Below are 56082 nucleotides of genomic sequence, written 5' to 3'. Positions count from 1 at the left end.
CTTCGCGCCGGCCGCCAGCTTGGGCTTGAGCGCCGGGTGCTTCGTACCGATCTGGGCGTACTGCCCGACGAGTCCGTTGACCACCGATGCGGCAGTGCTGAACGCGGCCACGACGGCCGGGTCGACCGACGGGGTGTCCGCGCCGCCCGGGTCGTTCTTCGACCCCGGATCGACGGCGCCCGGCGTACCGGAACCTGGCTTGTCGTCCTGGCAGGCGGTCAGCACGAAGGCGCCCGAAACCAGGGCGGTGGATCGCAGTGCGACGCGGCGTGACAGCCGGAGGGGTTCGTTCGGCACGCCGGAACCCTACCCGGTGACAGGGCTGGAACGAGGCGGTGACATCAGGGCCCCGTCCGGGCAGATAAGGTGGGCTACTGCCCTCGGCTGAACCGCCGGGTGGAACGGGCGCACAACTGCAGAGAGGCAGGTCTACCTGTGAGCCGAAGGACTGACCACACGGACACCTCGAGCCTCGAGAACTTCCTGCGGCCGATCGTCGACCAGTTCGGTTGCGATCTGGAGGCCGCCGACCTCGCCCCGGCCGGGAAGCGCCGGCTGCTGCGGGTGCTGGTCGACCGCGACGGCGGGATCAGCCTGGACGACGTCGCCGAGGTGACGCGGGCGATCTCCAAGGCGCTCGACGCCGACGACATCATGGGTGAGGGCGCCTACACGCTGGAGGTCTCCAGCCCCGGCGTCGACCGGCCCCTCACGCTGCCGCGGCACTGGCGGCGCAACATCAGCCGGCTGGTCGCGGTCACGCTGACCAGCGGCAACAAGCTGACGGGCCGCATCAAGGCCGCCTCCGAGGAGGCGGCCGAGCTGGACGTCGACGGCAAGATCCAGTCGGTGGCGTACGCCGACGTGGACAAGGCCAAGGTCCAGATCGAGTTCAACCGGGTTGCCGGCAACGACGAAGACGAAACACCTGCCGACGGCACGGTGGAGGAGAACTGACATGGACATCGACATGGCCGTCCTGCGGTCGCTGGAACGGGAGAAGGACATCTCCCTGGACATCGTCGTCGACGCGATCGAGGCGGCGCTGCTGGTGGCCTACCACCGCACCGAGGGCGCGCAGCAGCACGCGCGCGCCGAGCTGGACCGCAAGACCGGGCACGTGACCGTGTTCGCCCGCGAGCTCGCCGAGGACGGCACGCTGGCCCGCGAGTACGACGACACCCCGCACGACTTCGGCCGGATCGCGGCGACCACCGCGAAGCAGATCATCCTGCAGCGGCTGCGCGACGCCGAGGACGAGGTCCGCTACGGCGAGTTCTCCGGCAAGGAGGGCGACATCGTCTCCGGCGTCGTCCAGCAGGGCCGCGACCCGCGCTCGGTGATGGTCGACCTCGGCAAGATCGAGGCCGTGCTGCCGGCGCCGGAGCAGGTGCCGGGGGAGAAGTACGACCACGGCTCGCGCCTGCGGGTCTACGTGGTCGGCGTCCGCAAGGGCTTCAAGGGCCCGCAGATCACGGTCAGCCGGACGCACCCGAACCTGGTCAAGAAGCTGTTCGCGCTGGAGGTCCCGGAGATCGCCGACGGCACCGTCGAGATCACCGCGATCGCGCGCGAGGCCGGGCACCGGACGAAGATCGCCGTCCGGACCCTGAACCCGTCGGTGAACGGCAAGGGCGCCTGTATCGGCCCGATGGGTCAGCGCGTGCGCAACATCATGCACGAGCTGCACGGCGAGAAGATCGACATCATCGACCACAGCGACGACCCGGCGACCTTCGTCGGGAATGCGTTGTCCCCGGCGCAGGTTACGTCGGTGGAGGTCGTCGACGCCGCGGCACGGGCCGCGCGGGTCGTCGTACCTGACTACCAGCTGTCGCTGGCCATCGGTAAAGAGGGCCAGAACGCCCGCCTTGCGGCGCGGCTCACAGGCTGGCGCATCGACATCCGGCCGGATACCGATGTGACTGGTGAGGACAAGAAGGTAGACTGATCTCTCGGTCGGTCGACTGAGTCGCAACCACACCCTGAGGAAGTAGTGACAGACGCGCGCCCTGGCAAGAGCACGGAGCGCACCTGTATCGGGTGCCGGAAGCGGTCCAGTCCGACAGACCTGCTGCGGATGACGGTGTCCGGAGGGCTTGTCCTCCCGGATCCCGAGCATCGGGCGCCAGGCCGTGGGGCGCACCTGCACCCCACGGACGAGTGCTTCGAGCTCGCCGTCCGGCGGAAAGCGTTCCCGCGGGCCTTCAAGGCCCAGGGGCCGCTGGAGACCACCGGGGTGCGCGAGTTCCTCGCGGAGCGTGATAATCAAGATGTACGCACGGCCTGACCGGGCCGTGTGACCGACATGAAGGCGGGTCATCGACTCATGACCACTCGATGAGTGTCTACCGATGAGTGCAATGCGATGAGCACGTACGTCAACTAACGGTCCGCGCCCAGGCTCGGACCAGAGGGAGAGTAGTGGCAAAGGTCCGGGTCTACGAGCTCGCGAAAGAGCTCGGAGTTACCAGCAAGGTCGTTCTGACCAGGCTGAACGACATGGGTGAGTTCGTCCGATCGGCATCCTCGACCATCGAGGCGCCCGTCGTACGACGGTTGGCGGAGGAGTTCGAGAAGAACCCGCCGAAGAAGCGCGCGGCCAAGAAGGCCGCCGCCAGCACGTCCGCCGCGCCGCAGGCGACCGCTCCGGTCGCGCCTGCCGAGGCGGCCGACAAGCCTGCCCCGAGCGCCCCGAAGGCGCCGGCGGCACCGGCCGAGCGCCCCGCGGCCGCCGCGGCGACACCGGCTCCGGTCACCGAGGCGGCAGCCGCCGCGCCGGTGACCCCGACGGAGTCCGCTCCGGCGCCGGCCGAGGCCGCTCCGGTCAAGGCCGTCCCCGCCGCGGGCAACAAGCCGGGTCCGCGCCCGGGCCCGAAGCCGGGTCCGCGCCAGGAGACCCCGGCCGCCGCGGCTCCCGCGCCGGTCGAGGCCGCTCCGGTCGAGTCCGCTCCGGCTCCGGCCGCCGAGCCTGCCGCTCCGGCGCAGTCCCCGGCGACTCCGGCGTTCGAGGCGCCGGCCGCTTCCGCTGCTCCGGCAGCTCCCGCCCCGGGCCGCACGCCGGCTCCGGGCCGGCCGACCCCGGGCCCGGCGCAGCCGCGTCCGGATGCTCGTTCGGGCGGTCAGGGCGGGAACGCTCCGCGTCCGGGTGGCGCTCCGCGCCCCGGTGGCGCGCCGCGTCCGGGTGGTCAGGGCAACGCTCCCCGTCCGGGTGCTCCGCGTCCGGGTGGTCAGGGTGGCGCCCCGCGTCCGGGTGCTCCGCGTCCGGGCAACAACCCCTTCAGCTCGACCCAGGGCATGCAGCGCGGTGGCGCCCGTCCGGGTCCGGGTGGGCAGGGCGGCGGTCAGGGCGGTCCGAGCCCGGCCGGTATGGCTCCGCGTCCCCCGGCCGCCCGCGACGGCGGCAACCGCGGCGGTAGCGACCGTCCGCGTCAGGGCGGCGTCCCGGGCGCACCGCGTCCGAACCCGGCGATGATGCCGAAGTCCTCGGCGGGCACCTTCACCGGTCGCCCGTCCGGTCCCGGCGGCGGTGGCGGCGCGGGTGGCCGTGGCCGTCCTGGCGGCGGTCCGGGTGGACCGGGCGCCGGTCCGCGCGGTGGCGGCGGTGGCGGCGGCGGTGGCTTCCGTCCCGGCGGCGGCGGCCCGAGCGGTCCTCCCGGTGGCGGCGGCGGTCGTCCGGGTCCGGGTAACCGGGGCCGTGGCGGCACGCAGGGCGCCTTCGGGCGTCCGGGCGGTCCGGCGCGTCGTGGCCGGAAGTCCAAGCGCGCCAAGCGCCAGGAATTCGACAACATGCAGGCTCCGGCCGTCGGCGGCGTTCGCGTCCGCCACGGTGACGGCGAGGTCGTCAAGCTCGCCCGCGGCGCCTCGCTGACGGACTTCGCCGAGAAGGTCGGCGTCGACCCGGCGTCGCTGGTCCAGGTGCTGTTCCACCTCGGTGAGATGGTCACCGCGACGCAGTCGGTCAACGAGGAGGTCCTGCAGCTGCTGGGCACCGAGTTGAACTACGACGTCCAGGTCGTCTCCCCCGAGGACGAGGACCGCGAGCTGCTGCAGTCGTTCGACATCGACTTCGGCTCCGACGAGGGCGGCGAGGCCGAGCTGGTCAAGCGGCCGCCGGTCGTGACCGTGATGGGTCACGTCGACCACGGTAAGACCAAGCTGCTGGACGCGGTCCGCGAGGCGAATGTCGTCGCCAAGGAGGCCGGTGGCATCACCCAGCACATCGGCGCCTACCAGGTGACGACGACGGTGGACGGCGAAGAGCGCGCGATCACCTTCGTCGACACCCCGGGTCACGAGGCGTTCACCGCCATGCGTGCCCGTGGCGCCCAGGCCACCGACATCGTCATCCTGGTGGTCGCGGCCGACGACGGCGTGATGCCGCAGACGATCGAGGCGCTGAACCACGCCCGCGCGGCCGGTGTGCCGATCGTGGTCGCGGTGAACAAGATCGACGTCCCGAGCGCGGACCCGGCCAAGGTGCGCGGTCAGCTGACCGAGTACGGCCTGGTGCCCGAGGAGTACGGCGGCGACACCATGTTCGTCGACGTCTCGGCGAAGTCCCGGATCAACATCGACGGCCTGCTCGAGGGCGTCGTGCTGACCGCGGACGCGGCGCTGGACCTGCGGGCCAATCCGAACATGCCGGCCCAGGGCATCGCGATCGAGGCCAACCTCGACAAGGGCCGCGGCCCGGTGGCGACCGTGCTGGTGCAGCGCGGCACGCTGCGGGTCGGCGACTCGATGGTCGCCGGTCCGGCCTACGGCCGGGTCCGGGCGATGCTCGACGAGCACGGCGACCCGGTCGAGGAGGCGACGCCGTCGCGTCCGGTCCTGGTCCTCGGTCTGACCGCGGTCCCGGGTGCGGGTGACAAGTTCCTGGTGGTGGACGACGACCGGATGGCCCGGCAGATCGCGGAGAAGCGCGAAGCCCGGGCCCGGGCGGCGGCCAACGCCAAGCGCCGTGCGCGCCGGACCCTCGAGGACTTCATGGCCTCGATGGAGAAGGGCGAGACGCAGGAGCTGCTGCTCATCCTCAAGGGCGATGTGTCCGGTTCGGTCGAGGCGCTGGAAGACGCGCTGGTCCGGATCGAGGTCGACGACGAGGTCAACCTGCGCGTCATCGACCGCGGCGTCGGCGCGATCAACGAGAACGACGTCAACCTGGCGATGGCCTCGAACGCGGTCATCATCGGCTTCAACGTACGGCCGGCCGGTAAGGCCGGTGACGTCGCCGAGCGCGAGGGCGTCGACATCCGGTACTACTCGGTGATCTACTCCGCGATCGACGACATCGAGGCGGCCCTGAAGGGCATGCTGAAGCCGATCTACGAGGAGGCCGTCCTCGGCCAGGCGGAGATCCGCGAGATCTTCCGCTCCTCGAAGGTCGGGAACATCGCCGGTTGCTGGGTGACCAGCGGGCTGGTCCGCCGCAATGCGAAGATGCGGCTGATCCGCGACGGCGCGGTGATCGTCGAGAACGGCGAGCTGTCGTCGCTGAAGAGGTTCAAGGACGACGCGTCCGAGGTCCGCGAGGGCTTCGAGTGCGGTCTGACCGTCAACAACTTCAACGACATCAAGGTCGGCGACATCATCGAGTCGTTCGAGCTGCGCGAGAAGCCGCGGAACTGAATCGGGTGGTGACCCCGCCAGGGGTCATCGAGGAGTAGCGTCCGGAGAGACGGTCCACCGTCTCTCCGGACGTTCTTCATGACTGAGGGAGTGAGCCCTGATGGGTGAAGCAAGGGCCAAGCAGCTGGCCGACCGGATCCAGGTGCTCGTCGCCGAGTTGCTCGAGCGGCGGGTCAAGGACCCGCGGCTGGGTTTCGTCACCGTGACGGACGCCCGGCTGACCGGCGACCTGCGCGAGGCCAGCGTTTTCTACACCGTGTACGGCGACGAGCAGGCGCGGGCCTCGACGGCCGCGGCGCTGGAGTCGGCCCGCGGCCTGATCCGCAGCGAGGTCGGCAAGGCCCTCGGCCTGCGGCACACGCCGAGTGTCGCGTTCTTCCTGGACGCCGTCCCGGAGAACGCCGGCCAGATCGAGGAGCTGCTCGAGAAGGCCCGCCAGGCCGACGCCGAGGTGGCCAAGGCCGCCGCCGGGGCCAAGCCGGCCGGTGACGCCGACCCGTACAAGCACAAGGACGACGAGGACGCCGAAGACTAGTGGGCGACTTCACGCCGTCCGCGGACGGCATCGTCATCGTGGACAAACCCGCCGGGATGACGTCGCACACGGTCGTCGCCCGGATCCGGCGGCTGGCGGGTACCCGCAAGGTGGGGCACGCCGGCACGCTGGATCCGATGGCGACCGGCGTCCTGGTCGCCGGGCTGAACCGCGCGACCCGGTTGCTCGGTCATCTGCAGCTGGCCGACAAGTCGTACGACGCGACGATCCGGCTCGGCGCGACCACCACGACCGACGACGCCGAGGGCGAGGTCGTCGACACCTTCGCGGTCGATGGTGTGACGGACGCGGCGATCGCGGCCGGAGTGACGCCGTACCGGGGTGAGATCTCGCAGGTGCCGTCCGCGGTGTCCGCGATCAAGGTCGACGGGAAGCGCGCGTACGAGCGCGTGCGCGCCGGCGAAGAGGTCGTGCTCAAGTCCCGCACGGTCACGGTGTCGCGGTACGACGTCCTGGAGATCCGCCGGGGCGACGGCTGGATCGACGTCGACGTCTCGGTCGACTGCTCCAGCGGCACCTACATCCGCGCCCTGGCGCGCGATCTGGGCGCGGATCTCGGCGTCGGTGGCCACCTGACCGCGCTGCGGCGGACGCGCGTCGGCGCTTTCGACCTGAGTGTCGCGCACACGCTCGAAGCGCTCGCCGACGACTTCATCTGGCTGCCGATCGCGGATGTTGCCGCCGGCACCTTTCCCCGGTACGACGCGGACGCCGAACAGGCGGCCGCCATCCGCACCGGCCGGCCGCTCCCCGGCTTGAAGCTCGGCGTGGGTCAGACCGCGATGTTCGACCCCACCGGCACGTTCCTCGCCCTCTACGAGCCGCACGGCCCGCTCGCCAAACCCACTGCTGTCTTCGTCAGCTGAGGCGATCGGCCCGGCTCGACAGATAGCTTCGCTCCACCTGGTTCTCCGTGAGAGCCGCGGCTTCGCGGTAGAGCGCCGCGGCCGCGGCGGGCTCGCCGGTCTGTTCGAGGAGGTGGGCCCGGACGGCGCGTTCGCGTTGCCGGGTGAGCGGGTCCTGGGACAGGTTCAGGTCGTCCAGCAGAGCCAGGGCCCGAGTGGGGCCGTATGCGCGGGCTACTGCGACGACGCGGCTGAGGCGAACGGGCGCTGTCGGGGTGAGGCGCTCCAGCCAGAGGTAGAGCATCGCTATCTGCGGCCAGTCGGTCTCGCCCGCTGCTGCGTGCGTAGCGGCGATCGCAGCCTGGAGCTGGTACTGGCCGGGGTCGGTCTGGTTCCAGACGCTGTCGAGCAGCGCTGTGCCTTCGCGGATCAGGTCGGCGTCCCAGCGGGTCCGGTCCTGCTCTTCAAGGGGGACGAGCTCTCCGGTCGGCCCGGTGCGTGCTGTCCGGCGTGACTCGGTGAGCAGCATCAGCGCCAGCAGACCGACGGCTTCGGGGTCGGGGAGGGTGGCGACGAGCAGCCGGGTGAGGCGGATGGCTTCGTGGGTGAGGTCGACGCGGGTGAGGCTTTCGCCGGCAGTGGCGGTGTAGCCCTCGTTGAAGATCAGGTAGAGGACGCGCATCACGGCAGCGACGCGTTCGGCGCGGTCGTCGTCGCTGGGTGCGGTGAAGCGGGCGCCCGCTTTCGCGAGCTGCTGTTTGGCCCGGCTGATCCGGGTGCCCATCGTGTTCTCGGTGGCGCCGTACGCGTGGGCGATCTCGGTCGTGGTCAGGCCGCCGACCGCGCGCAGGGTGAGCGCGACCTGGCTGGTCGCGGGGAGCGTGGGGTGGCAGCAGAGCAGCAGCAACGTAAGGCTGTCGTCGGTCGCGGACGACGGAGCCGCCGTGCCCCGGTGGACTGGCTCGGCCAGCTCGGCTGCCTGCTCACGCCGCCGCCGGGCCTGGTCGGAGCGGAGCAGATCGACCATCCGCCGGTAGCCGATCCGGATCAGCCAGCTGCGTGGATTCTCCGGTACGCCGGCCGTCCACGCCCGGCTCGCCGCCAGTAGCGCCTCCTGGACGGCGTCCTCGGCGATGTCGAAGCGGCCGAACCGCCGGACCAGCGCGCCGAGCACCTGCGGCGCCTCGGTGCGCAGCAGGTGCTCGACGTCGGTCGCGGAGCTCATGTGCCGAAGTCGTCGCCCATGATCGGACGGATCTCGATCGGCTCACCGAGTACCTCGACGATCCGCCCGGCGATCTCGATCGCCCGCTCGTGGCTGGCGACGTCGATCACCGCGAAACTCGCCAGCACCTCCTTGAGCTCCGCGAACGGCCCGTCGGTGGCGACCACGCCGTCCGCGCCCTTGCGCACCGTCGTGCTGACCACCGGGTGGCCGAGCCCTTCGCTGGTCACGAACTCGCCGGACGCGCGCAGCTCCTGCTCGTAGCTCTGGTAGAACGCGAACGCGGCCAGTGCCTCCTCGGACGGCGTCTCCGCGGTAGCGGCGTCCCAGGCCGTGGATGGGGTGTAGCTGAGCAACAGGTACTTCACGATGCCCTCCTCTGCGTGCTGGCACGGTAACCGACCAGGGCGACCACAGTCGTCCAGGTGAAGCCGACCAGCCCGCACAGCGCGATCTGCAGGCTCATGTGCTCCGGTGACATCGGTGCGAGCAGTACGACGGCCGCGAGTCCGCTGAGCACCGCCGGGAGCGCCTGGCGCCGCCGTACACAGCGGACGACGAGGACGATCGCAGCGACGGCCAGTGCGGTGAAACCGGTCGCGGCGGCGATGCCGTGCGCGACGCTGTGCCACGACGGGTCGGCGACCGGGCCGTCCGGCGTACCGATCGGGAAGCCGTGCTCGGCGTCCATGGTGAAGACGCCGGAGGCGATCAGGCCGAAGCCGAAGACGGTCAGCAGGATCGGCAGCGCCCGGCGACCGAGACCGTCGATGCGGAGCGCGGTCGCCATCGCGACCACGCCGAGGCCGGCGGCGACGAAGGTGCTGATCTGGATCCAGCCCTGCGGGCCGGTGGCGAGCTGGCTGATCGGATGCCGGGTGAGGTCGAAGCCGTCCCGGGCCAGCATCTGCAGGCCGGCCGAGGCGAAGAAGACCGGCCCGGCGAGCGCACCGGCGAGCAGCCGCCGCGCGGGGATGGTGGCCGGGGGAGCAGTGGCGATGAGTGTGGTCATGACAACCTCCTGGGTCGTTGGTTGCCGTCACCTCGTGGCCGAGCCGGGGATCTCGACGGATCCTGACCGTGATCCAGGTCACATCGATCGGTTGTCGAGTGGGCGCTGACGCCTCCGAGGTAGCGGCAACTTCAACCGAGGAGACGACATGACCGAGAACGTTCAGCCGAGTAGCGACCTGCAGGCCCTGGATCGTCTGGTCGGCACCTGGACCTTGAGCGGCGGGGTCGAGGGCACCGTCCGGTACGAGTGGATGCCGGGCCGGTTCTTCCTGCTGCAGCACGTCGAGCTGCGCCAGTACGGGCAGGAGATCAAGGGGTTCGAGGTGATCGGCAACCTGCGCCCGTTCGGCGAGCCGGCCACGGCCGAGGTGTGGTCGCGGTTCTACGACTCGACCGGTAACACGCTCGATTACGTCTACGAGCCGGACGGCGACACGCTCACGATCTGGGGTGGCGCCAAGGGCAGCCCGGCGTACTTCCGCGGCACCTTCTCCGATGGCGGCGACACCCTCGCCGGCGAGTGGGTCTACCCGGGCGGTGGCGGCTACAGCTCCGTCTCGAAGCGCAGCTGACGGACGCTCCCGGCCGTGCCGTCGATACTGACGAGACTCCCGTCCCGGAGTGTCTCGAGCACTCCCGGGACGCCGAGCACGGCCGGGATCCGCCGTTCCCGCGCCACGATCGCCGCGTGCGACAGCCGCCCACCGGTCTCGGTCACGATGCCGGCGATCACCCCGAACAGCGGCGTCCAGGCCGGATCTGTGAACCGGCACACCAGGATGTCGCCCGGCTGCACCCGCTCGAACTCATCAGGTCCCTGAACGACCCGCGCCGGTCCGGACGCCGTCCCTGCGCTCCCGCCGGTGCCCGCCAAGGGAGCCGTCACTGGTCGCGCTTGCAGCAACCACAGCACGCCGTCCGCGTAGGCGAACTCGATGTCCTGCGGCCCGCCCAGAAGCTCCTCGACGGCAGCGCCGACGCGCTGGAGCTCGCGGAGTTGCTCGTCGCTCAAGCAGTCGCCTCGCCGTTCGATGGTGTCATCGGTCAGCGTGAAGGCGTCGGGGGTGACCAGGCCACCGACCACGGCGTCGCCCAGCCCCCAGGACGCCTCGATCTCGGTGACCGGCCCGGTGAACATCACCCCGGAGACGTCCGCGCCGATCTGCTGCTGCACGATCACGGCCATCTCGGCCGGTGCGCCACCGCGGTAGGCCACCGCTCGCGGTGACCAGAGCGACGCCCGCACGTCGGCCACCCGATCTGGGACGTCTAAGTGCGGGACGTTGAGGAAGGTTTCGTGCTGGCCGGCCGCCGACGCGTGGACGCCGTCCTCGGAGGACGCCGACGAGCGCACGGCGTGCAACCCCGCCGGCACTCCCTCGGCCGACGCGCCGGGCAGGACGACGTGCCCGGGTGGCACCGGGAAGCCGGCGTGGAGCAGCCGGCCGAGTGTCTCGGCCTTGGGGCCGGCGCCGGGACCGGCGTCCTCGAGACGGATCACGCCCACTCCTTCAACACTTTGTTGACAACGTTTCGTTGATGATCCACTGTTCGGGCATGGAGAGCAACGATCACGCGCAAGCGCAGCGCGAGGCGGACGCCCGTCATCGGCTGTTGGACCGCGGTGCGGACCAGCTGGAGCGGCGTCCGTGGCAGCCCGCGCCGATCCCGCCGTCCGCGGTGGACCTCATCCAGTTCTTCCTGCATTCGGACGGCGACCGCGACGCTGCCCTTGCAGCGCTCCAACTGCTGCCAGCTGCGCGCGCCGAGGTCGACCAGCTGGAGACCGGTCTGCTGTTCGCCGCCCGTGGCCTTGGGCTCACCTGGGCCGAGATGGCCCGAGCGCTCGGCCTCAACTCGCCGCAGGCCTGCCAGCAGCGCCTCGACCGGCTGACGGCCCGGCAGCCATGAGCCTCCTGGTTCTGCACGCAGTCCGGCTGCTCGGCTTCGCGGACGACGCAGCCGTCGCGGCGCGCTTCAACCTCGACCCAGCGACCACAGGGGAGCTGTTGCTCGACTACCAGGCCTACGGCTGGGTCAGCTGGAGTGAGTTCGCCGGTCTGGGCGGCTGGTCGCTCACTGCGGCCGGGCGGGCCGAGAACGAGCGGCTTCTGGCTCCTGAGCGCTCTCCAGCGGTAGCGGCCGTGTACGACGACTTCCTGCCCCTGAACGGCCGGCTGCAGGCTGCCTGCACCAACTGGCAGCTCCGGCCGACGACTGCGGACCCACTGGCCGCCAACGACCACACAGACCCGGTCTGGGACGAGCAGGTCCTCGGTGAGCTCGCAGCGATCGGCCAACAGCTGACTCCGCTGGTCGCCCGGCTCACTGCGGTCCTGCCACGCTTCCAGGGCTACGACACCCGCTTCCAGCATGCTCTGGACCAGCAGTGGGTCGACGGCACCTCAGTCGACTCGTGCCATCGCGTCTGGTTCGAGCTGCACGAGGACCTGATCGCCACCCTCGGCGTGCGTCGCTAGCTACCCTGGAGACGTGCGCTCCCGTCCGACACTGCAGTGGGCTCCCGGCCCCGACGTACTGGCGCTGGAGCCTGCGGCCACGGATGTCGGCCCGCTCGCCGAGGTGGTCGCGGCCGGGGGAGTCGTCGTCCTCAGTGGCGCCGGGATCTCCACCGAGTCCGGCATCCCCGACTACCGCGGTGAAACCGGCAGTCTGCGCACACACACGCCGATGACGTACGGCGACTTCGTCGCGAGCGAGGCCGGTCGGCAGCGGTACTGGGCGCGCAGCCACCTCGGCTGGCGCACGATCGCCCGCGCGCACCCCAACGAGGGTCACCGGGCAGTCGCGGCGCTCCAGGCCCGCGGCTATCTGAACGGCGTCATCACCCAGAACGTCGACGGCCTGCACACGGCCGCCGGCTCGCGGGATGTGATCGAGCTGCACGGCAACCTGGACCGGGTCCTTTGTCTGGACTGCGGTACGACGTCCGCCCGCGAGGCGCTCGACGTCCGCCTACGCGCCGCCAACGAGCACTTCGAGGCCGAAGCGACCCGGATCAACCCGGACGGCGACGTCGACCTGCCCGAGGACGTCGTCCGCGAATTCACCGTCGTCCCGTGCACGGTCTGCGGCGGGGTGCTCAAACCCGATGTGGTGTTCTTCGGCGAAAACGTGCCCAAACCGCGCGTCGAGCGCTGCTACCGGCTGATCGACGCAGCGGACGCCGTACTGGTCCTCGGCTCGTCCCTGACGGTGATGTCCGGTTTCCGCTTCGTCCGGCACGCAGCCAAGGCCGGTACGCCGGTGCTGATCGTCAACCAGGGCATCACCCGCGGCGACCCGTATGCGCGGCAGCGGATCAACCTGCCGCTCGGCCAGGCCCTCACCGAGCTCAGCGCGGCACTGCCGTAACAAACGACCGGGCCGGGCCACGGATGAGGTGGCCCGGCCCGGCGCCGGCGTACGGATTGGAAAGGGTCAGCGTTGCGCGCTGGTCCGTACGCGGTCATTGGCGGCCTTGACGGCCGGGGAGGTGGCAGCCTGCTTGGTCAGCGCGCGGCCCTTGGCTGCCCAGGCGGCCTGCTCGGTCGCGGACACCGTGGCGGGCTTGCCGGTCAGCTTCTTGACGGTCAGCGACGCGACGCCGGCCTGACCCTCGTAGCGCGGGTGGTAGTTGGCGGCGCGGAGCAGGTTGAGATCCTTGCCCTGGATCCAGGCCTGCCCGTCCGGCGCGCAGGCGTCGTGCCCGGTGGAGGGCCCGAAGGTGTCGACGTACGTCGACCCGGTGGCCGCGGCGGCGTTCGAGACGGCGGCGTTCAGCGCCTGCTCGATCGCGTACAGGTAGCCGTAGTCGCCGTCGGCGAACGGCAGGATGTCCGGGCAGGTGCCGTACTCGGGCGCGATCTTCGGGTAGCCGACGAGCACGATCGTCGCCTTCGGCGAGCGCTGCTTGATGCCCTGGACGACCGTCGTGATCCGGGTCTGCGTCTGGGCGATCTTGGCCTTCAGCGTGTCGACGCCATCGACCGTGAAGTGCGCCTTGCAGGGCGCGCCGGCCGGGTCGGAGGCGCGCAGCTCGGGGCACTTGTCGATCACCGAGCCGAAGACGCCGAAGTCGTTGCCGCCGATGCCGAGTGTGACGAGATCCGTCCGCGGGCTCAGCGCGTCGAACTGCGGCCGCGCCGTCCCCAGGATCGTGCTCTGCGAGTTCAGCATGTTGGTGGTGTCGGCGCCGCCGCAGCTGACGTCGGTGAACCGGTGTACGCCGAACGCGGCCGCGACCATCTTGGGGTAGTTGCTGAACGACCGGGCGCACCCGAGCGACAGCAGGTCCGGGATCGGGACGAACGGCGCCGAGGTGTAGGAGTCACCGAGGGCGACGTACTCGCGGAAACGGTGGCTGCCCGCCTCCGCCGGAGCGGCCGCGGCGACGGACAGCGCCGCCGTCGTCAGCAACCCGGTGACCGCCGCGATCGCACGGTGGAACTTCACTTGGCCTCCCCAAGGCTCGGTAGCGGGCCCACCCTAAGTTGAGTCATCACCCGATTACAAGGGGTGACGGTGGACCTGGTGCCGAGAACCCCGAACGGACATGGAATCCTGCTCTTATGCGTGTCTGGCACGGTTTGGACGAGGTGGGGGCGGGATTCGGCCCGTCGGTCGTCACCATCGGCAACTTCGACGGGGTGCACCGGGGTCACCAGGAGGTGCTCGCGCACGCCAAGGCGCGGGCGGCCGAGCTGGGCGGGCTGCCGGTGGTCGCGCTCACCTTCGACCCGCACCCGATGCGGGTACTGCGGCCCGATCACGCGCCGCTGATGCTCAGCGAGCCCGGTCAGCGCGCGGAGCTGCTCGGCCGGCACGGCGCGGACGCCGTCCTGATCCTCCCGTTCGACAAGGACGTCGCGAGCTGGTCGCCGGAGGAGTTCATCGAGCGCGTCCTGGTCGGCACGCTGCACGCCAAGGCGATCGTCGTGGGAGAGAACTTCCGCTTCGGCCACCGCGCCGCGGGTCACGTCGACACCCTTGTCGCGGCCGGCGCCACGCACGGCTTCCAGGTCGAGGGACTCAGCCTGGCCGGTGACGCGCAGCCGTGGTCGTCGACGTACGTCCGGCAGCAGCTGGCCGACGGGAATGTCGAGGCCGCCGCCGAGGCGCTCGGGCGCCCGCTGCGGGTCACCGGCGTGGTCATCGAGGGCGACAAGCGCGGCCGCGAGCTGGGCTACCCGACCGCGAACATCCCCGCCGACCCGGCCGCCGCGGTTCCGCAGGACGGCGTGTACGCCGGCTGGCTGACCGTGCTCACCCCGGCTCCGGGCGGCCCGGCCTACGCCGAGTCGATGCCGGCCGCGATCAGCGTCGGCAGCAACCCGACCTTCGACGGTGTGGACCGCCGGGTGGAGTCCTACGTCCTGGACCGCGACGACCTGGAGCTGTACGGCGCCCGGATCGCGATCGACTTCGTGGCCCGGCTGCGCGGCACCCAGATCCGGTTCGAGACCATCGACGACCTGCTCGTCCAGATGAAGGCCGATGTCGACCAGGCGCGCCGAACCCTTACCGAGAATTAGGGTGCCGCGTCCACGGACTGATACCCTGGGCGCTGCCGTCTGAACGGCCGCGGAACGAGAGTGCTCGGGTGACGAAGCCCCGGTGCGCCGCGCAACGGAAATCGAGAGGAACTTCTGTGTCAGCTGTTGATGCTGCAACGAAGAAGAAGATCATGGGCGAGTACGCCCTGACCGAGGGCGACACGGGCTCTCCCGAGGTCCAGGTCGCGCTGCTCACGCACCGCATTTCGCACCTGACGGAGCACCTGAAGGAGCACAAGCACGACCACCACAGCCGTCGTGGCCTGCTGCTGCTCGTCGGTCAGCGCCGCCGGCTGCTGAACTACCTGGCGAAGAAGGACATCAACCGCTACCGGTCCCTGATCGAGCGGCTCGGCCTTCGCCGATGACCTCGTGAGGAGCGGCCCCCGGAGCCCGGGTGGCCGCTCCTCGCGTATCCACGCCCGCTAGCGTGGACGCAGTACCCACAACTGAATACACACGTAAGACGTACGAGGCGACGCGATGCGCGTGGCGGGAGGACGACCGGTCCTCGGTAGTGGCTTTCGGGTACAGGTAGCGCCGTACCCGCGGGCCTCGATCGAAGACCGGCACCCCGGAAGCTCGCGCCTCGCAGTCGTCGACACTGTGAGAGAGGGGTATCCCGTGTCGGGATCCACCAACGCGCCGATGGACGGCGCACAATTCGCTGAGGCCGTCATCGACAACGGCAGCTTCGGCACCCGCACCATCCGCTTCGAGACGGGCCGGCTGGCCCAGCAGGCCGCCGGCTCGGCCGCCGCCTACCTCGACGGCGACACGATGGTGCTGTCGGCCACCACGGCCTCCAAGAAGCCCAAGGACCAGTTCGACTTCTTCCCGCTGACGGTCGACGTCGAGGAGCGGATGTACGCCGCGGGCCGGATCCCCGGCTCGTTCTTCCGCCGCGAGGGCCGGCCCTCCGAAGAGGCCATCCTGACCTGCCGGCTGATCGACCGCCCGCTGCGGCCGTCGTTCGTGTCCGGCCTGCGGAACGAGATCCAGGTCGTCATCACGGTCCTGGCCCTGAACCCGGACAAGCTCTACGACGTCCTCGCGATCAACGCGGCGTCGATGTCCACCCAGATCGCCGGGCTGCCGTTCTCCGGCCCGATCGGCGCCACCCGGGTCGCCCTGATCGGTAACCAGTGGGTCGCGTTCCCGACCCACACCGAGCTCGAGGACGCCGTCTTCGACATGGTGGTCGCGGGCCGCGTCACCGACGCCGGCGACGTCGCGATCATGATGGTCGAGGCGGAGTCCACCCCGGGCACCTTCGAGGCCGTTGCCGCCGGCAAGCAGGCGCCGACCGAAGAGGTCGTCGCCGAGGGCCTGGAGGCCGCCAAGGGCTTCATCAAGACCCTGGTCGACGCGCAGTCCGAGCTGGCCGCCAAGGCGTCCAAGCCGACCGGTGAGTTCCCGGTCTTCCCGGACTACGCCGACGACGCGTTCGCCGCCGTCGAGGCCGCCGCCACCGACGAGCTGTCGCAGGCGCTGACGATCGCCGGCAAGCACGAGCGCGAGGACGCCACCGACGCCGTCAAGGCCGCCGTGGTGGACAAGCTCGCCGCCGACTTCGAGGGTCGCGAGAAGGAGCTGTCCGCAGCCTTCCGCTCGCTGACCAAGAAGCTCGTCCGCCAGCGTGTGCTGAAGGACAAGGTCCGCATCGACGGCCGCGGGCTGGCCGACATCCGGCCGCTGAAGGCGCAGATCGGCATCCTGCCGCGCGTCCACGGCTCGGCGCTGTTCGAGCGCGGCGAGACCCAGATCATGGGTGTCACCACGCTGAACATGCTCCGGATGGAGCAGCAGCTCGACACGCTCTCCCCGGAGACGCGCAAGCGCTACATGCACAACTACAACTTCCCGCCGTACTCGACCGGTGAGACCGGCCGGGTCGGTTCGCCGAAGCGCCGCGAGATCGGTCACGGCGCGCTGGCCGAGCGGGCCCTGGTGCCCGTGCTGCCGTCGCGGGAGGACTTCCCGTACGCGCTGCGCCAGGTGTCCGAGGCCCTGGGCTCCAACGGCTCGACGTCGATGGGCTCGGTCTGCGCCTCGACGCTGTCGCTGCTGAACGCCGGTGTGCCGCTGAAGGCCCCGGTCGCCGGTATCGCGATGGGCCTGATCTCCGGTGAGGTCGACGGCAAGACCGAGTACGTCGCGCTGACCGACATCCTCGGCGCCGAGGACGCGTTCGGCGACATGGACTTCAAGGTCGCCGGTACCAAGGACTTCGTCACGGCCCTCCAGCTGGACACGAAGCTCGACGGCATCCCGGCCAGCGTGCTCGCGGGTGCGCTGACCCAGGCCAAGGACGCCCGCCTGACGATCCTGGACGTGATGGCCAAGGCCATCGACGCGCCGGGTGAGATGAGCGAGTTCGCGCCGCGGGTCATCTCGGTGAAGGTCCCGGTCGACAAGATCGGCGAGGTCATCGGCCCGAAGGGCAAGATGATCAACCAGATCACCGAGGACACCGGCGCCGACATCTCCATCGAGGACGACGGCACCGTCTACATCGGCGCGACCGACGGCCCCTCGGCCGAGGCCGCCCGGGCCGCGATCAACGCGATCGCGAACCCGACCATGCCGGAGAAGGGCGAGCGCTACCTGGGCACGGTCGTGAAGACGACCAACTTCGGTGCGTTCATCAGCCTGCTCCCCGGTAAGGACGGCCTGCTGCACATCAGCAAGCTGCGGGGCCTGGCCGGTGGCAAGCGCGTCGAGGCCGTCGAGGACGTCCTCTCGGTCGGCCAGAAGCTGCAGGTCGAGATCGCCGAGATCGACGACCGCGGCAAGCTCTCGCTGATCCCGGTGGTCGAGGGTGAGGACGAGAAGAAGGCCGACGAGAAGGCTGCTGACTCCGCCGAGTGAGTAAGCCCGTCACGAGCACGTTGCTGAGCTCGGAGGCAGGCGGTCCGGTCACCCGGACCGTCCTGCCCTCCGGGCTCCGCGTGCTTTCCCAGTCCGTTCCCGGTTTCCGCTCCGTCACCTTCGGCGTCTGGGTCGGCGTCGGCTCGCGGGACGAGCCGGCGGAGTTCAGCGGCGCCACCCACTTCCTCGAACACCTGTTGTTCAAGGGCACCGAGCGCCGCGGCGCGCTCGAGATCTCGGCCGAGATCGACGCCGTCGGCGGTGAGATGAACGCCTTCACCGGTAAGGAGTACACGTGCTACTACGCCCGTGTCCTCGACTCCGATCTCCCGCTCGCGGTCGACGTCATCTGCGACATGATCACCTCGGCCACGCTCACGCCCGCCGACGTCGAGAGTGAGCGCGACGTCATCGACGAAGAGATCGCGATGCACGCCGACGAGACGTCGGACCACATCCACGACCTCTTCGCCGAGCAGCTCTGGGGCACGTCCCCGCTCGGCCGCTCGATCACCGGTACGCCGGAGTCCGTCGCGGCCCTCGGCCGCGACCAGGTCGTCGGCTGGTACCGCGATCGCTATCTCCCCGCCAACATCGTCGTCTCGGTCGCCGGCAACGTCGACCACGCCGACGTCGTCCGCCTGGTCAGCAAGGCGTTCGAGCGCCACTGGGTCACCAGCGACGCCACGCCGTCCCCGGTCCGGGCGGATTCGGGTCTGCGCGTCCCGACGTACAGCGGCGTCCGCGTGCACCACCGCGACGTCGAGCAGGCGCACCTCGTCCTCGGCCTGCCGGGCCTGGTCCGCAACGACCCGCGCCGCTACACCGCCGGCGTCCTGCACGGCATCGTCGGCGGCGGCATGTCGTCGCGGCTCTTCCAGGAGGTCCGCGAGAAGCGCGGCCTGGCCTACTCGGTCTTCAGCTTCGGCTCGGCCTACACCGACTCCGGCATGGTCGGCGTCTACGCCGGCTGCCTGCCCAAGAAGGCCCCCGAGGTCCTGGACGTCGTCCGCCGCGAGCTCGAAGCCATCGCCGCCGGCAACATCACGCCCGACGAGCTGCTCCGCGGCAAAGGCCAGATGCGCGGCTCGGTCGTCATGGGCCTCGAGGACACCGGCGCCAAGATGACCCGGATCGCCAAAGCCGAACTCGTCTACGGCGAACTCCCCACCGTCGACCAGATCCTCGCCCACATCGACGCCGTCACTCTCGACGACGTCACTGCCCTCGCCGCCGCCCTCTACGCCGGCGCCCCCGCCCTCACCGTCATGGGCCCCTTCCCCGAAACCACCACCGCCTTCGCCCTCTGACCAACCCCTTCGAACCTGCGTTCGGGGGTGGTGGTCGCGCGCGGTCCAGCAGGTGCTGGACTGCGCGTTTGTGTGCACAAACGCGCAGCGGGGATTTGCCTGCTGACATCTGATGACTTAGGGCAAGAGCGCGGCTATGGTGGGTCGGTTAGGCGTGCCTTAGGAAAGGTCATCTGAGGTCTTGGGGAGGTAACGCCTGCGTTACGCGAGGCCGATTTGGGGCTGACAACGTTGACATGCGCAGTTTCGACCAGCAAACATGGCGCTTGATCCGCCTGCCGAACGGCGCTTGCCGAGGAAGTTGGTCCGACTGTGCGACGTCTGACTGGGGTTGTGGGGGTGGCACTCGGGCTCAGCCTGGTGCTGGCCTCGTGTGGGGACGGGAAGTCGAGTGGGAGCGGCTCCGGTGGCGCCAAGAGCACGGTGATCGCGATCGCCGCGGAGCCGCTGGAGTACATCAACCCGCTGAACGAGAACGGCAGCCCGGGGATCCAGGTGGCGATGGCGATGTTCGCGCCGCTGGTGACCACGGACCCGAACACCGGGAAGCTGCTGAACGTGATGGCGGACTCCGTCACCCCGGACAAGAACAGCCAGACCTGGACGGTGAAGCTGAAATCCGGCAACACCTTCCAGAACGGTCAGCCGCTGACCGCGAAGGACTACGTCGACAGCTGGAACCTGACCGCGCAGGGCTCGACCGCGTGGAAGAACAACGGCTTCTTCTCGAAGATCGAGGGGTACGACGCGCTGAACCCGGAGACCCCGGACGGCGCGACGCCGAAGCCGACCACGGTGAAGGCGTTGTCCGGCCTGAAGCAGGTCGACGACCTGACCTTCACGGTCAAGCTCAAGGTGCCGTTCTCGCAGTTCGGCCTGACCCTGCAGTACTTCGGGCTCGCGCCGCTGCCCGAGGAGGTCCGCAAGGACCCGGACGCCTACAAGCGCAAGCCGATCGGCAACGGCCCCTACAAGCTGGCCGCCGACTGGAACGCCGGTGACGACATCAAGCTGGCCAAGTGGGACGGTTACAAGCAGACCGCCCCGGACGCCGACGCGATCACCTTCCGCTTCATCCCGAACGCGGACACGGCGTACAACGAGTTCCAGGCCGGCACCGTCGACTTCGTCGGCGTCCCGTCGACCAAGATCAAGAGCTTCAAGGACGACGCCCCGGACCAGTGGGTGACCAGCGTCAGCTCGGGCGCCAACTACCTGACGCTGCCCGCGTGGGACGAGCGGTTCAAGAACCCCAAGCTGCGGCACGCGTTCTCGATGGCGATCGACCGCAAGGCGTACGCCGACCTGGTCGGGCTCGCCGAGCCGGCCAAGGCGCTGGTCGCGCCGGACATGGTCGGCTACCGCGCCGACGCCTGCAAGTACTGCGAGTTCGACGCGGCCAAGGCCAAGCAGCTGCTGGCCGAGGCGGGCGGTTTCAGCGGCCCGGTCAACATCAACTACAGCACCACCAGCGCGACCGGCCAGATCTTCGCCGAGGCGCTCGGCAACATGATCCGGCAGAACCTCGGTCTCGAGGTCAAGTACACCGGCAAGCAGGGCTCGGAGATCACCGAGCTGGCCGACACCCGCAAACTCGACGGGCTGCGGTTCAGCGGCTGGGGACACGACTACCCCTCGATCGAGGACTACCTGACCCCGATGTTCAAGTCGACCGGTGACGCGAACTTCTCCGGTTACGCCAACCCGAAGCTGGACCAGGTGCTCGCCCAGGGCGACGCCCAGCCGGACCCGGACGCGGCGATCAAGCTCTACCAGCAGGCCGAGGACATCGCGCTCGAGGACATGCCGCTGATCCCGCTGATCACGAAGTCCGACGCGTTCCTGCACTCGGCCAAGATCGAGCCGCGGGTCTCCAAGTACGTCGGCGTCTCGGCACTCTGGGCGACGTTCAAGTAGATGATCCGTTTCGTCCTGCGCCGCCTGCTCGCGGCGATTCCGATCGGCGTGATCGTCACGCTGGGGGTCTTCGCGCTCGTCTTCGCGATGCCCGGGGACCCCCTGCGCGAGCTGGCCGGCGACAAACCGATCCCGGCCGCGGTGCTGGCCGCCAAACGCGCCCAGTTCCACCTGGACGAGCCGTTCCTGGTCCAGTACCTGCTGAGTATGAAGGACATCCTGACCGGCAACTTCGGGACGACGTTCGCCGGCGCCGACATCGCCGATCAGCTCCGCCTGCGGATCCCGGTCACGCTGAAGCTGACTCTGCTGGCGAACGCCGTCCAGTGGACGCTCGGCCTGATCTTCGGCATCTACGCCGGGTTCAAGCGCAACGGCCTGATCGACCGGTCGCTGCTGCTGGTCACTCTGGTGCTGCTGGCGGTGCCCGGGCTGGTCGCGTACTTCGCGGCCCAGTTCGTGTTCGGCGTACAGCTCAAGTGGTTCCCGGTCTCCGGCGTCCTGGAGGGTTTCCCGAACTCGTACCTGCTGCCTGCGCTGGTGATCGGCGTCCTCGGGTTCGCCGGGCTGGCCCGGTTGATGCGGACGTCGATCGTCGAGACGGTGAACGCCGACTTCGTGAAGACCGCCCGGGCCAAGGGCCTGGGCGAGCAGCGGGTGCTGTGGCGGCACATCCTGCCGAACGCGTTGCTGCCGGTCGTCACGTTCATCGGGCTCGATCTGGCCGGCATGTTCGGCGGCGCGATCATCACCGAGTCGATCTTCAACCTGCCGGGGCTCGGGCAGTTCATGTTCCAGGCGATCAAGCTGAAGGAGGGCGGGGTGGTGGTGCTGCTGTCCACGCTGGCGTTCCTGTCGTTCATCGTGATCAACCTGCTGGTCGATCTCCTCTACGGGATCCTGGACCCGAGGGTGCGCCATGTCTGACGTCCAAGCGGTGGTGAGCGCCGAGGCGCAGGAGCTCGGCGACGGCCGCACGCTGTCGAATCGCGAGCTGCTGCGCGCCCTGCTCCGCAAACCGCAGTTCGTGCTCTGCAGCCTGTTGCTGCTGGTCTTCTTCGCGATGGCCGCCGTGCCGAAGATCTTCACCTCGGCCGACCCGCGGTTCTGCGAGCTGAGCAGGAGCCGGCAGGGCCGCGAGCCCGGCCACCCGTTCGGGTTCGACATCCAGGGCTGCGACTACTTCGCCAACGTCGTGTACGGCGCGCGTCCGTCCGTCCTGGTCAGCATCTGCGCCAGCTTCGGCGTCTTCGTCCTGGCCGGCACCTTCGGCCTGCTGGCCGGCTACTTCCCGGGCTTCGTCGACGCGCTGATCAGCCGGACGGCGGACGTCCTGTTCGCCGTCCCCGGTCTGGTGGTGCTGATCGTCATCCTGAACTCGGTGCCGAACCGCAGCATCTGGATCATCGTCGGCGTCATCCTCCTGATCGGCTGGCCGGGCGGCATGCGGCTGATGCGTTCCACGGTCTTCTCGGTCCGCAACCGCGAGTACGTCCTGGCGGCCCGCTCGATCGGCGTCCCGCCGCTGCGCATCCTGCGCAAACACGTCTTCCCGAACGCGATGGCCCCGCTGCTCGCGATGACCACCCTCGGCATCGGCGGCATGGTCGGCCTCGAAGCCGCCCTCACCTTCCTCGGCGTCGGCCTCCAGCCGCCGTCCATCTCCTGGGGCTCCCAGTTCGGCGTCGCGGCCTCCTACCGCGACACCCCGCACCTGTTCCTCTGGCCGGCCCTGTTCATCTCCACCATGACGATCTCGTTCATGATCATCGGCGACTCCATCCGGGACGCCCTCGACCCGAAGTTGCTGCGTTGACGTCCTCCCCAGATTCGAGGCTTCGGGGATTCCAACGACCACCGGAGGTGGCGAGTTGAGGTTCACGCTTCGACGAGATCCGTGCAGGCATCTCTCGACGTGCGCTGACGGCCCGTCCGGCCGCGATGTTCACTGCCGCGTTGACGTCCGCGTGCGCCTCGTGTCCGCAGGCCACGCACCGAAACACCGCTTGGCTCTTGCGGCTGTCCGGTGCCTGGTGCCCGCAGACAGAGCAGGTCTGCGAGGTGTAGCGCGGATCGACTCGCTCCACCCGGCCGGGAGCCTTCTGCTCCAGTCGATGGACCAATGCGCCCCAGCCGCTGAGCAGGATGGCGCGGTTGAGCCCTGCTTTGGCGCGGCTCCGATTCGGCAGGTATCGGCTCGGCCGGGCAGGATCGGGTCTAGGAGTCGCTCTCTTGGTCATTTGAGCGATTCGCAAGTCTTCTACTTTGATGGTCTCGAAGCGTCGGGCAAGGTCCGTGCTCGTCTTCTCCACCCAGTCCTTGCGACGGTCCGCGGCACGGGCGTGCAGCTTGGCGATGGACGCCCTGACCCGCTCGCGACGCTTCGACCCGGGCCGGCACCGGGCGTACCGGCGCTGCAGCAGTTCGAGCCGGTGCCGTTGAGACTTGGAGCCCCTGGGACACAACAGCAGCTCGCCGGTCGACAACGCGAGCGTGGTGCGGACTCCTCTGTCGACGCCGACTGTTCCTCCGGTTCCACGCGAAGGTACGTGCGGTGGGACGACGGCGAACGCGATGTGCCAGCGGCCCGCGCGATCGCGAGTCACCCGGTAGGACTTGGCGACCGGGAGCACACGCGACGTGCGGAACTTCGTCCAGCCGACTTTCGGCACGTTGACTGCCGCCCATTTCCTGCTGAGCTGCACGATCCTTGTAGCCGCCGCACCGACGATGCGAAATCCCTCATGACGGCCCGCCTTGCGCCAGCCTGGACGCCCCCGGCTGCCGGCGTAGAAGGCCTTGACAGCCTGATCGAAGTCTCGCAACGCCTGTTGCTGGACGGTCTGGGACCCGGCACACAGCCAATCAGCGGCTGCACGAGCTTCGGTCAGTTGTCTGGCCTGCTCGTTGTAGCCCGGTGCTCGGTGTGCACCGGGACGCCACATCGTCCATTGCTCGCGGGCCAGATTCCAGACGAATCGCGCGTGTTCGCAATGTCGGTACATCGCACGCTCCTGCGGCGCGGTCGGATACATCCGGAATCGGGACATGACTCCGATCGAAACAGGCCTGACCGACAGTTTTCGATCTCGGAAGGGAGGGGAGCCGTGGTTCGTCCGCGGCGTGCCCGATGACTACTGGCGAAGTGTTGCTGAAGGTGGAGAACCTGTCGGTCGAGTTCGACACGCCGCGGGGTGCGGTGCGGGCCGTCGACGGGGTGTCGTGGCAGGTGCGGGCGGGGGAGACGCTGGCGATCCTGGGGGAGTCGGGATCGGGGAAGAGCGTGTCGACGCAGGCGCTGACCGGGATCTTGGAGATGCCGCCGGGGCGGATCGTGTCCGGGACGGCGGAGTACCGCGGCGCCGACCTGATCGCGATGACGACCAGGGAGCGGCGCCGGATCGTCGGGGACCGGATCACGATGGTCTTCCAGGACTCGCTGTCGGCGCTGAACCCGGTGCAGTCGGTCGGGACGCAGATCGCCGAGTGCTACCGGGTGCACCGCGGGATGTCGAAGCGGGACGCGCTGAAGCGGGCCGCCGAGATGCTCGACCAGGTCCGGATCCCGGCCGCGGCGAAGCGGGCGCGGGACTATCCGCACGAGTTCTCCGGCGGGATGCGGCAGCGGGTGATGCTCGCGATGGCGCTCGCACTCGATCCCGACGTCCTGATCGCGGACGAGCCGACGACGGCACTCGACGTGACCGTGCAGGCGCAGATCCTGGAGCTGATCGCCGAGCTGCAGGCCGAGCGGGACATGGGTGTCGTGCTGATCACGCACGACCTCGGTGTGGTCTCGGACGTCGCCGACAACGTCGTGGTGATGTACGCCGGTCACGTCGTCGAGCGTGCCTCGACCGCGGCGGCGCTGGACCGGCCGGTGCATCCGTACACCGAGGGGCTGCTCGGCTCGATGCCGTCAGCGGACCTCAAAGGGCAGGAGCTGCCGACCATTCCGGGGACGCCGCCGTCGCTGCGGGCGATCCCGTCCGGCTGTGCGTTCCGGCCGCGCTGCCCGATCGCGATCGAGGACTGCGCACACGACGTACCGCCGTTGCTGACGGTCGCGCCGGGCCGGGACGCCGCCTGTATCCGGCGGACGACGCTGCTGGAGAGGGAGGCCGGCTGATGGCCGACGAGTTGCTGGTGGCAACTGAGCTGGTGAAGCACTACGACATCAGCCCGGCGCTGCATCTGGGGTCGAAGACGCTGGTCCGCGCTGTCGACGGCGTCGACCTGACGCTGCGCAAGGGGGAGTCGCTCGGCATCGTCGGCGAGTCCGGTTGCGGTAAGTCGACGCTGGTCCGGCTGCTTGCCGCACTGGAGAAGCCGACGTCCGGCGCGATCCGGTACGACGGTGTCGACGTCAGCAAGCTCCGGGGTCGCGAGCTGCGGCGCTGGCGGCGGAACGTCCAGGTCGTCTTCCAGGACCCGTACTCCAGTCTCAACCCGCGGATGCGGGTCGGTGAGATCGTTGCGGAGCCGCTGGAGGTCCACCCCGATGTGTCCAAGGGAATGGACATCCGCAAGCGGGTCCGCGAGCTGCTGGAGCTGGTCGGACTGCGGGCCGAGGACGAGACCAAGTTCCCGCATCAGTTTTCCGGTGGTCAGCGGCAGCGCATCGGTATCGCCCGCGCTATTGCACTCAATCCGGACGTGCTGCTCTGCGATGAACCGGTATCGGCGCTTGACCTGTCGGTGCAGGCTCAGGTGGTCAACCTGCTGATGCGGCTGCAGCGAGAGCTCGGTCTGAGCATTATCTTCGTCGCCCACGACCTGTCCGTCGTCCGGCACGTCTCTGACCGCGTCGCGGTGATGTACCTCGGTCGGGTCGCAGAGCTCGGCCAGCACCAGCAGGTGTACGACGCGCCCGGCCACCCCTATACGCAAGCGCTTCTGTCGGCCGAACCTGGTCTGGCACGGCAGGGCCGCAAGCGGATAGTTCTGGCCGGTGACCCGCCCTCTCCGGTCGCACCGCCGTCCGGCTGTCGTTTCCACACCCGCTGTCTGCGCGCCGAGGCTCGTTGCAGTACTGAGGAGCCGCAGCTGCGCGACATCCCGTCCGGTCAGGCAGTGGCCTGCCATTTCGCTGAGGATGCCCAGGCGGCGTACGGCGTTGAGACTTTGGTCTGAGATCCTGTTGCCCTCGACCACTTGGGTGAAAGGGTGCGGATGATCAAGGTCGGTGTGCTGGGGGCCAAGGGCAAGATGGGCGCTCAGACGTGCCTCGCGGTGGAAGAGGCGGCGGACTGCGAGCTCGTCGCGCAGCTGGGCCGGGGCGACGACCTGGCCGAGCTGACCAAGGCCGGAGCGCAGGTAGTGGTCGACCTGACCCAGCCCGAGGCCGTGATGACCAACCTGCAGTGGTGCGTCGAGAACGGCATCCACGCCGTCGTCGGGACGACGGGGTGGGACGAGGAGCGGCTGGCGACGCTGCGCTCCTGGCTGGACGCCGCACCGGGCGTCGGCGTCCTGATCGCGCCGAACTTCTCCATCGGCGCCATGCTGATGATGCAGTTCGCCGCGAAGGCGGCGCGGTTCTACGAGTCGGTCGAGATCATCGAGCTGCACCACCCGGACAAGGTGGACGCTCCGTCGGGTACTGCGCGGCGGACGGCCGAGCTGGTCGCGGCGGCGCGTCTGGAGGCCGGCAGCGTCCCGATTCCGGACTCGACGACCAAAGCGCTGGAGGGCGCTCGCGGTGCGGAGATCGAGGGCATCCGGGTGCACGGCGTCCGGCTGCGTGGCCTGATCGCGCACCAGGAGGTGCTGTTCGGCAACGAGGGCGAGATGCTGACGATCCGGCACGACTCGATGTCCCGGGTGTCGTTCATGGCCGGTGTGTTGCTCGGCGTCCGGCGGATCGTCGACACGCCCGGGCTGACCATCGGGCTCGAGAACTTCATGGACCTGTCCTAGATGACGGCCAAACGGGCGGCTGTCGTCCTGGCGGTGGTCTTCGCCGCGTACGCCGGTCTGCTCGGGTGGCGTGGGGTGCTGCTGATCGGGACGGGCGATCCGGTCGCGGTCGGCCTCGGTCTCGCCGTGCTGGTGATTCCGCTGCTCGGTCTGTACCTGGTGTGGCGCGAGCTGCGGTTCGGGACGCAGACCGAGGCGCTGGCGCGGGAGCTGGAGGCCGCGGGCGGGCTGCCGGTGGACGACCTGCCGCGGCGTCCGTCGGGCCGGATCGAGCGCGGCGCCGCCGACGCGGCGTTCGAGCGGTACCGGGCCGAGGCGGAGGCCGCGCCGGAGGACTGGCGGGTCTGGTTCCGGCTGTCCACGGCGTACGACGCGGCGGGCGACCGCAAGCGCGCACGGGCTACGATGCGGCGCGCGATCAGTCAGCACGACGCTGCGAATTCGCTGTGAGTTGGCTGGGAACGCACCGGGACAACTGACAACGCGGTACTGATCGAGATATTTTCTTGAGACGCTCGTGGCAACCGCCACGTGCGAGGCCGGAAACTGGGTGGAGCCGTCCTGTGTCGTCCGACGGATCTCGCCGCGGTTCGGACGATGTGCAGGGAGCGGGCTTCGGAGGCCTGTTGCGCCGGCACCGGCGAGACGCCGGGCTGTCGCAAGAGGGTTTGGCGGAGCTGGCTGGCTTGAGTGTCGACGCGATCGCGGCGTTGGAGAGAGGTCGTCGCCGTGCGCCGAGAGCGCACACTCTGCGACTCCTCGCGGACGCCCTGCGTCTGAACAGCACCGAGCGCACTCAGCTCACCACCTCCGCCCGTAAGGACACGGATTCGCCGCAGCCGGTGCTGCGCCGCCCGCCCGCCGCTCCGAACGAGCTGATCGGCCGTACGACGGAGCTGGCCGCGACTCGCCGCCTGCTGGGCCAGCGCGTAACGCGCTTGCTGACCCTGACCGGTCCCGGCGGCGTCGGAAAGACCAGACTGACGATGGCGCTGGCAGCCGAGCTGGCCGGCGACTATCCGGACGGCGTCTGCTGGGTGCCGCTGGATGCGCTGACGGACGCCGCTGCGGTCGCTCCGGAGGTCGCTGCGTCGATTGGGCTCGCCGATTCCGGCCGCCTGATCGAGGAGATCGCGGAGCAGGTCGGCCAGCGCTCGATGCTGCTCGTGTTCGACAACTGCTCGCATGTGGTCGCTGCAGTCGGTCAGATCTGCGCCGCGCTGCTGGAGTCCTGCCCGAACCTGGCCATCCTGGCCTCCAGCCGCGAGCTCCTACGCGTCGCCGGCGAGAGCGTGTACGTCGTCCCGTCGCTGGCGCTCCCGCCGGGCGAGGACCGCGCCGAGGAGTCGGCTGCCGTCCGCCTGTTCGTCGAGCGTGCCACCGCACGCGGCTACGACCCGACCGGGCAGCTTGAGCAGGTCACTCGGGTCGTTCGCCGGTTGGAGGGGATGCCGCTAGCGATCGAGCTGGCCGCCGCCCGGACCAACGTGATGACGATCGAAGAGCTGGCCGGTGAGCTGGAGACGTCGTTCGGCATCCTGGCCGGTGGCTCCCGGACTGCGTCCCCGCGGCAGCAGTCGATGCATGGCGCGATCGAGTGGAGCCACGACCTGCTGACGGCGGCGGAGCGGGATGTGTTCGCTCAGCTGTCCGTGTTCGTCGGCGGCTGGTCGCTGAATGCGGCCGCGACGGTGATGTCCGGCCAGACCGCGCCTGGGTCGGCGGAGCGTGCTGACGCGCTCGACCTGACCGGCCGACTGGCGGACAAGTCGCTGATCCGCGTCGCTCGGCACCGCGGTGTCGCGCGCTACTACATGCTGGCGGTGATCCGCGAGTACGCCGCTGACCGGCTGGCCGCCAGTGGCAGCCTGGACGAGGCGGCTCGTCGGCATGCGGAGTTCTACATCGCGCTGGCAGAGCAGGCCGAGCGCGAGCTGCGCGGCGCCAGCCAGGAGGAGTGGCTGGACCGGCTCCAAGGTGAGCTGGACAACCTGCGGGCCGCGATGGCGTGGGCGTTGCAGACCCGGTCGGTCAGCGCGGCGCTTCGGTTGTCCGGTGCGCTTTGGTTGTTCTGCTACCTCCGCGGCCACTACGCCGAAGGTGGGCAGTGGCTGGAGCGGGCGCTGGCGCTGGCAGAGGCCGAGTCGGTGACCGACGCGGCGGCGTCCGCCAAGGCCAACCTCGGTGCGGGCATGCTGGCGTTCCTGCAGTGTGAGTACGACGTCGCGACGGCCCGGCTGGAGACCGCGCGAGCGCAGTACGAAGAACTTGGGGACGTCGCTGGGCGGGCCCTCGTTATGCAGCGGCTCGGGGGAGTGGCGCGCGAGCGCGGCGACTACCGGGCCGCCGAGGACCTGCACTGCATGAGCTACGACCTTTACGAGAGCCTCGGCGACCAGAACGGGATGTCGTGGGCGCACAACCACCTGGGCTTCGTCGCCTGGCTGCGTGGTGACCTGGACATCGCTGAGCGCCGCTGCGGCCGTGCACGGGACAGCTTCCGCCGGCTCGGGGACGGCGAGGGGCTGGCGTGGTCGCTGATCAGTCTGGGGGCGATCGCGCAGTACCGGGGTGAGCTGGTCGAGGCGGAAGGGCTACTGCAGGAGAGCCTGGCGCTGTCGCAGCGGCTCGGCTACCGCGAGGGTGTGGCCTGGTCGCTCAACCAGCTCGGCATCGTCGAGCGCCGTCGCGGGCTGACCGAGCGTGCGGTGCATCTGCTCGACGAGAGCCTCGCCGAGCATCGTGACCTCGGCGACCGCTGGCGTTCGGCCAGCGTCCTCGAGGAGCTGGCCGCAGTGGCTCAGCAGCGCGGCCGCAGCGAGTATGCGGCGTTCCTGCTCGGTGCCGCGGACGGCGTCCGCGAAGTCATCCAGGCGCCGGTGCCGCAGGTCGAGAAACGCGACTACCAGGGGACGCGCAGCGCGATCGAGGAGTCGCTGGACAGACGCGTCTTCCGGACGGCGTGGTCGGCCGGGCGCTCCGCGCCGCTGGCGGCTGTCGCCGACGGTTATCCACCGCCGAACAACGCCCCGGATCCGGACCGGTCCCGCTACCTGTAGCGACGGCCCCGGCGATCAGCAGTCCACCAGAGCTGCTGATCGGCGGGAGACGTGCCTCGCGGAGCACCACGACCTGGGGGATCGAAGGTGCCCCGCGAGGGATCTGGGGAGCGACGGGCCTCGCGTGACCCGGCCGGCTGCGCCTCTGTCTGACCCCCCAGGCAGTCCCCCCACCTTGCAGCCGGCCGAAGCCACGTTCGGCGGTGGGAACCGTCGTCGAGCCCTCCCAGTCGACGACGGGTTCCCCCGCGCTGCACCAAGGTTCCCGAAGTCACGCTGCGTCGCACAGGGACGGAACCCTGACATCGCCCTGACAAATATGTCCTGACAACGAAGGCATCCGGGGAATTTCGCCGACCGTGACCGGGACCTGTCCGTGCGTATAACGAAACCGGCCCCGGGAATGCCCCGACGGAATGCGTTCAAACGTTTGGTCGCTGCCGATTCGTGATGAATTCAGCGCAGATAACCGGAAATGGCCGCGGAGAATCCCTGGATCCGGCGCAGCGGCGACCGATCCCGCAGCTGGGCGGCCGGGACGTCGGCGTCCGCGCCGGGCACGTCCGGGACCGGGTTCGGCGCCGGGATGCCCTCGCCGCGGCAGCTGACATCCTGGCGCGGCGCGCGGCCGGTGGACAGGAACGTGTCGACGATCCGGTCGGCGCAGCGGTTCACGCCGCCGTACACGCCGTGGTCGCCCTCGCCGGTCACGGTCAGCAGCCGGGAGCCGGCGTACCGCTGGTGGGCCGCTGTGGCGAGTGAGTAGCTGGTGGCGGGGTCGTGAGCGCTCTGGACCATCAGAGTCGTGGGGAGGCCCTTGCCGGTCGGCTGCGGCAGGTTCAGCCGCGGGCGGTCCCAGTAGAAGCACGGGTTCTCGTTCACGGTCCAGCCGATCAGCGGGTTCCGCGGCCCGAGCCGGCCGGCCAGCTGGTCGGCGTGCTCCTGCCCCTGCGGCCAGGCGGTGTCGTTACAGGTGACGGCGGTGAAGGTCGCGTCCTCGTAGTCGTCGCCGAGCGGCACCAGGCCGACCGGCGTCCGGTGCGCACGCCGGACCAGCTCGTGCTGGCGGGCGGTGGACAAGGCGTCGACCTTGCGCTGGGCCGCCCGCGGGCCGCCCTTTGCCTGGGTCGCCGAAAGGTCCTGGAGAAATGCCAGGTCGAGGGCCAGCGAGTAGAAGTCGAGTTTTGTATACATATCCCCGGCGACCATCTGGTCCAGGCTGTTCTGGTCGTAGGTGATGCGGACCGAGCCGTCCAGGAATTCCTCGGTGACCGGCTGCTTCTTGAGCGCGGAGCGTAACCGTTCGTAGCCGCGGACGACGAGCCGCGGCGACGTACCGAGGTGCAGCCGGTCGTCGTACTTGGCCGCCCAGGTCGCGAAGTCCTCCCGGAACCGGCGTTCGAAGGCGGCCGGCTGGGCCGCGAAGCTGGTCATCCAGGGGCTGGTGAAGTCGGTGTTGGAGTCCAGCACGAACCGGCCGACGTGCTGCGGGAAGTAGGCCTGGTAGTACGCGCCCATCCAGGTGCCGGCCGAGTAGCCGACGAAGTCGATCGTGGCGAAGCCGAGCAGCTGCCGGATCAGGTCCATGTCCTGCACGGTCTGCGCGGTGGTGATGTAGGGGAGCAGACCGCGGGACTGCCGATCGCAGTACGCCTGGTGCAGGCCGGAGGCAGCGGCGATCAGGTCGAGGTTCCACGGGTCGCGGTCGCGGGCGTCCATCGTGTAACCCGGTGCGCCCTGACAGGTGATGTTGGTGCTCTCACCGGTGCCGCGCGGGTCGAAGCCGACTGCCAGGTGGGTCTTGGCCAGTGCAGGCTGGCCGGCCAGGAAGGGCGCCATACCGAGCCCTGCGCCGCCAGGGCCGCCAGGGTTGCCGAACACGACCCGGCTCGGTTTGCCGCGCTCTGGTGCGACTTTGCTGACCGCGATCTGGATGTCGTGCCCGGATGACTGCTTGGCCCAGTCCCGTGGCGCGGTGATCTTCGTGCAGAACGTCCGCAGCTCCTCGCCGCCGCACTGCCGCCAGCTGAGCTTCTGGTCCAGGTACTTGTTCGCGACCGGCCGTGCCTTGTCGACGATCACCCCCGGCTCCATCGAGGCGGTCGCTCCCGATCCGGGAACGATCAGGACGGCGGTGGCGGAAAGCCCCAGGCCGACGGCCAGGGAGGCGAGCTTCATACAGACTCCAACGGCAAAACGTGATCGGACCGTCGCAATCTGTCATGTCGGCTGCGGGCGGTCGAGCACCACCCCCGGCCCGGCGTCGATCAGCTGTCGGCTGCGGGCGGCAGGAAGTAGGCCAGCATCCGGACCCGGCGCGCGTCCTCGGTCGGCCCGGTCCGTTGCAGATAAGGCATCAACAGCGTTTCCAGGTCCTCCTGCACCTTCCGCAGCTCTGCTGCGGTCAGCCACATACCTGCGTTGAACAGACCCGCCGATCGGGCCCAGTCCACGTCCAGCAACGGCTCGGTGTCCTCGACCCATTCACGCGGCACATGCTCGTAGCTGAGCAGCATTGCGCTGCTCAGCGCCCGCGCGGCCTCCTGGACATCGACTGGTCCGCCCTCGGGGATTTCGAAGAACAGCCCGCGCCCACAGGCCTCCCAGTCGTCGTCGACTCGGCGGACCAGGCCCACTGCGGCCAGCTGGTCCAGATGCCCGGCCGCCTCGGCCGCGCTGACCTCTACCGCAGCGCCCAGCTCAGCTGTCGACGCTGCGCCGTGCCGAGTCAGCTGATCCATCAGAGCCAGCCGCACCGGCTGTGCCAAGGCTCGCATCGCCGCGGCCTCGGTCAGCACCATGTCCCCGACCTCGTTAACCCGCACCTCTGTCATGCGGGTCAGCGTGCCACCTATTCCGGGGCGTCGGCAGGGTCGGTATGCAGACGGATCTGCTTGATGCGCACCGAGCCGTCGCCGTAGAGGTCGAGCTCGCGGTGCGCGGTGTCCGGGGCCCAGCCCGCTTCGGTGTAGAACGCGCGGGTGGTGTCGTCGGTGGCGTTGACCCAGACAGTGACGCGCTTGAAGCCGTCGGCGCGGACTGTGTCGACCACTGCGTTCAGAAGCCGGGAGCCGTGACCTGCGCGGGTCGCATCAGGCTGGACGGCGAGTTCGGCGATCAGAGCGTCGTTGCGCGGGTCGGCGTCCGGGTCGTCCGACGGAGTGATCGCAGCGAAGCCGACGAGCGTCCGGCCGGCCAGCGCGACCATGACTCGGTTGCGGGCCTCGCCGGGCGCGACCAGCGCGGCCCGCCACTGGGCTGCGAACTGTGCGGGGTCGAGGTCGGCCAGCACCTCGACCGGCAGCAGGCCGGCGTACGCCGCGCGCCACGCCGCGACCTGGACTTCGCCGATCGCGTTCGCCTCGGCGGGCAACGCGAGCCGCACGCTCGTCTCGGCGACCGGGCTCTCGCCGGACAGCTCGGTCAGATTCGCGGGCTCGGGCACGCCGAAGTCACTCATGGGGTCATCCTCCCAAGGCAGCGTCGCCGGCCGGACACCAGGTCCGGCCGGCGACTGTCCGCTCAGTAGACGAGTTTGCGGAGCAGCGTCTCGGCTGGACCGCGGTAGGAGCGGCGGCTCATCGCGTAGGCGCCGGCGACCGACAGCAGCCAGACGCCGACAGCACAGCCGAGAGCGACGTACGCCGTACTCCCGGTGCGGTGTCCGAGGTCGAGAGTGAAGGGGGCCAGCAGAGCCATCCAGGAGACCGATTGGAACAGGTAGCCCGACATCGAGCGCTGGCCGAGCGCGGAGATTGCTCGGACCGGCAGGGTGCGCGTGGTGATCCGGGCGACGAGCAGTCCGAACAGAGCGACGTACCCAGGGCCACCGAACATGCCGCTGACGTGTGAGAGCAGGCTGAGGGCGTTCACTGCGGCTTCGTCGACGTGCAGCCAGCCTGCACCGACCAGTGCCAGCGGCAGACCGCCCAGAACGGTGAGGCTCGTGCTGACTGCGGCGACGCGGGTGAGCAGCGTGCGGTGCGCGGCCGGGTTCTCCAGGATCTGATTGCGGGCGGCCCAGATGCCCAGCCAGACCACCATGACGAAGCCGATCACGCTCGCGGTGTGCAGCGGGTACTCCTGCAGCCGCTCGACGACGCTCGCGCCGTACGACGCCGCGGCCAGCGACGGGTTGGGGTCGTTGGTCAGCGAATGAACCTGTCCAGAGCTGTTCAGTACCGCGAGCGCACCGGAGACCGCGCAGTACAGCACGTACACGATCTCGAGGGCCCAGATCCCGATCACGATCCGATGGAACTTGTCGCCGCGGTTGAGCAGGAGCAGCGTGCAGATGATGCCGACGATGCCGTACGCACCGAGGAAGTCGCCGAAGTACAGCAGCGTCGCGTGCACGAGGCCGAAGGCGATCAGCCAGCCGTTGCGCTTGAGCAGGATCCGCCGGACGGCGCCGGGCGTCGCGCCGGACGAGCGCTGCCGCCGGGCGAGCTGGACGAGGCCGTAGCCGAACATCACCGCGAACACCGGATAGGCCCGGGCGTCGACGAAGGTGAGTTTGAGCAGGTTCAGCACCCGCTCGAGGCCGTGCGGCGCGCTCTCGACGCCGGGCTGGCCGGCGAACGCGAAGTTGGCGCTGTTGGCCAGTGCGATCAGCAGCAGCATCGCCCCGCGGATCAGGTCGGGGGCGAGCGCGCGTTCGGTACCGGTGACCGGTCCGCGGTGATCGGCGGCCGGGAGGCTCTGCGTGGTCACGGGGATCCACCTCTCAAAACTGTGTAGTCCTTGAACTGTTACCTCGATCCTGCCGCCCGCCGGACCGCGGCCCCAGTGCGCTGCGCCCCCTTCCGGGGTGGGGCCAGCACCACCCTTGTGACACCTGTCGTCGATCTGGAGAAAAAGTGTCACAACTGGGCTATGCTGACGCGTATGGACAGCTTTCAGGCGACCATCGACGCCGACGGCCGGATCGAGCCGCGGGACGCGATGCCGGAGGGGTACCGCAAGACCCTGATCCGGCAGATCGCGCAGCACGCGCACTCGGAGATCATCGGCATGCAGCCCGAAGGCAACTGGATCAGCCGGGCGCCGTCGCTGCGCCGCAAGGCGATCCTGATGGCCAAGGTCCAGGACGAGGCCGGCCACGGCCTCTACCTGTACGCCGCCGCCGAGACGCTCGGCGTGGATCGGGCCGAGCTGCTCGACCTGCTGCACGCGGGCCGCCAGAAGTACTCCAGCATCTTCAACTACCCGACGCTGACCTGGGCCGACATCGGTGCGATCGGCTGGCTGGTCGACGGCGCCGCGATCGTGAACCAGGTCCCGCTGTGCCGCTGCTCCTACGGGCCGTACGCGCGCGCCATGGTCCGGGTCTGCAAGGAGGAGTCGTTCCACCAGCGGCAGGGGTTCGAGATCCTGCATTCGCTGTGCAACGGCACTCCGGGCCAGAAGGCCATGGCACAGGACGCGCTGGACCGCTGGTGGTGGCCGTCGCTGATGATGTTCGGCCCGCCGGACGCCGCCTCGACGCACTCCGAGCAGTCGATGGCCTGGGGGATCAAACGGCACAGCAACGACGAGCTGCGGCAGCGCTTCGTCGACATGACCGTCCCGCAAGCCGACGTCCTCGGGCTGCGCGTTCCGGACGACGGTCTGGTGTACGACGAGAGCACGGGGCACTACAGCTTCACCGAGCCGGACTATGCCGAGCTGTACGAGGTGGTGAAGGGCAACGGGCCCTGTAACGAGAAGCGGCTGGCGCATCGGGTGAAGGCGCACGAGGACGGCGCATGGGTCCGTGAGGCCGCAGCGGCGTACGCAGCGAAGCGTCAGGAGGCTGTGGCATGAGCATCGAGCCGTTGTGGGAGGTCTTCGTCCGGTCGCGCCGTGGGCTGTCGCACACCCATGTCGGGTCGCTGCACGCGCCAGACGCGACGATGGCGCTGCGGAACGCGCGTGACGTCTACACGCGTCGCCAGGAGGGCGTGTCGATCTGGGTGGTGCGGGCGACCGACCTGACCGCCTCCAGCCCGGACGAGAAGGACGAGTTCTTCGACCCGGCCGGTGACAAGGTCTACCGGCACCCGACGTTCTACGAGGTCCCGGAAGGTGTCGAGCACCTGTGAGCGACCTCTTCGACTACGCCGTCCGGCTGGGTGACGACGCGCTGATCGCGGCGCAGCGCACGGCCGAGTGGATCGCGGCCGCGCCGCAGCTCGAGGAGGATGTTGCCCTCGGCAACATCGGGCTCGACCAGCTCGGGCAGGCCCGCTCGCTGCTGCAGTACGCCGGTTCGCTGGACGGCCGCACCGAGGACGACCTGGCCTACTTCCGCGAGGAGCGCGAGTTCCGCAACCTGCAGCTGTGCGAGCTGCCGAACGGCGACTTCGCGCACGCCATGGCCCGCCTGCTCTACTTCGCCACCTACCAGCACCTCCTCTACGAAGAGCTGCGGACGTGCGCCGACGAGACGCTGTCCGGGGTCGCGGGGAAGGCCGTCAAGGAGGTGGCGTATCACGTCGACCATGCGACGCAGTGGGTGCTGCGGCTGGGTGACGGCACCGAAGAGAGCCACCGCCGGATGCAGGCCGCGCTGGAGGCGCTCTGGCCGTACACCGGCGAGATGTTCGAGTCGGATGAGCTGGTCCGCCGGCTGGCGGTTGCCGTCGACCCGGCGTCGCTACGCGCCGACTGGGAGCGCCGCGTGCTCGCCGTGATCGACGAGTCGACTTGTAGTCGCCCGGAGGCGTCGTACCAGCACACCGGCGGTCGCAGCGGTCGTCACACCGAGCACTTGGGGTACCTGCTGGCCGAGCTGCAGCATGTGGCGCGTTCACACCCGGGTGCGACGTGGTGACCGACGCTGCGATCCTCGACGCGGTCGGAGAGGTCGCAGACCCAGAGGTGCCGGTGCTGACCATCGCCGACCTCGGCGTACTGCGTGGCGTGCGGCATGAAGGTGATGAGGTCGTCGTGACGATCACACCGACGTACTCCGGCTGCCCAGCGATGGACCTCATCCGGCACGAGGTAGAGCTCACGCTGAACCACCTGGGCGTCGACGGCCGGGTCGAAACCGTACTGTCACCGGCCTGGACGACGGACTGGATGAGCGACGCCGGAAAGTCGAAGCTGACCGAGTACGGCATCGCACCGCCGACCGGAACGCGTGCGGTTGGCGGTCCGGTGATGCTGGCGCTGACGATCCGCTGCCCGCTCTGCGGCTCGCCGGACACGACAGAGCTCAGCCGCTTCGGTTCGACGTCCTGTAAGTCGCTCTGGCGCTGCAACAGCTGCCGCGAGCCCTTCGATCATTTCAAGGCGATCTGATGACTACTGCGATTGCACCGCGGCGGCGGGCGACGTTCCACGCGCTGAAGGTGGCGGCGATCGATGCGATCACCGACGACTCGGTCGCGATCACCTTCGCCGTACCGCCCGAGCTGGCGGGGGAGTACGAGTTCACCGCCGGCCAGCACCTGACGGTTCGGCGTACGGGGGAGGACGTCCGGCGCAGCTACTCGATCTGCTCACCCGCCGGCTCCGGCGTCCTGCGGATCGGTGTGAAGCGCATCCCGGGCGGCACCTTCTCGGCGTACGCGGCGCAGGAGCTGAAGGTCGGCGACGAGCTCGAGGTGATGACGCCACTCGGCCGTTTCGGGACGACGCTCGACGCGGCCAACGCCAAGCACTACGCGTTCGTGGCCGCGGGCAGCGGCATCACACCGGTCCTGTCACTGGTGTCGACGATCCTCTCGGTGGAGCCGTCCAGCCGAGTCACCCTGCTCTACGGAAACCGGACCGCGGGCTCGGTGATGTTCGCCGACGACCTGGCCGACCTGAAAGACGTGTACGCCGAGCGCCTCCATCTGGTGCACGTGCTGTCGCGGGAGTCCACCGAGGTGGAGCTGTTCAGCGGCCGCATCGACACCGACCGGCTGAAGCGCATGTTCGCGACGATCCTTCCGATCGCCGGCGTCGACGAGTGGTTCCTCTGCGGTCCCTACGCGATGGTCGTCGGCGCCCAGGAGCTGCTACTCGCCGAAGGCGTCGCCCGCGAGCACGTCCACGCCGAGCTCTTCCATGTCGGCGACGAAGCGCCGAAAGCGCCCGTCGAGGAGGCTGCCGCCGAGGCGGACGCCGCACAGGTCACTGTGATCCTGGACGGCCGCCGATCGACCTTCGCGCTGGGCGAGCACGGCCGACCCGTCCTGGACGCAACCCTCGCCGTCCGGTCGGATGCCCCCTTCGCCTGCAAAGGCGGCGTCTGCGGCACCTGCCGCGCCAAAGTCGTCGACGGCGCCGTCCGCATGGACACCAACTGGGCCCTCGAACCCGACGAGATCCGCGCCGGCTACGTCCTCACCTGCCAGTCCCACCCCACCACCCCCGCCGTAACCCTCGACTTCGACGCCTGACTCCCGCGTGTCGGTGGGTAATTCGGTGGTGCGCGTCCGTGCGGTGCCGAAAGATACGCGGCATGAAGGTGACACCGACGCGAGATGCGACCGAAGTCGACCAGGCGGCGCGGATCTGGGCGGAGACCACGGCCGCTCGGGACGGCGAAGCCACCGTGCCGAGCCTCGATCTGGCCCGTCCGGTGATTCAGTCCGTCCTCGATGCCTCGCCGGAGTCGTTCCTGCTGATGGCCTACTCGCCGGAGGTGGCCGACGCCGTGGGCTTCGCCGCCGTGGAGCCGGTTGACGCGACAGTTGCCGAGCTGCGGTACCTCGGCGTCCGCCCGGCCGCGTGGGGCGGAGGTGTGGCGCGATCGCTGCTGACCGAGCTGCCGACACATGCGAGTGGGCTCGGGTTCAAGAGTCTTCGGCTGAGCGTCTACGCCGACAACGTGCGTGCGGTCGAGCTCTACCTGCGGCTGGCGTGGGTCGCCGACGGCGAACCGGTGCCGCATCCCCGCAGCGGTCGCCTCGAACAGCGCTACGTCCTCAGCCTCGGCTGAACGGCAGACAGCCCGGCCCCTCCACCTGAGGAGGGCCGGGCTGCCGGGTTCGGGCTGGTCAGTCGGTGCCGGCCTCCATGGCGGCGCGGTCGAGGAGGATGTCCTCCTCGGAGGCCTCGCCGCGGGAGGCGATCGCCTCGGCGCCGCCGGTCGGCAGCTCGCCGATCAGCTGGGTGGACGCCGACAGGGCCGGGTTCTCGATGCCGAACATGCCGAGACCGGCGTACTGCTCCAGCTTGGCGCGGGAGTCGGCGATGTCGAGGTTGCGCATGGTCAGCTGGCCGATCCGGTCGACCGGGCCGAAGGCGGAGTCCTCGATGCGCTCCATCGACAGCTTGTCCGGGTGGTAGCTGAGCGTCGGGCCGGTGGTGTCGAGGATCGAGTAGTCCTCACCGCGCCGCAGCCGCAGCGTCACCTCGCCGGTCACCGCCGTACCGACCCAGCGCTGCAGGGACTCCCGCAGCATCAGCGACTGCGGGTCGAGCCAGCGGCCCTCGTACATCAGCCGGCCGAGCTTGCGGCCCTCGTTGTGGTAGCTGGCCAGCGTGTCCTCGTTGTGGATCGCGTTCACCAGCCGCTCGTACGCCGCGTGCAGCAGCGCCATCCCGGGGGCCTCGTAGATCCCGCGCGACTTGGCCTCGATGATCCGGTTCTCGATCTGGTCCGACATGCCGAGTCCGTGCCGGCCGCCGATCGCGTTCGCCTCCAGCACGAGGTCGACCGCCGTCCCGAACTCCTTGCCGTTGATCGTCACCGGCCGGCCCTGGACGAAGCCGATCGTGACGTCCTCGGGGGCGATCTCGACACTCGGGTCCCAGTGCGCGACGCCCATGATCGGGTCGACGATCTCGACGCCCTGGTCGAGGTGCTCCAGGGTCTTCGCCTCGTGCGTCGCGCCCCAGATGTTCGAGTCGGTCGAGTACGCCTTCTCGACGCTGTCGCGGTACGGGAGGTCGTGGGCGGCCAGCCACTCCGACATCTCCTTGCGCCCGCCGAGCTCGTGCACGAACTGCGCGTCCAGCCACGGCTTGTAGATCCGCAGCTGCGGGTTCGCCAGCAGGCCGTACCGGTAGAACCGCTCGATGTCGTTGCCCTTGAACGTCGACCCGTCGCCCCAGATCTGGACGTCGTCGTCGAGCATCGCCCGGACCAGCATCGTCCCGGTCACCGCACGCCCGATCGGCGTCGTGTTGAAGTACGTCCGCCCACCCGACCGGATGTGGAACGCCCCGCACGCCAGCGCCGCCAGCCCCTCCTCGACCATCGCCGCCCGGCAGTCCACCAACCGGCTCAGCTCCGCCCCGTACGCCGTCGCCCGCCCCGGCACCGACGCGATATCAGGCTCATCAGGCTGCCCCAGATCAGCGGTGTAAGTACAAGGAACGGCCCCCTTGTCCCGCATCCACGCAACCGCGACCGACGTGTCGAGCCCTCCCGAAAAGGCAATCCCGACCCGCTCACCAACTGGCAATGACGTAAGCACCTTGGACACAGGAAAAGTATGCATCCCCCTGAATGATTATGCAAACCCACTCCCGGGCCCGGCGTCCAGGAGCAGGCCCCTCGCCCACCCCGCCGAGCGCGGCGACGCCGCTCGCCTCAGCCAAGCGGTGGCCCGGGATCACCTCATGCCGGAGTCACCTGTCGAGCACAGCGTTCTCCCAGCGCCGCCCGGCGCGACAACTGTCGCCCGGTGGCGCCGGCTCCTCGCCTCCGCCGAGCGGAGCGAGGCTGCTCTGCCTTCGCCAGGCGAAGTGGCGGGGCCCGACTGTCGTCGCCCGACGCAGCTGCCCGAGCGCAGCGAGGCTCCTCCGGGCTCCTTCGTTCGGCTGTCCGCTCAACTCCGTCCGCGAGCGGAGCGAGGCTGTTTTGCCTGTGCTGGGGAGAGGTGAGGTGTTGATGGTGTGGCTGGTGGGGTTGGAGTGAGAGGATGGGGGTTCGGTTGGGGAGGGAGTGAGGCGCGGGATGATGGGGCGGTCGCATGCCTTGTCGGGGTGGGTTGCGGGGCTGGCGGTGGCGCCGATGGTGGGGCTGACGACGGTGGCCGAGGTGGTGCCGTTCGCGGCGGCCACGGCGGGGTACGCGCTGGTGCCGGATCTGGATCACCCGGGGGCCAGTGCGTCCCGGTTCCTCGGGCCGGTGACCGGGCTGATCTCGGCCGTCATCCGGAGGTTCTCCGGAGCGCTCTACCATCTGACGAAGGGCCCGCGCGACGAGGACGGCACCGGGCAGCATCGTCATGCGAGCCACACGCTCGCGGCGGCGATCGGCTTGGGGTTCCTCGCGGCCGGCCTCGGTGACCGCGGTAAGTGGGCGGTGCTCGCGGTCGCGGCGGCGGGTCTGCTGCTGGCGGTGCATGTGCTCGGCGACTGGCTGCTGGCCGTCGTCCTCGGCGCCGGCGCCTGGACGGTCTTCGGCGCGGCGCTCCCCGCGACGACGACCGCCGACGCGCTCCAGGCGGGCCTGAGCGGGATCGGCGGCTGGATCGGCGTGGCGGTCGGCCTCGGCATGTTCACCCACTGCCTCGGCGACAGCCTGACCCGCGCCGGCTGCCCCTGGCTCTGGCCGCTGCCCATCCGCGGCGAGACCTGGTACGAACTCCGGTTACCGAAGCTCCTCAGGTTCCGCACCGGGGGCTGGGTCGAGCGCCTCCTGATCGCGCCCGTCCTGCTCGCCGCCGGCGTCCTGCTCCTGCCCGGCGTCCTCCCGTTCGTAATCTCTACCCTCAGTGACGGAGAAATCACTCAAAGTGCGCACAGAATTTTTTCCGGACTTTTTTCGTGGAACGTGTAACGACTCCTGGGCCCGGCCCGATAGGACGAGTGAGCCTGATGGCTGCCCGGACCCCCGAGCGGACAGCCATCAGGCCTACTCATTTCTTCGAGGCAGCGGAGCGGTAATCTGAGCCCCATGTCCTCGCCTCTTCCTTTCGGCCGTCTGACCACGGCCATGGTCACCCCTTTCCAGCCCGACGGCACGCTCGATCTCGCCGCGGCCCAGAAGGTGGCCACCCATCTCGTCGACGGCGGGAACGACGCCCTGATCCTGAACGGGACGACGGGTGAGGCCCCGACCACCTCCGACCAGGAGAAGGCCGACGTCATCCGGGCGGTCCGCGAGGCCGTCGGCGACCGCGCCAAGCTGGTGGCCGGCGTCGGCACCAACGACACCGCGCACACGATCGAGCTCGCCCGGCAGGCCGAGGCCGCCGGCGCCGACGGGCTGCTGGTCGTGACGCCGTACTACAACAAGCCGCCGCAGGAGGGCCTGCGCGCGCACTTCACGCAGGTCGCCGACGCGACCGGCCTGCCGAACCTGCTCTACGACATCCCCGGCCGGGCCGGTGTCGAGATCACCACCGAGTCGCTGATCGCGCTCGCCGCGCACCCGCGGATCGTCGCGGTCAAGGACGCCAAGGGCGACCTGGCCGCCACCACCAAGGTGCTCGCGAACACCGATCTGTTCTACTACTGCGGTGCCGACGAGCTGAACCTCGCCTCGCTGGCGATCGGCGCGGTCGGCATCGCGAGTGTCGTGGCCCATGTCGCGAGCCCGCAGTACCGGCAGCTGATCGACGCCGCGGTGGCGGGCGACCTCGGCACGGCACAGGAGATTGATCGACGGCTCGTGCCCGCCGTCGAAACGATCATGACCATGACCCAGGGCGCCATCATGGTGAAGGCCGCGCTCACGCTGACCGGCGTCCTCGACCACGCGACCCTGCGGTCGCCGCTGATCGAGGCGACGCCCGCGCAGGTGGAGCGGCTCACCGCCGACTTGAAACAGGCAGGACTGATTGCATGAGTCACCCCCATCCGCATCTCGACGCGCCCGCGCCGCTGGCGCCGGGCGCTCTGCGGGTCATCCCGCTCGGCGGCCTCGGTGAAGTAGGCCGGAACATGACCGTGTTCGAGTACGACGGCAAACTGCTGATCGTCGACTGCGGCGTGCTGTTCCCCGACGAGAACCAGCCCGGCGTGGACCTGATCCTCCCGGACTTCCAGCCGATCCGGGACCGGCTGGACGACGTTGTCGCGGTGGTGCTGACGCACGGCCACGAGGACCACATCGGCGGGTTGCCCTACCTGCTGCGCGAGCGGGGCGACATCCCGGTGATCGGGTCGCAGCTCACGCTCGCGCTGCTCGAGGGCAAGCTGAAGGAGCACCGGCACCGCAACGTGCCGCAGCAGACCGTGGTCGAGGGCGAGAAGCTCCAGGTCGGCCCGTTCGTCTGCGAGTTCGTCGCCGTCAACCACTCCATCCCGGACGCGCTGGCCGTCGCCATCCGCACCCCGGCCGGCCTGGTGCTGCACACCGGCGACTTCAAGATGGACCAGCTCCCGCTGGACGGCCGGATCACCGACCTGAACGCGTTCGCGCGGCTGGGGGAGGAGGGCGTCGACCTGTTCTGCGTCGACTCCACCAACTCCGAGGTCCCCGGTTTCACCACCCACGAGCGCGATATCGCCCCGGTGCTGGACGGCGTCTTCACCAAGGCGAAGAACCAGCGCATCATCGTGGCCTGTTTCGCCTCCCACGTGCACCGCGTCCAGCAGGTGATGGACGCCGCGGTCAAGCACCGCCGCAAGGTCGCCTACGTCGGCCGCTCGATGGTCCGCAACATGGCCGTCGCCCGCGACCTGGGCTTCCTGAACGTGCCCGGTGACACGCTGATCGACATGCGCGAGCTGGACAACTACCCGCCCGAGCAGGTCGTGCTGGTCTCGACCGGTTCCCAGGGCGAGCCGATGTCGGCGCTGTCGCGGATCGCGGCCAACGACCACCACGTCGTCCAGATCCAGCCCGGTGACACCGTCGTCCTCGCGTCGTCGCTGATCCCCGGCAACGAGAACTCGGTCTACCGGGTGATCAACGGCCTCACCCGGCACGGCGCGAACGTCGTCCACAAGGGCAACGCCCTGGTGCACGTGTCCGGGCACGCGAGCGCCGGCGAGCTGCTCTACTGCTACAACATCGTCAAGCCGCGCAACGTGATGCCCGTACACGGCGAGATCCGGCACCTGCACGCGAACGCCGAGCTGGCGATCCAGACCGGCGTCCCGCGCGAGAACGTCGTCGTCGTGGAGGACGGCGTGGTCGTGGACCTGATCGAGCGCAAGGCCGTCGTGGCCGGCAAGGTCGACTGCGGCTACGTGTTCGTGGACGGCTCGACGGTCGGCGACATCACCGAGACCTCGCTGAAGGATCGCCGGATTCTCGGCGACGAGGGTTTCATTTCGGTCATCGCTGTGATGGACTCCGTCACCGGCAAGCTGACGGCCGGTCCGGAGATCCAGGCCCGCGGGTTCGCCGAGGACGACACCGTCTTCGACACCCTGAAGCCGAAGATCGAGGCGGAGATCGAGAAGGCGATCGGCGGCGGCGTGGACGACATGTACCAGCTGCAGCAGGTGATCCGCCGGGTGGTCGGCAAGTGGGTCAGCGACACCCACCGCCGCCGCCCGATGATCATCCCGGTCGTCGTGGAGAGCTGAGACAAAGGGGAGTGGGCCGGCGATGAGCGTCAACGGTGTGAACGGCACGGGCCAGCGCCGGCCCACGATGAAGGAGGTCGCGGCCCGGGCCGGGGTCGCCCTGAAGACGGTCTCCCGGGTCGTCAACGAGGAGCCCAACGTCAGCCCCGAGCTGACCGCGAAGGTCCAGGCGGCGATCAAGGAGCTGAACTACACCCCGAACGAGTCGGCCCGGATGCTGCGCCGCGGCCGGACCGGCACGATCGCGGTCGTCATCCGCGATATCGGCGACCCGTTCTTCGCCTCACTCGGCCGCGCGGTCGAGCTGTGGGCGCGCTCGTCCGGCTCGGTCGTGATGATCGGCCTCACCGACGAGGACCCGGACCGCGAGCGCGACGTCTGCCTGGAGTTCGTGGCCCGGCGTCCGGACGCCCTGATCATGGCGCCGATCGGCGAGACCCAGGAGTACCTGGCCCCGCATGTGGACGCCGGGATGGCAGTCGTCACGATCGACCGGCCGGCGCACGGTATCGAGGCGGACGCCGTCCTCGCGGACAACGCCGGCGGGATCGATCAGGCCATCGACCACCTGGTCCGCCAGGGCCACCGCCGGATCGCCTACCTCGGCGACGACGAGCGGATCTTCACCGCCCGCGAGCGGGTGGTCGCCTACCGGGCCGCGATGGCCCGGCACCGTATCGACGTCGACGAGGACCTGGTGCATCTGTCCGAGCCGACGACCGAGGGCATCGGCATCACGCTGTCCGCCGTCCTCGATCGCCCCGAGCCCGCCACCGCGCTGCTCTCGGCCAACAACATGACCACCGCCGAAGTCCTCCGCGGGATGGCCGGCCGCCGGGACCAGGTCGCCCTGGTCTCCTTCGACGACCTCGCCCTCGGCGACCTGCTCAGCCCCGGCCTGACCGCCGTCGCCCAGTCGGCCGACGTGATGGCCCGCACGGCGATCCAGCTGATGACCGAGCGGCTGCCCGAGCCGCACCGGCCCGGGCGTACCGTCCGCGTGCCGGTGAAGCTCACGATCCGCGGTTCAGGCGAAATCCCGCCCGGCTGAGCCGGAGCGCAGCTGCGAGGCCAGCGGGCAGTCGAACGGGTCGCGGGCCTGGATGCCGACGTTGTTCAGGTAGTTGATGACGACCTTGTAGGACTCGACGATCCCGACCTCGGTGTACTTCACGCCGTGCAGTTCGCAGTACTCGCGGACGATCGGCTGGACCTTGCGCAGCGTCGGTCGCGGCATGCTCGGGAACAGGTGGTGCTCGATCTGGTAGTTCAGGCCGCCCATCGCGAAGTCGGTGAGGACGCCGCCGCGGATGTTGCGCGAGGTGAGCACCTGGCGGCGCAGGAAGTCCAGTTTCATGTTCGCCGGGACGAGCGCCATCCCTTTGTGGTTGGGCGCGAACGAGCCGCCGAGCAGGACGCCGAACACCGCGAGCTGGATGCCGATGAACGCGGCGGCTTTACCGGGCGGCAGCAGGATCAGCAGGACGGCGATGTAGCCGCCGATCCGGCTCAGCACGATCGTGGCTTCGATCCGCTCGACCGGGGACGCCTTGCGGCGCAGCAGGTGCCGCACGCTGGCGACGTACAGGCTGAGGCCCTCGAGGGTGAGCAGCGGGAAGAACAGCCAGCCCTGGCGCTGCGTCAGCCAGGCGCGGATGCCGGTGCGCTTGGCGAAGTTGTCCGGGGTGAACGCGACGACGCCGTCCCCGATGTCGGGGTCGCGGTCGATCTGGTTCGGCGCGGCGTGGTGCTTGCTGTGCTTGGACCGCCACCAGCCGGCGCTGATGCCGATCAGGCCGCCGGCGATCAGCCGTGCGGTCCAGTCGTTCCACGCGGCGGAGTCGAAGATCTGCCGGTGCGCGCTGTCGTGGCTGAGGAAGGCGCCCTGGGTCAGGACGAAGGCGAACGCACCGGCCATCAACAGCTGCAGCCAGGAGTTGCCGATCAGGCCGACCCCGACCCAGACGCCGGCGAAGGCGGCGAGCACCAGACCGATCCGCGTCCAGTAGTAGCCCCGGCGGCGTCGCAGAAGTCCCAGTTCGCGGACCGTGCGGGCGAGCTCGGTGTACAGGTGGGTATAGCGATGCTGCGGACGGTCGTCCGCCATGAGCGACGAAATAAGAAACACTCCGGTCGATCGTACGTAAGGTCGACGCGCTACCGAAGTGTCGGGCAGCGCCACGAGCTGTGGCTGTTGGATGTCACCTTAGTACCCGGGTCAAGGGGCACTGGAACGGATCGCGAGCCCGCAGTCCGACATGGTTCAGGTAGTCGACCACGATCCGGTACGAAGTGACCAGTCTTACTTCTGTGTAGGCGATTCCGTGCAGTTCGCAGTACTCGCGGACGATCGGCTGGACCGTGCGCAGCGCCGGTCGCGGCATACTCGGGAACAGGTGGTGTTCGATCTGGTAGTTCAATCCGCCCATCGCGAAATCGGTGAGGACGCCGCCGCGGATGTTGCGCGACATCAGCACCTGGCGGCGCAGGAAATCGATTTTCATCCCCTTCGGAACCAGCGGCATTCCCTTGTGGTTCGGGGCGAATGCGGCACCCAGGCAGAAGCCGAAAACTGCCAGCTGCACTGCCAGAAACGCCGTAGCCTTCCCGGCCGGCAGCAGCAGGTACAGCGCACTCACATACGCCACCAGCCGGGCCACGACCACACAGAGCTCGACTCGGCTCGCGCTGCGCTGGCACAGGTGCCGCAAGCTGGACACATGGAGTGAAAGCCCTTCCAGCGTGAGCAGCGGAAAGAACAACCACCCTTGCCGCGCAGCGATCCACCGTCCGACCGGTCCACGCTCGGCGACCGCATCCGGCGTAAAGGCGATGGCCTTCAGCTGGACGTCAGGATCCTTGTCCACCTGGTTAGGCGCCGCGTGATGCCGCGAGTGCTTGTTCCGCCACCACGTCACACTCATCCCCGCGACTCCGCCGGCCAGGATCCGCGCAGCGAGGTCGTTCCGCGCTGCCGACTCGAAGATCTGCCGGTGCGCGCTGTCGTGACTCAGAAACGCCACCTGCACCAGCACCAGCCCCAGCAGAGCCGCCAGCACCAGCTGCCACCAGCTGTCACCCAGTACGACGACACCCACAGCCACGCCGACCAGCGCCGCGAACACCAGACTCATCCGCACGTAGTAGTACCCCTGCCGACGCCGCAGCAGGCCCAGCTCGCGCACCGTGCGCAACAGATCCGTGTACAAGCTCACGTACTGCTCCTGAGTGCTCACGCGGCCAGCATCGGCCGACGGCATGAACGCCGTCGCACCATGGCGCAAACCGGACGCAGCCGGTGACAGTCCACCCAGGTGCGCCATCCTGACTCCGTGAATGGCGTTGCTCACGAACAACTCTGCGACGAGGCCGACGGCTGGGATTGTCTCGGCACCTTCACCGACCGCGGCATGCACAAACTCCTCACCCGGCTGGGCTGCGAGCCCTCACCGGACACCGACTGGTCGGAACGAGTCGCCGCAGCCGTAGACACTGGTCTGGTCCGGCTCCAGCCCCATCTGGCCGCAGACGATCCAGAAATTCGCGCCACTCTCACCCAGGTCCTCGAGTGGTGCTGGGACGACGCCGAGGACGCACTAGCCATGCTTCGGACATTGCTGGCGGGGGAGTTCAACCAAGCGGTGCGAGTCGGGGCCTTTCTGGCCGTCGCTCGCCTGGCGAGCTCGCTACCACTCGAGCATCAGCTCAGGTCCGAGACCGAGAGCTGGCTGACGGCGACGCTCACCTCCGGCCCGCCGCTGGACGCCTTCGCAGCGGGCCTCGGCGTCCTGCAGCACTACGGGCGAAGGCTCTCACCGGAAGCGGTCGATTCGATGGCTGCCGCGCTGCCGATCGCCTACCAGCCGTACTTCGACCTCACCGCCGACCTTCCGCAGGAGCTCGTGGACGAGTACCTCAGCGACCAGCCCGCTCTCCGGCTGCGCTTCCAGCTCGGCCTGGCCGCGAACACCTGGCGTCCGCCGACGTTCCTGACGACAGCCGGCCTGGTGGCCCGGAATTCGATCGAGTACGGACTGGACGCCGTCCAGATCGAACAGCTGATGACGGCCGTCGCCGATGCGATAGTGGACCCACAGGCGGACGCTGACACCAGACTGCGCGCCACGCGTGCCTTCGGAGCCTTTCCGCCGGGGGCCGTGAGTCCGGTCGCCGACCAGCTCGCAGTCGCCGCGGCGTCCGACAACCTGCTCCTGCGCGAGGCTGCCATGACCGCCTTGGCGCGCGCGAGCGACGTCCGAGCGCTACCCGTCCTGTTGAAGGTCATTCGCACCGGCAGCCGGGCCGAGGGATCCGGGTTCGACCACGTTGCTTTCGGCGCGATGCGCCCGCACGCGGCGGCGATCCTGCCCGACGTCGTCCGGCGCCTCGCAGCCACCGAGCCGCCCCGGGTGACGCGTCACGACAACGGGTCGTACTCGACGCGAGGCGGACTGGACGGTCCGGACTGGCTGCTGCTCGAGGGCCTGGCTTTGTGGGGTGGTGTGGCGGCGGACGCCGTACCGCAGCTGCGAAGGCTGCTGGCGATGTACGAGACGTACGCCGGACCACGTAACCACTGGGAGACCCGGAGCCGGACGCTGCTCCAGAGTGCTCTGACCGCAATCGAGGGAAGGGGTCATCAGTAGTTCACTCGCGGGCCATGCGGGCGGATCACGCTTGTCAGCATGAACTTGAGTCGCCGCCAGCTCTTGGCCGCATCCTCAGTCGCCGGCGTTTCCCTGGCTCTGCCAGAAGCCGCGGCTGCCACCGTCGTACGCCGGGACCGGCCGGCCATGCCGTCCGGAATCATGTCGGGTGACGTCACCTCGAACTCAGCAGTCGTCTGGTCTCGCACTGATCGCAGAGCGCGCCTGGTCGTCGATCTGACCAGTCACGGCCGTTTCGACCGGGCGATCCGTCTGCGTGGTCCTGTCACCGGGCCGGACGCCGACTACACCGCACAGCTGCCGCTGAAGGGCCTGCGGCCCGGACAGCGCTACGACTACCGGATCGCGTTCGAGGACGCGTACGGACGTCGGGGCGAGTCTCGGGCCGGCTCCTTCGTCACGCCGGGCCGCAACCGGGGAGTGTCCTTCGTCTGGACCGGCGACACCGCCGGCCAGGGCTACGGCATCAACCCGGATTTCGGCGGCATGATCGCCTACCGGGCCATGCACCGGACCCGTCCGGACTTCTTCCTGCACTCCGGCGACAACATCTACGCGGACGGCCCGATCGCGGCCGAGGTCAAGATCCCGGACGGCACGGTCTGGAAGAACGTCGTCACCGAGGAGGTCGCCAAGGTGGCCGAGACGCTCGCGGAGTACCGCGGGCGCTACAAGTACAACCTGCTCGACGAGAACGTCCGCGACCTGTACGCCGACGTCCCGATCATCAGCCAGTGGGACGACCACGAGACGGTCAACAACTGGTACCCCGGCGAGATCCTCGAGGACTCCCGCTACACCGAGCGCCGTGTCGACGTCCTGGCGGCACGAGCTCGGAAGGCGTTCCTGGAGTACCTGCCGATGGTCCACACCGCCGGCCGGAACCGCATCTACCGCAAGGTGAGCTACGGCCCGCTGCTGGACGTTTTCTGCCTCGACATGCGCACCTACCGCGACGCCAATCCCGCTCCGGGCGTGGCCGGGCCGGTCGCGATGCTGGGCGCCGAGCAGGCCCAGTGGCTGGTTCGGGAGGTCGCCTCCTCCAAGGCGACCTGGAAGGTCATCGCCAGCGACATGCCGCTCGGAGTGCTCGTTCCGGACGGTTCGCTGATCGAGGCCGTCGCGAACGGCGTCGACGGCGCGCCCGGTGGCCGCGAGCACGAGATCGCCTGGGTGCTCAGCCAGTTCAAGAAGCGCAAGGTGCGCAACGCGGTCTGGCTGACCGCCGACGTCCACTACTGCGCCGCTCACCACTACGACCCGTCCCGCGCGGCCTTCACCGACTTCGACCCGTTCTGGGAGATCGTCGCCGGTCCGGTGAACGCCGGCACGTTCGGGCCGAACTCCCTGGACTCCACCTTCGGCCCGAAGGTCGAGTTCGTGAAGGCAGCCGACTTCCCGAACCAGCCGCCCAGCGGTGGCAACCAGTTCTTCGGCCACGTCGCGATCGACCCGCGCACCGGAGTTTTCACCGCCTCCCTCCGCGACCTCTACGGCAAGGTCCTCTGGACCAAAGACCTCACCCCGGCCCGCCGCTAGGGCCCGCCGTACCCGCCGACCCCCGGCGCCTGTGCGGGATGCCGCCCACCGGGGGCGGTGGGTACGACGTAGGTTTGCGCCATGACCTCTCCGGAAAGCCGCCGTGACGATGTGGTCGAGACACTGCACGGCCAAGAGATCGCAGACCCCTACCGCTGGCTGGAAGACCCTGACGCTCCGGACACCCAGGACTGGGTGTCACGGCAGAACGAGCACACCGAGGCCGAGCTGAGCGGCTATGCGGAGCGGGAGTGGTTCCAGACCACCATGTCGGCGATTCTGGCCCGTCCGCGCGCCGGAGTCCCGGCCAAGAAGGGCGGCTGGTACTTCGTCGGCCGCAACGATGGCACCCAGGCGCAGGACGTCGTCTACGTCGCGGAGTCCCTGGAGGAGTTGCTGGACGGCGGCCGGGTGCTGATCGACCCGAACCAGCTGTCGGACGACGGCTCCGACTCGCTGGCCTCCTTCACAGTCAGCCCGGACGGCAAGTACTTCGCCTACGGCATCAACGAGAGCGGCAGCGACTGGACGTCGTTCCGGCTGCTCGACATCGCCACTGGCGAGCCGGTGGAGGATGTGGTCACGGAGGCCAAGTTCAGCGAGGCGACCTGGCTGCCGGACAGTTCGGCGTTCCTGTACCTGCACTACCCGGCCAACCAGCGCAACGAAGGTACTGAGACCGAGAGCCTCAGCAGCGGCTACCTGATGCTGCACCGGGTCGGCACGCCGCAGCTGGAGGACGAGCTGATCCTCGGCTTCCCCGAGCACAACCAGTACTTCATCAGCCCGGAGATCTCGGACGACGACCGCTACCTGATCGTCCACATCACCGAGGGCACCGACCCGTCCACTCGGGTCTGGGTCTACCCGCTCAGTTCCGACGGGCTCGGCGAGCCGATCAAGGTCGTCGACGAGTTCGCCGACGAGATCTGGTTCGTGCGGATGTCCGGTGACCAGCTGGTGCTGCAGACCGACCGGGACGCGCCTCGGGGCCGGGTCGTCCGGTCCGGGTTCGACGGCGTGTTCACCGACCTGATCCCGGAGGAGGAGGCGACGCTGCAGGCTGTCCGCCCGACGGCGTCCGGTCTGGTCACTTTGACGCTGATCGACGCAGCGCCGGTCGTGACGCTCTATGCGCTGGACGGCTCGGGTGCGACGCATGTCAACGTGGCTGGCGGCGCTGTGGTCGGGCTGAACAGCAGCACCAAGCACGACGAGGTCTTCGTCGGTCTGTCCACGACAACCGATCCCACGCTGTCGTACGTCGTTTCCGCGGCGAGTGGCGACGTCCGGGCATTGCCCGAGCTGGTGCGCGGCTCCGGCGGCTTCACGTCCCCACAGGTCACTGTGACGCGGCAGATCGCGCCCGGCCGCGACGTACCGTTCTTCCTGATCAGTCGCTCGGACCTGGACTTCTCCACGCCGCGTCCGACGCTCATGTGGGGGTACGGCGGTTTCCGCATCCCGATCCAGGCGGACTACCGGCCGGGCTGGCCGGCGTGGCTGGCCGCCGGGGGAGTGCTCGTCATCACGAACCTCCGGGGCGGCGGTGAGTACGGCAGCGACTGGCACGACGCCGGGCGGCTGAAGAACAAGCAGAACGTGTTCGACGACTTCATCGCGGTCGCTGAGCATCTGCAGGACACCGGTGTGACCACGCCGGCGCAGCTGGCCGTGCACGGCCGCAGCAACGGCGGTCTGCTGATCGGCGCAGTCATGACCCAGCGGCCCGACCTGTTCGCGGTCGCGCTGCCGGGCGTCGGCGTACTGGACATGCTGCGGTTCCACAAGTTCACCGTGGGCGCGGCGTGGGTGTCGGACTACGGCTCACCGGAGGACCCGGAGCAGTTCCACGACCTGCTCGCGTACTCGCCGTTGCATCGCGTGCAGGAGGGGACGGCGTACCCGGCCACTCTGGTCGTCACCGGCGATCACGACGACCGCGTGGTGCCGTTGCACAGTCACAAGTTCATCGCCGCGGTGCAGCATGCCCAGGCCGCTGCCGCGCCTGTCTTGACCCGTATCGAGGTCAACACCGGCCACGGCTTCGGTAAGCCGGCTGCGAAGATCGCGTCGGAGTGGGCGGACCTACTGGCGTTCGCTGCTCACCATGTAGGCCTTGAACCTCCTGAGCAGTAGGAGGGTGGCGTCACCAGATGCGGGGCGCGTGGAGGTCGCGAGGGTCTTCGATCGGCTGACAGCCGTGGTCGGTGTCCTCGTACTCCGCGCGCAGCCCGTTAGCGGCCAGCGTGCGGACGGCGTTCACCAGCCGGTCCACATGCTCGCGGGTCGTGCCGAGGCCGAGGCTGGCGCGGACTGCGGTGCCGTGCTCCGGCGCCTCCGCGAGGAGGTGGCCGACGAGCGGGTGCGCGCAGAACTTGCCGTCCCGGACGCCGATGCCGTACTCCGCGCTCAGCGCGGCGGAGACCAGCGTCGAGCTCAGCCCGTCGAGGGTGAAGCAGACCGTGCCGACCCGGTCGGCCTCCGCGCCGAAGATCGAGTACGTCGTCACACCGGCGATCTGAGCCAGACCGGTGCGCAGCCGGGCCAGCAGGCTGCGTTCGTGCTGCTCGATGGCCTCGCGGTGCCGGCTGATCGTGGCGCACGCCGAAGCGAGGGCGATGGCGCCGATGACGTTGGGGGAGCCGCCCTCGTGCCGCGCCGGGCCGCTCGCCCAGACGACGCCGTCGCCGCTGACCGAGGTGGTGGCGCCGCCGCCGTACAGGTACGGGTCGGCGGCGTTGAGCCAGTCGGCGCGACCGATCAGGGCACCAGCGCCGTAGGGCGCGTAGAGCTTGTGGCCGGACAGGGCGACCCAGTCGACGTCCAGCGCGGCGATGTCGACCGGTCGGTGCGGGGCGAGCTGTGCGGCGTCCAGACAGATGCGCGCGCCGTGCGCCTTGGCGACCGCGGCCAGCTCGGCGATCGGGAAGATCTCGCCGGTCACGTTGGAGGCGCCGGTGACGACGACGAGCCGCGGGCCCTCCGGCGCCGTCCGCAGCGCGTCGGCGACTGCGGTGACCGCCTCGGTCGCGGAGGCCGGGGCAGGCAGCCGCACCGTGCGCTCGGCGTCCCACGGCAGCAGCGCGGCGTGGTGCTCGGACTCGAAGACGACCACAGTCGCGTCAGCCGGGACGGCGTGCGCCAGCAGGTTCAGCGCGTCGGTGGTCTGCCGGGTGAAGATGACCTGGTCGTCCGCACGGGCGCCGACGAAGCCGTGTACCTCGGCCCGGGCCCGCTCGTACCACTGGGTGGTGATCCGGGAGGCGTAGCCGTTGCCGCGGTGCACCGACGCGTACGACGGCAGCGCCGCCTCGACGCTGGCGCGCACCGACTCCAGACAGGGCGCGCTGGCGCCGTGGTCGAAGTTCGCGTAGTCCGTGACGCGGCCGTCGGCCAGCGGGACCAGCAGGTCCGAGCCGACGGTGGCGGGGATGCTGCCGGTGCTGAGCCGGGCGACCGCCGGACGCGGGCTGGTCGTGCTGGCCGGCTCGAGGATGGAGAGGATCGACATGGCTTCGCTCCCGGGAAGTCCGCACTTGCCGAACGGGGTATCCGCACGGCCTGGTCTTCACCCGGGGCACCCCACCGCGGAGGAGGGTTGCCGGTCAGCGAGCCGGGGCTTGACGCTGACACTCATGACCTGCCGAGAACGGTAACGAACCGGCCACGGGGACGCCAGCCCTAATCTCGCCCAATGAGATATGTAACTACATCGTGAGACGAAGCGAGGAAACATGACCTGGAAAGCCCCGGATGTCACCCGCCCGGACGGCTCGCTGACCGCACCGGAACGCGAGCTGCTGCAGGGCTACCTGTCCTTCTACCGCGCGACGCTGCTGGTCAAGTGCGCCGGTCTGACGGCCGAGCAGCTCGCCGCCCGCCCGTCACCGCCGTCCAATCTGTCGCTGCTCGGCCTGATCCGGCATCTCACCAAGGTCGAGCGGATCTGGTTCCGGATCCACTTCGCCTCAGGCGATCCCGCCGAGCCGCTGTACGCGCCCGAGCTCGGCAAGGACGCGGACTTCGAGCTGATCGACCCGGCCGACGCGCAGGCGGCGTACGAAGGGCTGATCGCCGAGTGGCGGCTGTCCGACGAGGCGGCGTCCGGACGGTCGCTCGACGAGCGGTTCGTGTTCGGTGGGACGGAGTCGACGCTGCGGATGATCTACATCCATCTGATCGGGGAGTACGCGCGGCACTGCGGCCACGCCGACCTGGTCCGCGAGCAGCTGGACGGGACCACTGGCGCCTGACAGATCAAGCAGTTCGCTCGATCTGGTAACAAGCCTTCCGATGGACCGGTTGCTGTGGTCAACTCGCGGCATGTTGCGTCCGGCCGCCCTCGTCACGCTCGTGCTCGCGGTGTGCGCCGCGTTGCTCGCGGCGCCCGCGAGTGCGGCGTACGGCGTCCGGATCGAGGTGCTCTCGTCGCCGCGCGCGGAGCTGGTCAGCGACGGCGACGTGCTGATCGGCATCACCGGGCAGAACCTGGCCAATCTCGAGGTCCGGCTGAACGATCGCGACGTGTCCGACGCGTTCAGCGGGACGGGGGAGCGGCTGGTCGGGCTCGTCAGCGGCCTGCGGCTCGGCCGTAACCTGCTGGCCGCGGCCGAGGCCCGGCTCGCGGTCACCAACTATCCGCGGTCCGGCCCGATGCTGTCCGGGAAGCACGAGATGCCGTACATCTGCGGGACAGCGAAGTTCCGCACCCTCGCCAAGGTGCAGCTCGGTCCGCCGACCGGGAATAACTGCTCGGTGCGGACGCGGATCGACTACCTGTACCGCTCGAAGACGGACCGGTCGCTGAAGGTGCTGCCGTCCTCCCGGCCGGCGGATCTGGCCAGTACGACGACGTCCGACGGGCGGCGCGTGCCGTACATCGTCCGGGTCGAGACCGGGGTGATCAACCGGTCCATCTATGAGTTCGCCGTCCTGCACGACCCGGAGGCCGGAGCTCCGACGCCGGAGCGCGCGCCCACCGGGTGGAACGGACGGCTCATCTACACGTTCGGCGGTGGCTGTCCCGGCGGCTGGTACCGGCAGGGCAGCAACACCGGCGGCGTCGGCGACGACATCATGCTCGGCCGTGGGTACGCCGTCGCGTCCTCGAGCCTGAACGTGTTCGGGACGAACTGCAACGGCGTACTGGCCGCGGAAACGATGGCGATGACGCGCGAGCACATCGTCGAGACCATCGGCGTCCCGCGGCAGACGATCGGCTGGGGCTGTTCCGGCGGGTCGTACCAGGTGTTTCAGATCGCCGAGAACTACCCGGGCCTGCTGGACGGCGTCATCGCCGCCTGCGTCTTCCCCGAGGTCGGCTTCGCCACCCTGCACACGATCACCGACGCGCTGCTGCTCGACCACTACTTCTCGTCGGCGACCGGCTGGACGGACGCCGCCAAGCGCGCCGCCGCCGGCTTCGGCCGAGTGCAGACGATCGCGAACCTCGCCGGCGCGGGCCGGCGCATCGACCCGCGAGTTTATTGCCCTGAGCAACTTCTGGTCGCGCAGCGCTACGACCCGGTGCGGAACCCGCGCGGTGCGCGCTGCGACGTC

General features: G+C 69.5%; 52 protein-coding genes and 1 riboswitch (2 of these 53 running past the window's edge). Of the genes, 37 read left to right on the top strand and 15 right to left on the bottom strand.

The annotated features are described in order from the left end of the window. A protein-coding gene (locus ACZ6ZD_RS17030) for a cell division protein FtsK (protein ID WP_465673046.1) crosses the window boundary here: on the bottom strand, positions 1–297 show its 5' portion. The gene continues 258 nt to the left of window position 1, outside the view; the window shows 297 of its 555 coding nt (coding positions 1–297); it begins with the start codon at positions 295–297; its stop codon lies off the left edge, out of view. A 138-nt stretch (positions 298–435) separates the two neighbouring features. On the opposite strand from ACZ6ZD_RS17030, the gene rimP reads away from it, so the two are divergent. The 6 genes from rimP to truB all read left to right on the top strand — a co-directional run bounded on the left by rimP (position 436) and on the right by truB (position 7053). Continuing rightward, positions 436–957 carry a ribosome maturation factor RimP gene (rimP, locus tag ACZ6ZD_RS17025; RefSeq protein WP_465673044.1) on the top strand — a complete coding sequence of 174 codons (522 nt, stop codon included), beginning with the start codon at positions 436–438 and terminating at the stop codon, positions 955–957. Position 958: 1 nt separating this feature from the next. Next, positions 959–1951: a transcription termination factor NusA gene (gene nusA / locus ACZ6ZD_RS17020; protein WP_465673042.1), complete on the top strand. Its 993-nt coding sequence runs from the start codon at positions 959–961 to the stop codon at positions 1949–1951. 45 nt (positions 1952–1996) lie between these two features. Next, positions 1997–2290: a YlxR family protein gene (locus tag ACZ6ZD_RS17015; RefSeq protein WP_465673040.1), complete on the top strand. Its 294-nt coding sequence runs from the start codon at positions 1997–1999 to the stop codon at positions 2288–2290. 134 nt (positions 2291–2424) lie between these two features. Then, on the top strand, positions 2425–5631 hold the full coding sequence (infB, locus tag ACZ6ZD_RS17010; RefSeq protein ID WP_465673038.1) for a translation initiation factor IF-2: 3207 nt from the start codon (positions 2425–2427) through the stop codon (positions 5629–5631). 100 nt (positions 5632–5731) lie between these two features. After that, a complete protein-coding gene (gene rbfA, locus ACZ6ZD_RS17005) occupies positions 5732–6166 on the top strand; it encodes a 30S ribosome-binding factor RbfA (protein ID WP_465673036.1) in 435 nt (144 codons plus the stop codon). Continuing rightward, entirely contained in the window at positions 6166–7053 is an 888-nt protein-coding gene (gene truB, locus ACZ6ZD_RS17000; protein WP_465673034.1) for a tRNA pseudouridine(55) synthase TruB, read from the top strand. Before rbfA ends, truB begins: the two co-directional genes overlap by 1 nt. Here the strand turns inward: truB and ACZ6ZD_RS16995 are convergent. The 3 genes from ACZ6ZD_RS16995 to ACZ6ZD_RS16985 are packed head-to-tail and all read right to left on the bottom strand — an operon-like array spanning position 7046 to position 9269. Next, the gene (locus ACZ6ZD_RS16995) at positions 7046–8257 is read right to left on the bottom strand and encodes an RNA polymerase sigma factor (protein ID WP_465673032.1); all 1212 of its coding nucleotides are present in this window, start codon (positions 8255–8257) and stop codon (positions 7046–7048) included. The genes truB and ACZ6ZD_RS16995 overlap by 8 nt on opposite strands. Continuing rightward, the gene (locus ACZ6ZD_RS16990; RefSeq protein WP_465673030.1) at positions 8254–8625 is read right to left on the bottom strand and encodes a YciI family protein; all 372 of its coding nucleotides are present in this window, start codon (positions 8623–8625) and stop codon (positions 8254–8256) included. The genes ACZ6ZD_RS16995 and ACZ6ZD_RS16990 overlap by 4 nt, the downstream gene beginning before the upstream one ends. Then, on the bottom strand, positions 8622–9269 hold the full coding sequence (locus ACZ6ZD_RS16985) for a DUF998 domain-containing protein (protein WP_465673028.1): 648 nt from the start codon (positions 9267–9269) through the stop codon (positions 8622–8624). Before ACZ6ZD_RS16985 ends, ACZ6ZD_RS16990 begins: the two co-directional genes overlap by 4 nt. Positions 9270–9417: 148 nt before the next feature. Here ACZ6ZD_RS16985 and ACZ6ZD_RS16980 point away from each other — a divergent pair, with 148 nt between their 5' ends. After that, positions 9418–9843 (top strand): hypothetical protein, encoded by a 426-nt coding sequence (locus tag ACZ6ZD_RS16980; protein ID WP_465673026.1) that lies wholly within the window; start codon positions 9418–9420, stop codon positions 9841–9843. Here the strand turns inward: ACZ6ZD_RS16980 and ACZ6ZD_RS16975 are convergent. Beyond that, a complete protein-coding gene (locus ACZ6ZD_RS16975) occupies positions 9816–10772 on the bottom strand; it encodes a PEP/pyruvate-binding domain-containing protein (protein ID WP_465673024.1) in 957 nt (318 codons plus the stop codon). The two genes, ACZ6ZD_RS16980 and ACZ6ZD_RS16975, sit on opposite strands and share 28 nt — an antisense overlap. A gap of 56 nt (positions 10773–10828) precedes the next feature. Between ACZ6ZD_RS16975 and ACZ6ZD_RS16970 the strand changes: the two genes are divergently transcribed. Genes ACZ6ZD_RS16970 through ACZ6ZD_RS16960 form a run of 3 tightly spaced genes read left to right on the top strand, consistent with a single transcriptional unit; the run spans position 10829 to position 12646 of the window. Beyond that, positions 10829–11182 (top strand): hypothetical protein, encoded by a 354-nt coding sequence (locus ACZ6ZD_RS16970; protein WP_465673022.1) that lies wholly within the window; start codon positions 10829–10831, stop codon positions 11180–11182. Continuing rightward, positions 11179–11751, top strand: coding sequence for a transcriptional regulator (locus ACZ6ZD_RS16965; protein WP_465673021.1), 573 nt, complete (start codon positions 11179–11181; stop codon positions 11749–11751). Before ACZ6ZD_RS16970 ends, ACZ6ZD_RS16965 begins: the two co-directional genes overlap by 4 nt. Positions 11752–11764: 13 nt before the next feature. Then, positions 11765–12646: an NAD-dependent protein deacetylase gene (locus ACZ6ZD_RS16960; protein ID WP_465673019.1), complete on the top strand. Its 882-nt coding sequence runs from the start codon at positions 11765–11767 to the stop codon at positions 12644–12646. Between the two features lie 66 nt (positions 12647–12712). Here the strand turns inward: ACZ6ZD_RS16960 and ACZ6ZD_RS16955 are convergent, their stop codons facing one another. Further along, positions 12713–13726, bottom strand: a complete 1014-nt coding sequence (locus ACZ6ZD_RS16955) for an SGNH/GDSL hydrolase family protein (RefSeq protein WP_465673017.1) — start codon at positions 13724–13726, stop codon at positions 12713–12715. Between the two features lie 116 nt (positions 13727–13842). Between ACZ6ZD_RS16955 and ACZ6ZD_RS16950 the strand changes: the two genes are divergently transcribed. The 7 genes from ACZ6ZD_RS16950 to ACZ6ZD_RS16920 all read left to right on the top strand — a co-directional run bounded on the left by ACZ6ZD_RS16950 (position 13843) and on the right by ACZ6ZD_RS16920 (position 22740). Further along, positions 13843–14805 (top strand): bifunctional riboflavin kinase/FAD synthetase, encoded by a 963-nt coding sequence (locus ACZ6ZD_RS16950; RefSeq protein ID WP_465673015.1) that lies wholly within the window; start codon positions 13843–13845, stop codon positions 14803–14805. 116 nt (positions 14806–14921) lie between these two features. Beyond that, positions 14922–15194: a 30S ribosomal protein S15 gene (rpsO, locus tag ACZ6ZD_RS16945; protein WP_171670133.1), complete on the top strand. Its 273-nt coding sequence runs from the start codon at positions 14922–14924 to the stop codon at positions 15192–15194. A 280-nt stretch (positions 15195–15474) separates the two neighbouring features. Next, positions 15475–17697, top strand: coding sequence for a polyribonucleotide nucleotidyltransferase (locus ACZ6ZD_RS16940; RefSeq protein WP_465676056.1), 2223 nt, complete (start codon positions 15475–15477; stop codon positions 17695–17697). Further along, entirely contained in the window at positions 17694–19007 is a 1314-nt protein-coding gene (locus ACZ6ZD_RS16935; RefSeq protein ID WP_465673012.1) for a M16 family metallopeptidase, read from the top strand. The genes ACZ6ZD_RS16940 and ACZ6ZD_RS16935 overlap by 4 nt, the downstream gene beginning before the upstream one ends. Positions 19008–19346: 339 nt before the next feature. Next, the gene (locus tag ACZ6ZD_RS16930; RefSeq protein ID WP_465673010.1) at positions 19347–20924 is read left to right on the top strand and encodes a peptide ABC transporter substrate-binding protein; all 1578 of its coding nucleotides are present in this window, start codon (positions 19347–19349) and stop codon (positions 20922–20924) included. After that, the gene (locus ACZ6ZD_RS16925) at positions 20925–21851 is read left to right on the top strand and encodes an ABC transporter permease (protein WP_171670126.1); all 927 of its coding nucleotides are present in this window, start codon (positions 20925–20927) and stop codon (positions 21849–21851) included. Beyond that, positions 21844–22740: an ABC transporter permease gene (locus ACZ6ZD_RS16920; protein WP_465673008.1), complete on the top strand. Its 897-nt coding sequence runs from the start codon at positions 21844–21846 to the stop codon at positions 22738–22740. The genes ACZ6ZD_RS16925 and ACZ6ZD_RS16920 overlap by 8 nt, the downstream gene beginning before the upstream one ends. Here ACZ6ZD_RS16920 and ACZ6ZD_RS16915 read toward each other — a convergent pair. Next, positions 22691–23974 carry an RNA-guided endonuclease InsQ/TnpB family protein gene (locus tag ACZ6ZD_RS16915; protein ID WP_465673006.1) on the bottom strand — a complete coding sequence of 428 codons (1284 nt, stop codon included), beginning with the start codon at positions 23972–23974 and terminating at the stop codon, positions 22691–22693. The two genes, ACZ6ZD_RS16920 and ACZ6ZD_RS16915, sit on opposite strands and share 50 nt — an antisense overlap. An 80-nt stretch (positions 23975–24054) precedes the next feature. On the opposite strand from ACZ6ZD_RS16915, the gene ACZ6ZD_RS16910 reads away from it, so the two are divergent. The 5 genes from ACZ6ZD_RS16910 to ACZ6ZD_RS16890 all read left to right on the top strand — a co-directional run bounded on the left by ACZ6ZD_RS16910 (position 24055) and on the right by ACZ6ZD_RS16890 (position 29902). After that, the gene (locus ACZ6ZD_RS16910) at positions 24055–25053 is read left to right on the top strand and encodes an ABC transporter ATP-binding protein (protein ID WP_465673005.1); all 999 of its coding nucleotides are present in this window, start codon (positions 24055–24057) and stop codon (positions 25051–25053) included. Beyond that, a complete protein-coding gene (locus ACZ6ZD_RS16905; protein ID WP_465673004.1) occupies positions 25053–26057 on the top strand; it encodes an ABC transporter ATP-binding protein in 1005 nt (334 codons plus the stop codon). Before ACZ6ZD_RS16910 ends, ACZ6ZD_RS16905 begins: the two co-directional genes overlap by 1 nt. Positions 26058–26096: 39 nt before the next feature. Next, positions 26097–26843, top strand: coding sequence for a 4-hydroxy-tetrahydrodipicolinate reductase (dapB, locus tag ACZ6ZD_RS16900; protein WP_465673003.1), 747 nt, complete (start codon positions 26097–26099; stop codon positions 26841–26843). Further along, complete coding sequence (locus tag ACZ6ZD_RS16895; RefSeq protein ID WP_465673001.1) at positions 26844–27293, top strand: hypothetical protein; 450 nt, start codon at positions 26844–26846, stop codon at positions 27291–27293. A gap of 113 nt (positions 27294–27406) precedes the next feature. Continuing rightward, positions 27407–29902 carry an ATP-binding protein gene (locus ACZ6ZD_RS16890; RefSeq protein WP_465672999.1) on the top strand — a complete coding sequence of 832 codons (2496 nt, stop codon included), beginning with the start codon at positions 27407–27409 and terminating at the stop codon, positions 29900–29902. A gap of 456 nt (positions 29903–30358) precedes the next feature. Here ACZ6ZD_RS16890 and ACZ6ZD_RS16885 read toward each other — a convergent pair whose 3' ends face one another. The 4 genes from ACZ6ZD_RS16885 to ACZ6ZD_RS16870 form a co-directional block, all read right to left on the bottom strand. After that, a complete protein-coding gene (locus ACZ6ZD_RS16885; RefSeq protein WP_465672997.1) occupies positions 30359–32080 on the bottom strand; it encodes an alpha/beta hydrolase in 1722 nt (573 codons plus the stop codon). Between the two features lie 89 nt (positions 32081–32169). Further along, on the bottom strand, positions 32170–32736 hold the full coding sequence (locus ACZ6ZD_RS16880) for a helix-turn-helix domain-containing protein (RefSeq protein ID WP_465672995.1): 567 nt from the start codon (positions 32734–32736) through the stop codon (positions 32170–32172). Between the two features lie 17 nt (positions 32737–32753). Further along, complete coding sequence (locus ACZ6ZD_RS16875) at positions 32754–33362, bottom strand: GNAT family N-acetyltransferase (protein ID WP_465672993.1); 609 nt, start codon at positions 33360–33362, stop codon at positions 32754–32756. A gap of 62 nt (positions 33363–33424) precedes the next feature. Further along, entirely contained in the window at positions 33425–34615 is a 1191-nt protein-coding gene (locus tag ACZ6ZD_RS16870) for a DUF418 domain-containing protein (protein WP_465672991.1), read from the bottom strand. 174 nt (positions 34616–34789) lie between these two features. Here ACZ6ZD_RS16870 and paaA point away from each other — a divergent pair, with 174 nt between their 5' ends. The 6 genes from paaA to ACZ6ZD_RS16840 all read left to right on the top strand — a co-directional run bounded on the left by paaA (position 34790) and on the right by ACZ6ZD_RS16840 (position 38819). Then, positions 34790–35707 carry a 1,2-phenylacetyl-CoA epoxidase subunit PaaA gene (paaA, locus tag ACZ6ZD_RS16865; RefSeq protein ID WP_465672989.1) on the top strand — a complete coding sequence of 306 codons (918 nt, stop codon included), beginning with the start codon at positions 34790–34792 and terminating at the stop codon, positions 35705–35707. Continuing rightward, entirely contained in the window at positions 35704–35985 is a 282-nt protein-coding gene (gene paaB / locus ACZ6ZD_RS16860; RefSeq protein WP_465672987.1) for a 1,2-phenylacetyl-CoA epoxidase subunit PaaB, read from the top strand. The genes paaA and paaB overlap by 4 nt, the downstream gene beginning before the upstream one ends. After that, positions 35982–36716 (top strand): 1,2-phenylacetyl-CoA epoxidase subunit PaaC, encoded by a 735-nt coding sequence (paaC, locus tag ACZ6ZD_RS16855; protein WP_465672985.1) that lies wholly within the window; start codon positions 35982–35984, stop codon positions 36714–36716. Before paaB ends, paaC begins: the two co-directional genes overlap by 4 nt. Beyond that, entirely contained in the window at positions 36713–37189 is a 477-nt protein-coding gene (paaD, locus tag ACZ6ZD_RS16850; protein WP_465672983.1) for a 1,2-phenylacetyl-CoA epoxidase subunit PaaD, read from the top strand. The genes paaC and paaD overlap by 4 nt, the downstream gene beginning before the upstream one ends. Next, positions 37189–38277 (top strand): 1,2-phenylacetyl-CoA epoxidase subunit PaaE, encoded by a 1089-nt coding sequence (paaE, locus tag ACZ6ZD_RS16845; protein ID WP_465672981.1) that lies wholly within the window; start codon positions 37189–37191, stop codon positions 38275–38277. The genes paaD and paaE overlap by 1 nt, the downstream gene beginning before the upstream one ends. Positions 38278–38339: 62 nt before the next feature. Continuing rightward, positions 38340–38819, top strand: coding sequence for a GNAT family N-acetyltransferase (locus ACZ6ZD_RS16840; RefSeq protein ID WP_465672979.1), 480 nt, complete (start codon positions 38340–38342; stop codon positions 38817–38819). A gap of 58 nt (positions 38820–38877) precedes the next feature. On the opposite strand, the gene argG is transcribed toward ACZ6ZD_RS16840, so the two are convergent. Then, positions 38878–40326, bottom strand: coding sequence for an argininosuccinate synthase (gene argG / locus ACZ6ZD_RS16835; protein ID WP_465672977.1), 1449 nt, complete (start codon positions 40324–40326; stop codon positions 38878–38880). Between the two features lie 458 nt (positions 40327–40784). On the opposite strand from argG, the gene ACZ6ZD_RS16830 reads away from it, so the two are divergent. From ACZ6ZD_RS16830 to ACZ6ZD_RS16815, 4 genes are all read left to right on the top strand, one after another. Then, a complete protein-coding gene (locus ACZ6ZD_RS16830; protein WP_465672975.1) occupies positions 40785–41612 on the top strand; it encodes a metal-dependent hydrolase in 828 nt (275 codons plus the stop codon). Between the two features lie 117 nt (positions 41613–41729). Continuing rightward, on the top strand, positions 41730–42623 hold the full coding sequence (dapA, locus tag ACZ6ZD_RS16825; RefSeq protein WP_465672973.1) for a 4-hydroxy-tetrahydrodipicolinate synthase: 894 nt from the start codon (positions 41730–41732) through the stop codon (positions 42621–42623). Further along, the gene (locus tag ACZ6ZD_RS16820; RefSeq protein ID WP_465672972.1) at positions 42620–44314 is read left to right on the top strand and encodes a ribonuclease J; all 1695 of its coding nucleotides are present in this window, start codon (positions 42620–42622) and stop codon (positions 44312–44314) included. Before dapA ends, ACZ6ZD_RS16820 begins: the two co-directional genes overlap by 4 nt. A 22-nt stretch (positions 44315–44336) precedes the next feature. Continuing rightward, the gene (locus ACZ6ZD_RS16815) at positions 44337–45365 is read left to right on the top strand and encodes a LacI family DNA-binding transcriptional regulator (protein WP_465672970.1); all 1029 of its coding nucleotides are present in this window, start codon (positions 44337–44339) and stop codon (positions 45363–45365) included. Here the strand turns inward: ACZ6ZD_RS16815 and ACZ6ZD_RS16810 are convergent. Further along, positions 45342–46421, bottom strand: a complete 1080-nt coding sequence (locus ACZ6ZD_RS16810; protein WP_465672968.1) for a fatty acid desaturase family protein — start codon at positions 46419–46421, stop codon at positions 45342–45344. The two genes, ACZ6ZD_RS16815 and ACZ6ZD_RS16810, sit on opposite strands and share 24 nt — an antisense overlap. Before the next feature lie 94 nt (positions 46422–46515). After that, positions 46516–47550 carry an acyl-CoA desaturase gene (locus tag ACZ6ZD_RS16805; RefSeq protein ID WP_465672966.1) on the bottom strand — a complete coding sequence of 345 codons (1035 nt, stop codon included), beginning with the start codon at positions 47548–47550 and terminating at the stop codon, positions 46516–46518. Between the two features lie 96 nt (positions 47551–47646). On the opposite strand from ACZ6ZD_RS16805, the gene ACZ6ZD_RS16800 reads away from it, so the two are divergent. From ACZ6ZD_RS16800 to ACZ6ZD_RS16790, 3 genes are all read left to right on the top strand, one after another. Continuing rightward, positions 47647–48960 carry a hypothetical protein gene (locus tag ACZ6ZD_RS16800; RefSeq protein ID WP_465672964.1) on the top strand — a complete coding sequence of 438 codons (1314 nt, stop codon included), beginning with the start codon at positions 47647–47649 and terminating at the stop codon, positions 48958–48960. 39 nt (positions 48961–48999) lie between these two features. Continuing rightward, on the top strand, positions 49000–50520 hold the full coding sequence (locus tag ACZ6ZD_RS16795) for an alkaline phosphatase D family protein (RefSeq protein WP_465672962.1): 1521 nt from the start codon (positions 49000–49002) through the stop codon (positions 50518–50520). Between the two features lie 81 nt (positions 50521–50601). Further along, on the top strand, positions 50602–52659 hold the full coding sequence (locus ACZ6ZD_RS16790; protein WP_465672960.1) for a prolyl oligopeptidase family serine peptidase: 2058 nt from the start codon (positions 50602–50604) through the stop codon (positions 52657–52659). 10 nt (positions 52660–52669) lie between these two features. Here the strand turns inward: ACZ6ZD_RS16790 and ACZ6ZD_RS16785 are convergent, their stop codons facing one another. Next, a complete protein-coding gene (locus ACZ6ZD_RS16785; RefSeq protein WP_465672958.1) occupies positions 52670–54034 on the bottom strand; it encodes an aminotransferase class V-fold PLP-dependent enzyme in 1365 nt (454 codons plus the stop codon). Positions 54035–54050: 16 nt separating this feature from the next. Further along, a riboswitch (SAM riboswitch) is annotated at positions 54051–54164 on the bottom strand. Positions 54165–54257: 93 nt separating this feature from the next. Between ACZ6ZD_RS16785 and ACZ6ZD_RS16780 the strand changes: the two genes are divergently transcribed. Both ACZ6ZD_RS16780 and ACZ6ZD_RS16775 read left to right on the top strand, forming a co-directional pair. Then, complete coding sequence (locus ACZ6ZD_RS16780; RefSeq protein WP_465672956.1) at positions 54258–54776, top strand: DinB family protein; 519 nt, start codon at positions 54258–54260, stop codon at positions 54774–54776. Between the two features lie 70 nt (positions 54777–54846). Next, a protein-coding gene (locus ACZ6ZD_RS16775; protein WP_465672955.1) for a DUF6351 family protein crosses the window boundary here: on the top strand, positions 54847–56082 show its 5' portion. 852 nt of this gene lie beyond the right edge of the window; the window shows 1236 of its 2088 coding nt (coding positions 1–1236); its start codon is at positions 54847–54849; the stop codon falls past the right edge of the window.

Source organism: Kribbella sp. NPDC104218, from assembly GCF_055584105.1.
Note: the sequence above shows the minus strand (reverse complement) of the source record. Positions and strands in the feature narration are given on the sequence as shown.

What these genes read in the sequence shown, in the direction of transcription:
- nusA (WP_465673042.1), top strand. Translation starts at nt 959, where the DNA reads ATGGACATCGACATGGCCGTCCTGCGGTCGCTGGAACGGGAGAAGGAC.
- rbfA (WP_465673036.1), top strand. Translation starts at nt 5,732, where the DNA reads ATGGGTGAAGCAAGGGCCAAGCAGCTGGCCGACCGGATCCAGGTGCTC.
- ACZ6ZD_RS16995 (WP_465673032.1), bottom strand. Translation starts at nt 8,257, where the DNA reads ATGAGCTCCGCGACCGACGTCGAGCACCTGCTGCGCACCGAGGCGCCG.
- ACZ6ZD_RS16985 (WP_465673028.1), bottom strand. Translation starts at nt 9,269, where the DNA reads ATGACCACACTCATCGCCACTGCTCCCCCGGCCACCATCCCCGCGCGG.
- ACZ6ZD_RS16980 (WP_465673026.1), top strand. Translation starts at nt 9,418, where the DNA reads ATGACCGAGAACGTTCAGCCGAGTAGCGACCTGCAGGCCCTGGATCGT.
- ACZ6ZD_RS16970 (WP_465673022.1), top strand. Translation starts at nt 10,829, where the DNA reads ATGGAGAGCAACGATCACGCGCAAGCGCAGCGCGAGGCGGACGCCCGT.
- ACZ6ZD_RS16965 (WP_465673021.1), top strand. Translation starts at nt 11,179, where the DNA reads ATGAGCCTCCTGGTTCTGCACGCAGTCCGGCTGCTCGGCTTCGCGGAC.
- ACZ6ZD_RS16950 (WP_465673015.1), top strand. Translation starts at nt 13,843, where the DNA reads ATGCGTGTCTGGCACGGTTTGGACGAGGTGGGGGCGGGATTCGGCCCG.
- ACZ6ZD_RS16940 (WP_465676056.1), top strand. Translation starts at nt 15,475, where the DNA reads ATGGACGGCGCACAATTCGCTGAGGCCGTCATCGACAACGGCAGCTTC.
- ACZ6ZD_RS16925 (WP_171670126.1), top strand. Translation starts at nt 20,925, where the DNA reads ATGATCCGTTTCGTCCTGCGCCGCCTGCTCGCGGCGATTCCGATCGGC.
- ACZ6ZD_RS16920 (WP_465673008.1), top strand. Translation starts at nt 21,844, where the DNA reads ATGTCTGACGTCCAAGCGGTGGTGAGCGCCGAGGCGCAGGAGCTCGGC.
- ACZ6ZD_RS16915 (WP_465673006.1), bottom strand. Translation starts at nt 23,974, where the DNA reads ATGTCCCGATTCCGGATGTATCCGACCGCGCCGCAGGAGCGTGCGATG.
- ACZ6ZD_RS16910 (WP_465673005.1), top strand. Translation starts at nt 24,055, where the DNA reads ATGACTACTGGCGAAGTGTTGCTGAAGGTGGAGAACCTGTCGGTCGAG.
- ACZ6ZD_RS16905 (WP_465673004.1), top strand. Translation starts at nt 25,053, where the DNA reads ATGGCCGACGAGTTGCTGGTGGCAACTGAGCTGGTGAAGCACTACGAC.
- dapB (WP_465673003.1), top strand. Translation starts at nt 26,097, where the DNA reads ATGATCAAGGTCGGTGTGCTGGGGGCCAAGGGCAAGATGGGCGCTCAG.
- ACZ6ZD_RS16895 (WP_465673001.1), top strand. Translation starts at nt 26,844, where the DNA reads ATGACGGCCAAACGGGCGGCTGTCGTCCTGGCGGTGGTCTTCGCCGCG.
- ACZ6ZD_RS16885 (WP_465672997.1), bottom strand. Translation starts at nt 32,080, where the DNA reads ATGAAGCTCGCCTCCCTGGCCGTCGGCCTGGGGCTTTCCGCCACCGCC.
- ACZ6ZD_RS16880 (WP_465672995.1), bottom strand. Translation starts at nt 32,736, where the DNA reads ATGACAGAGGTGCGGGTTAACGAGGTCGGGGACATGGTGCTGACCGAG.
- ACZ6ZD_RS16875 (WP_465672993.1), bottom strand. Translation starts at nt 33,362, where the DNA reads ATGAGTGACTTCGGCGTGCCCGAGCCCGCGAATCTGACCGAGCTGTCC.
- paaA (WP_465672989.1), top strand. Translation starts at nt 34,790, where the DNA reads ATGGACAGCTTTCAGGCGACCATCGACGCCGACGGCCGGATCGAGCCG.
- paaB (WP_465672987.1), top strand. Translation starts at nt 35,704, where the DNA reads ATGAGCATCGAGCCGTTGTGGGAGGTCTTCGTCCGGTCGCGCCGTGGG.
- paaE (WP_465672981.1), top strand. Translation starts at nt 37,189, where the DNA reads ATGACTACTGCGATTGCACCGCGGCGGCGGGCGACGTTCCACGCGCTG.
- ACZ6ZD_RS16840 (WP_465672979.1), top strand. Translation starts at nt 38,340, where the DNA reads ATGAAGGTGACACCGACGCGAGATGCGACCGAAGTCGACCAGGCGGCG.
- argG (WP_465672977.1), bottom strand. Translation starts at nt 40,326, where the DNA reads ATGCATACTTTTCCTGTGTCCAAGGTGCTTACGTCATTGCCAGTTGGT.
- ACZ6ZD_RS16830 (WP_465672975.1), top strand. Translation starts at nt 40,785, where the DNA reads ATGATGGGGCGGTCGCATGCCTTGTCGGGGTGGGTTGCGGGGCTGGCG.
- dapA (WP_465672973.1), top strand. Translation starts at nt 41,730, where the DNA reads ATGTCCTCGCCTCTTCCTTTCGGCCGTCTGACCACGGCCATGGTCACC.
- ACZ6ZD_RS16820 (WP_465672972.1), top strand. Translation starts at nt 42,620, where the DNA reads ATGAGTCACCCCCATCCGCATCTCGACGCGCCCGCGCCGCTGGCGCCG.
- ACZ6ZD_RS16815 (WP_465672970.1), top strand. Translation starts at nt 44,337, where the DNA reads ATGAGCGTCAACGGTGTGAACGGCACGGGCCAGCGCCGGCCCACGATG.
- ACZ6ZD_RS16810 (WP_465672968.1), bottom strand. Translation starts at nt 46,421, where the DNA reads ATGGCGGACGACCGTCCGCAGCATCGCTATACCCACCTGTACACCGAG.
- ACZ6ZD_RS16795 (WP_465672962.1), top strand. Translation starts at nt 49,000, where the DNA reads ATGAACTTGAGTCGCCGCCAGCTCTTGGCCGCATCCTCAGTCGCCGGC.
- ACZ6ZD_RS16790 (WP_465672960.1), top strand. Translation starts at nt 50,602, where the DNA reads ATGACCTCTCCGGAAAGCCGCCGTGACGATGTGGTCGAGACACTGCAC.
- ACZ6ZD_RS16785 (WP_465672958.1), bottom strand. Translation starts at nt 54,034, where the DNA reads ATGTCGATCCTCTCCATCCTCGAGCCGGCCAGCACGACCAGCCCGCGT.
- ACZ6ZD_RS16780 (WP_465672956.1), top strand. Translation starts at nt 54,258, where the DNA reads ATGACCTGGAAAGCCCCGGATGTCACCCGCCCGGACGGCTCGCTGACC.